At 52.8% G+C, this 57,671-nt stretch carries 52 protein-coding genes (1 of these 52 running past the window's edge); 41 read left to right on the plus strand and 11 right to left on the minus strand.

Going from position 1 to position 57,671, the window contains the following annotated elements; genetic code table 11:
• The first annotated feature begins 16 nt into the window (after positions 1-16).
• The 11 genes from rpsO (at position 17) to tadA (ending at position 12,972) form a co-directional block, all read left to right on the plus strand.
• On the plus strand, positions 17-286 hold the full coding sequence (gene rpsO, locus ACGHM3_RS08470; protein ID WP_345418203.1) for a 30S ribosomal protein S15: 270 nt from the start codon (positions 17-19) through the stop codon (positions 284-286).
• A 256-nt stretch (positions 287-542) separates the two neighbouring features.
• Positions 543-2,675 carry a polyribonucleotide nucleotidyltransferase gene (pnp, locus tag ACGHM3_RS08475; RefSeq protein WP_345418207.1) on the plus strand — a complete coding sequence of 711 codons (2,133 nt, stop codon included), beginning with the start codon at positions 543-545 and terminating at the stop codon, positions 2,673-2,675.
• A 188-nt stretch (positions 2,676-2,863) separates the two neighbouring features.
• The gene (locus ACGHM3_RS08480) at positions 2,864-3,694 is read left to right on the plus strand and encodes a S1/P1 nuclease (protein WP_345418210.1); all 831 of its coding nucleotides are present in this window, start codon (positions 2,864-2,866) and stop codon (positions 3,692-3,694) included.
• Positions 3,695-3,768: 74 nt separating this feature from the next.
• Positions 3,769-5,376 (plus strand): GMC family oxidoreductase N-terminal domain-containing protein, encoded by a 1,608-nt coding sequence (locus tag ACGHM3_RS08485; RefSeq protein WP_345418213.1) that lies wholly within the window; start codon positions 3,769-3,771, stop codon positions 5,374-5,376.
• 400 nt (positions 5,377-5,776) lie between these two features.
• On the plus strand, positions 5,777-6,229 hold the full coding sequence (locus ACGHM3_RS08490) for a hypothetical protein (protein ID WP_345418216.1): 453 nt from the start codon (positions 5,777-5,779) through the stop codon (positions 6,227-6,229).
• Entirely contained in the window at positions 6,222-7,472 is a 1,251-nt protein-coding gene (locus tag ACGHM3_RS08495; RefSeq protein WP_345418219.1) for a TonB-dependent receptor, read from the plus strand. Before ACGHM3_RS08490 ends, ACGHM3_RS08495 begins: the two co-directional genes overlap by 8 nt.
• 18 nt (positions 7,473-7,490) lie before the next feature.
• Entirely contained in the window at positions 7,491-10,328 is a 2,838-nt protein-coding gene (locus ACGHM3_RS08500) for a bifunctional diguanylate cyclase/phosphodiesterase (RefSeq protein ID WP_345418222.1), read from the plus strand.
• Positions 10,329-10,371: 43 nt separating this feature from the next.
• Positions 10,372-11,274: a cobalamin-binding protein gene (locus tag ACGHM3_RS08505; protein WP_345418225.1), complete on the plus strand. Its 903-nt coding sequence runs from the start codon at positions 10,372-10,374 to the stop codon at positions 11,272-11,274.
• Between the two features lie 98 nt (positions 11,275-11,372).
• Positions 11,373-11,648, plus strand: a complete 276-nt coding sequence (locus ACGHM3_RS08510) for a DUF1653 domain-containing protein (RefSeq protein WP_345418228.1) — start codon at positions 11,373-11,375, stop codon at positions 11,646-11,648.
• Positions 11,645-12,475: a putative RNA methyltransferase gene (locus ACGHM3_RS08515; RefSeq protein ID WP_345418231.1), complete on the plus strand. Its 831-nt coding sequence runs from the start codon at positions 11,645-11,647 to the stop codon at positions 12,473-12,475. Before ACGHM3_RS08510 ends, ACGHM3_RS08515 begins: the two co-directional genes overlap by 4 nt.
• Positions 12,472-12,972: a tRNA adenosine(34) deaminase TadA gene (gene tadA / locus ACGHM3_RS08520; protein ID WP_345418234.1), complete on the plus strand. Its 501-nt coding sequence runs from the start codon at positions 12,472-12,474 to the stop codon at positions 12,970-12,972. The genes ACGHM3_RS08515 and tadA overlap by 4 nt, the downstream gene beginning before the upstream one ends.
• On the opposite strand, the gene mltF is transcribed toward tadA, so the two are convergent.
• On the minus strand, positions 12,969-14,456 hold the full coding sequence (mltF, locus tag ACGHM3_RS08525; protein WP_345418237.1) for a membrane-bound lytic murein transglycosylase MltF: 1,488 nt from the start codon (positions 14,454-14,456) through the stop codon (positions 12,969-12,971). The genes tadA and mltF overlap by 4 nt on opposite strands.
• Before the next feature lie 583 nt (positions 14,457-15,039).
• Here mltF and purL point away from each other — a divergent pair.
• The 3 genes from purL (at position 15,040) to ACGHM3_RS08540 (ending at position 20,113) form a co-directional block, all read left to right on the plus strand.
• Entirely contained in the window at positions 15,040-18,906 is a 3,867-nt protein-coding gene (gene purL / locus ACGHM3_RS08530) for a phosphoribosylformylglycinamidine synthase (RefSeq protein WP_345418240.1), read from the plus strand.
• Positions 18,907-19,010: 104 nt separating this feature from the next.
• Positions 19,011-19,631 (plus strand): FKBP-type peptidyl-prolyl cis-trans isomerase, encoded by a 621-nt coding sequence (locus tag ACGHM3_RS08535; RefSeq protein ID WP_345418243.1) that lies wholly within the window; start codon positions 19,011-19,013, stop codon positions 19,629-19,631.
• A gap of 173 nt (positions 19,632-19,804) precedes the next feature.
• Entirely contained in the window at positions 19,805-20,113 is a 309-nt protein-coding gene (locus tag ACGHM3_RS08540) for a DUF3144 domain-containing protein (protein ID WP_345418246.1), read from the plus strand.
• Positions 20,114-20,151: 38 nt separating this feature from the next.
• On the opposite strand, the gene ACGHM3_RS08545 is transcribed toward ACGHM3_RS08540, so the two are convergent.
• Both ACGHM3_RS08545 and ACGHM3_RS08550 read right to left on the minus strand, forming a co-directional pair.
• The gene (locus tag ACGHM3_RS08545) at positions 20,152-20,649 is read right to left on the minus strand and encodes an Rrf2 family transcriptional regulator (RefSeq protein WP_345418249.1); all 498 of its coding nucleotides are present in this window, start codon (positions 20,647-20,649) and stop codon (positions 20,152-20,154) included.
• Positions 20,650-20,672: 23 nt separating this feature from the next.
• Complete coding sequence (locus ACGHM3_RS08550) at positions 20,673-22,052, minus strand: DEAD/DEAH box helicase (RefSeq protein ID WP_345418252.1); 1,380 nt, start codon at positions 22,050-22,052, stop codon at positions 20,673-20,675.
• Between the two features lie 292 nt (positions 22,053-22,344).
• Here ACGHM3_RS08550 and ACGHM3_RS08555 point away from each other — a divergent pair, with 292 nt between their 5' ends.
• Positions 22,345-23,241: an MBL fold metallo-hydrolase gene (locus tag ACGHM3_RS08555; RefSeq protein ID WP_345418255.1), complete on the plus strand. Its 897-nt coding sequence runs from the start codon at positions 22,345-22,347 to the stop codon at positions 23,239-23,241.
• Between the two features lie 14 nt (positions 23,242-23,255).
• On the opposite strand, the gene rapA is transcribed toward ACGHM3_RS08555, so the two are convergent.
• Together rapA and ACGHM3_RS08565 are read right to left on the minus strand one after the other, a co-directional pair.
• Positions 23,256-26,093, minus strand: coding sequence for an RNA polymerase-associated protein RapA (gene rapA / locus ACGHM3_RS08560; protein ID WP_345418258.1), 2,838 nt, complete (start codon positions 26,091-26,093; stop codon positions 23,256-23,258).
• 73 nt (positions 26,094-26,166) lie between these two features.
• Complete coding sequence (locus ACGHM3_RS08565) at positions 26,167-26,340, minus strand: hypothetical protein (RefSeq protein ID WP_345418260.1); 174 nt, start codon at positions 26,338-26,340, stop codon at positions 26,167-26,169.
• Between the two features lie 374 nt (positions 26,341-26,714).
• Here ACGHM3_RS08565 and ACGHM3_RS08570 point away from each other — a divergent pair, with 374 nt between their 5' ends.
• The 6 genes from ACGHM3_RS08570 to ACGHM3_RS08595 all read left to right on the plus strand — a co-directional run bounded on the left by ACGHM3_RS08570 (position 26,715) and on the right by ACGHM3_RS08595 (position 32,051).
• On the plus strand, positions 26,715-27,473 hold the full coding sequence (locus ACGHM3_RS08570) for an alpha/beta hydrolase (protein ID WP_345418263.1): 759 nt from the start codon (positions 26,715-26,717) through the stop codon (positions 27,471-27,473).
• 287 nt (positions 27,474-27,760) lie between these two features.
• Positions 27,761-28,540 carry a 3-hydroxybutyrate dehydrogenase gene (locus tag ACGHM3_RS08575; RefSeq protein ID WP_345418266.1) on the plus strand — a complete coding sequence of 260 codons (780 nt, stop codon included), beginning with the start codon at positions 27,761-27,763 and terminating at the stop codon, positions 28,538-28,540.
• Positions 28,541-28,678: 138 nt separating this feature from the next.
• Positions 28,679-28,936, plus strand: a complete 258-nt coding sequence (locus ACGHM3_RS08580; RefSeq protein ID WP_345418269.1) for a hypothetical protein — start codon at positions 28,679-28,681, stop codon at positions 28,934-28,936.
• A 185-nt stretch (positions 28,937-29,121) separates the two neighbouring features.
• A complete protein-coding gene (phaC, locus tag ACGHM3_RS08585) occupies positions 29,122-30,951 on the plus strand; it encodes a class I poly(R)-hydroxyalkanoic acid synthase (protein WP_345418272.1) in 1,830 nt (609 codons plus the stop codon).
• Between the two features lie 84 nt (positions 30,952-31,035).
• Positions 31,036-31,479 (plus strand): polyhydroxyalkanoate synthesis repressor PhaR, encoded by a 444-nt coding sequence (gene phaR, locus ACGHM3_RS08590; protein ID WP_345418275.1) that lies wholly within the window; start codon positions 31,036-31,038, stop codon positions 31,477-31,479.
• Between the two features lie 158 nt (positions 31,480-31,637).
• Positions 31,638-32,051: a phasin family protein gene (locus tag ACGHM3_RS08595; RefSeq protein ID WP_345418278.1), complete on the plus strand. Its 414-nt coding sequence runs from the start codon at positions 31,638-31,640 to the stop codon at positions 32,049-32,051.
• Between the two features lie 650 nt (positions 32,052-32,701).
• Here the strand turns inward: ACGHM3_RS08595 and ACGHM3_RS08600 are convergent.
• Entirely contained in the window at positions 32,702-33,388 is a 687-nt protein-coding gene (locus ACGHM3_RS08600) for a fumarylacetoacetate hydrolase family protein (protein WP_345418281.1), read from the minus strand.
• The gene (locus ACGHM3_RS08605; RefSeq protein WP_345418284.1) at positions 33,363-34,433 is read right to left on the minus strand and encodes a tRNA-dihydrouridine synthase; all 1,071 of its coding nucleotides are present in this window, start codon (positions 34,431-34,433) and stop codon (positions 33,363-33,365) included. Before ACGHM3_RS08605 ends, ACGHM3_RS08600 begins: the two co-directional genes overlap by 26 nt.
• 413 nt (positions 34,434-34,846) lie before the next feature.
• Between ACGHM3_RS08605 and ACGHM3_RS08610 the strand changes: the two genes are divergently transcribed.
• The 5 genes from ACGHM3_RS08610 to ACGHM3_RS08630 all read left to right on the plus strand — a co-directional run bounded on the left by ACGHM3_RS08610 (position 34,847) and on the right by ACGHM3_RS08630 (position 39,612).
• On the plus strand, positions 34,847-35,086 hold the full coding sequence (locus ACGHM3_RS08610) for an OadG family transporter subunit (RefSeq protein ID WP_345418287.1): 240 nt from the start codon (positions 34,847-34,849) through the stop codon (positions 35,084-35,086).
• A gap of 57 nt (positions 35,087-35,143) precedes the next feature.
• Entirely contained in the window at positions 35,144-36,925 is a 1,782-nt protein-coding gene (gene oadA, locus ACGHM3_RS08615; protein WP_345418290.1) for a sodium-extruding oxaloacetate decarboxylase subunit alpha, read from the plus strand.
• 8 nt (positions 36,926-36,933) lie between these two features.
• The gene (locus ACGHM3_RS08620; RefSeq protein WP_345418293.1) at positions 36,934-38,244 is read left to right on the plus strand and encodes a sodium ion-translocating decarboxylase subunit beta; all 1,311 of its coding nucleotides are present in this window, start codon (positions 36,934-36,936) and stop codon (positions 38,242-38,244) included.
• Positions 38,245-38,449: 205 nt separating this feature from the next.
• Positions 38,450-39,289 carry a hypothetical protein gene (locus ACGHM3_RS08625; RefSeq protein ID WP_345418298.1) on the plus strand — a complete coding sequence of 280 codons (840 nt, stop codon included), beginning with the start codon at positions 38,450-38,452 and terminating at the stop codon, positions 39,287-39,289.
• On the plus strand, positions 39,286-39,612 hold the full coding sequence (locus ACGHM3_RS08630; RefSeq protein ID WP_345418300.1) for a YqfO family protein: 327 nt from the start codon (positions 39,286-39,288) through the stop codon (positions 39,610-39,612). Before ACGHM3_RS08625 ends, ACGHM3_RS08630 begins: the two co-directional genes overlap by 4 nt.
• On the opposite strand, the gene ACGHM3_RS08635 is transcribed toward ACGHM3_RS08630, so the two are convergent.
• Positions 39,609-40,154 (minus strand): NUDIX hydrolase, encoded by a 546-nt coding sequence (locus ACGHM3_RS08635; RefSeq protein WP_345418302.1) that lies wholly within the window; start codon positions 40,152-40,154, stop codon positions 39,609-39,611. The genes ACGHM3_RS08630 and ACGHM3_RS08635 overlap by 4 nt on opposite strands.
• 39 nt (positions 40,155-40,193) lie before the next feature.
• Positions 40,194-40,541 (minus strand): DUF3135 domain-containing protein, encoded by a 348-nt coding sequence (locus tag ACGHM3_RS08640; RefSeq protein WP_345418306.1) that lies wholly within the window; start codon positions 40,539-40,541, stop codon positions 40,194-40,196.
• A gap of 281 nt (positions 40,542-40,822) precedes the next feature.
• On the opposite strand from ACGHM3_RS08640, the gene ACGHM3_RS08645 reads away from it, so the two are divergent.
• Together ACGHM3_RS08645 and ACGHM3_RS08650 are read left to right on the plus strand one after the other, a co-directional pair.
• A complete protein-coding gene (locus ACGHM3_RS08645; RefSeq protein WP_345418309.1) occupies positions 40,823-41,422 on the plus strand; it encodes a CoA pyrophosphatase in 600 nt (199 codons plus the stop codon).
• Between the two features lie 35 nt (positions 41,423-41,457).
• Positions 41,458-41,688 carry a DUF1289 domain-containing protein gene (locus ACGHM3_RS08650; protein WP_345418312.1) on the plus strand — a complete coding sequence of 77 codons (231 nt, stop codon included), beginning with the start codon at positions 41,458-41,460 and terminating at the stop codon, positions 41,686-41,688.
• A 40-nt stretch (positions 41,689-41,728) separates the two neighbouring features.
• On the opposite strand, the gene ACGHM3_RS08655 is transcribed toward ACGHM3_RS08650, so the two are convergent.
• Positions 41,729-43,012: an HlyC/CorC family transporter gene (locus ACGHM3_RS08655; protein ID WP_345418315.1), complete on the minus strand. Its 1,284-nt coding sequence runs from the start codon at positions 43,010-43,012 to the stop codon at positions 41,729-41,731.
• Positions 43,013-43,082: 70 nt separating this feature from the next.
• Complete coding sequence (locus ACGHM3_RS08660) at positions 43,083-43,892, minus strand: cytochrome c biogenesis protein CcsA (protein WP_345418318.1); 810 nt, start codon at positions 43,890-43,892, stop codon at positions 43,083-43,085.
• 290 nt (positions 43,893-44,182) lie between these two features.
• Here ACGHM3_RS08660 and ffh point away from each other — a divergent pair, with 290 nt between their 5' ends.
• The 13 genes from ffh to rnd all read left to right on the plus strand — a co-directional run.
• On the plus strand, positions 44,183-45,580 hold the full coding sequence (gene ffh / locus ACGHM3_RS08665; protein WP_345418321.1) for a signal recognition particle protein: 1,398 nt from the start codon (positions 44,183-44,185) through the stop codon (positions 45,578-45,580).
• A gap of 268 nt (positions 45,581-45,848) precedes the next feature.
• Complete coding sequence (gene rpsP, locus ACGHM3_RS08670) at positions 45,849-46,103, plus strand: 30S ribosomal protein S16 (protein ID WP_345418324.1); 255 nt, start codon at positions 45,849-45,851, stop codon at positions 46,101-46,103.
• A 28-nt stretch (positions 46,104-46,131) separates the two neighbouring features.
• On the plus strand, positions 46,132-46,671 hold the full coding sequence (gene rimM, locus ACGHM3_RS08675) for a ribosome maturation factor RimM (protein WP_345418327.1): 540 nt from the start codon (positions 46,132-46,134) through the stop codon (positions 46,669-46,671).
• Between the two features lie 31 nt (positions 46,672-46,702).
• On the plus strand, positions 46,703-47,464 hold the full coding sequence (gene trmD / locus ACGHM3_RS08680; RefSeq protein WP_345418330.1) for a tRNA (guanosine(37)-N1)-methyltransferase TrmD: 762 nt from the start codon (positions 46,703-46,705) through the stop codon (positions 47,462-47,464).
• A 68-nt stretch (positions 47,465-47,532) separates the two neighbouring features.
• Positions 47,533-47,883, plus strand: coding sequence for a 50S ribosomal protein L19 (gene rplS, locus ACGHM3_RS08685; protein ID WP_345418333.1), 351 nt, complete (start codon positions 47,533-47,535; stop codon positions 47,881-47,883).
• A 276-nt stretch (positions 47,884-48,159) separates the two neighbouring features.
• On the plus strand, positions 48,160-48,960 hold the full coding sequence (locus ACGHM3_RS08690; RefSeq protein ID WP_345418336.1) for a DsbC family protein: 801 nt from the start codon (positions 48,160-48,162) through the stop codon (positions 48,958-48,960).
• A gap of 20 nt (positions 48,961-48,980) precedes the next feature.
• On the plus strand, positions 48,981-50,240 hold the full coding sequence (locus ACGHM3_RS08695) for a glycosyltransferase (protein WP_345418339.1): 1,260 nt from the start codon (positions 48,981-48,983) through the stop codon (positions 50,238-50,240).
• 160 nt (positions 50,241-50,400) lie between these two features.
• Positions 50,401-51,705: a homoserine dehydrogenase gene (locus ACGHM3_RS08700; RefSeq protein WP_345418342.1), complete on the plus strand. Its 1,305-nt coding sequence runs from the start codon at positions 50,401-50,403 to the stop codon at positions 51,703-51,705.
• 21 nt (positions 51,706-51,726) lie between these two features.
• On the plus strand, positions 51,727-53,121 hold the full coding sequence (gene thrC / locus ACGHM3_RS08705; RefSeq protein WP_345418345.1) for a threonine synthase: 1,395 nt from the start codon (positions 51,727-51,729) through the stop codon (positions 53,119-53,121).
• A 119-nt stretch (positions 53,122-53,240) separates the two neighbouring features.
• Complete coding sequence (dnaX, locus tag ACGHM3_RS08710; protein ID WP_345418350.1) at positions 53,241-55,661, plus strand: DNA polymerase III subunit gamma/tau; 2,421 nt, start codon at positions 53,241-53,243, stop codon at positions 55,659-55,661.
• 68 nt (positions 55,662-55,729) lie between these two features.
• On the plus strand, positions 55,730-56,050 hold the full coding sequence (locus ACGHM3_RS08715; RefSeq protein ID WP_345418353.1) for a YbaB/EbfC family nucleoid-associated protein: 321 nt from the start codon (positions 55,730-55,732) through the stop codon (positions 56,048-56,050).
• A gap of 19 nt (positions 56,051-56,069) precedes the next feature.
• The gene (gene recR / locus ACGHM3_RS08720; RefSeq protein WP_345418356.1) at positions 56,070-56,663 is read left to right on the plus strand and encodes a recombination mediator RecR; all 594 of its coding nucleotides are present in this window, start codon (positions 56,070-56,072) and stop codon (positions 56,661-56,663) included.
• A 2-nt stretch (positions 56,664-56,665) separates the two neighbouring features.
• Positions 56,666-57,671 carry the 5' portion of a ribonuclease D gene (rnd, locus tag ACGHM3_RS08725; RefSeq protein WP_345418359.1) on the plus strand. Its footprint extends 164 nt past the window's final position, so 1,006 of the gene's 1,170 nt are visible here — the first part of the coding sequence; the start codon lies at positions 56,666-56,668; the stop codon falls past the right edge of the window.

Here is a 57,671-nt window from a genome sequence, read left to right on the forward strand (position 1 = left end):
TCATGAGGATAGCAACATGGCACTAAGTGCTGTAGAAAAAGCGGAAATCGTTAAAGAACACGCCCGTGGCGAGAGTGATACCGGGTCCCCAGAAGTGCAAGTGGCGCTATTGACTGCCAACATTAATAAGTTGCAAGGTCATTTTTCCAGCCACAAGCAAGACCACCATTCTCGTCGTGGTTTGATCCGCATGGTAAACCAACGCCGAAAGCTTCTAGACTACCTAAAGTCTAAAGATGTCAGCCGCTACAGTGGGCTGATCCAAAAGCTGGGCCTGCGTCGTTAGTACCCCGTCAAAGTGCCCGCATAATGCGGGCACTTTGTTTTATTAAAGACCGTGGCTGTGGTCTAAGGCGACAACAGGCAAGGGTTTTCGACGTTCAATTGTGCGAGCAAGGTTAAACAATAAGAGTGGTAAATAGTATTCAAGTCTCTTTCTCATTGCCCGTATCGATTGTTCAATCGAACAATCTTCAAACCAGTGCCCCGCCTCATTGTCTCCAACTGCATCCACCCATAAACGCAATTGAAAGGATATTGTCGTGAATCCTGTAATAAAAACATTCCAATACGGCAATGACACCGTAACCATAGAAACCGGGCGAGTGGCTCGTCAGGCAACCGGTGCCGTAATCGTAACTATTGGTGATACTTCTGTACTGTGTACCGTTGTTGGCGCTAAAGAAGCAAAAGAAAACCAAGGCTTTTTCCCTCTGTCAGTACACTATCAAGAGAAATCCTACGCCGCTGGTAAAATCCCCGGTGGTTTCTTTAAGCGTGAAGGCCGCCCGAGTGAAAAAGAAACTCTGACCTCGCGCCTGATCGACCGTCCAATTCGCCCACTTTTCCCTAATGGCTTCTTAAACGAAGTACAAGTGGTGTGTACTGTGCTGTCTGCCAACAAAAACGTTGATCCGGATATGGCCGCCATGATCGGTACTTCGGCAGCTTTGGCCATTTCAGGCATCCCGTTCAGTGGTCCTATCGGTGCCGCTCGAGTGGGTTACACCGAAGCCGACGGCTACCTGTTAAACCCAACCTACGAAACCATTGCCAACTCTGAGTTGGACATGGTTGTGGCTGGTACCAAAGACGCCGTATTGATGGTTGAGTCTGAAGCTAACGAGCTGCCAGAAGACATCATGTTAGGTGCAGTACTTTACGCTCACCAAGAGATGCAAGTGGTCATTGCCGCGGTTGAAGAGCTGGTACGTGATGCTGGTAAGCCTCAGTGGGAGTGGACTGCGGCTCCTGTCAACGAAGCACTGAAATCCGCTGTGGCTGATGCCATGGGCGCAGGCGTTGCCGAAGCCTACCGCATCACTGATAAGCAAGCACGCTACACCCGTTTGGGTGAGTTGCGTTCTGAGGCCGTAGAAAAACTGGCCGCCGAAGGCAGCGAGTTTAGTGCTGACGATGTAAAAGGCGAGTTTGCCAAGCTTGAGAAAAACACCGTGCGTTCTTCCGTGGTTGCTGGCCAGCCGCGTATCGATGGCCGTGACAACAAAACCGTACGTCCTATCGCGGTTGAAGTTGGCGTACTGCCTAACGCTCACGGTTCTGCACTGTTTACCCGTGGCGAGACCCAGGCTCTGGTTGTAGCTACCTTGGGCTCTACCCGTGATGCGCAAATTATCGATGCTCTAGAAGGCGAGCGCCGTGACAACTTTATGCTGCACTACAACTTCCCTCCTTACTCGGTAGGTGAAGCTGGTCGTATGGGAGCTACTGGTCGTCGTGAAATTGGTCACGGTCGTTTGGCTCGTCGCGGTGTCGCTGCGGTGCTGCCAAGCGAAGAGGCTTTCCCATATACCATGCGTGTCGTGAGCGAGATTACCGAATCCAACGGTTCTAGCTCCATGGCTTCTGTGTGTGGTTCCAGTCTAGCGTTGATGGACGCCGGCGTGCCGTTGAAATCGCCAGTGGCCGGCATTGCCATGGGCTTGGTTAAAGAGCCTAACGGTTTTGCTGTACTGACTGACATATTGGGTGACGAAGATCATCTTGGTGACATGGACTTTAAAGTTGCTGGTACCTCACAAGGTGTTACCGCACTGCAAATGGACATCAAAATCGAAGGCATTACCGAAGAGATCATGGAGATCGCTTTGCAACAAGCCTTGGACGCCCGTTTGCACATCCTGGCTGAGATGAACAAAGTTATCGAAGTTTCTCGTGACTCTGTGTCGCAAAACGCTCCGCGTTTGGAGACCATCAAGGTTCACCCAGATAAGATCCGCGACATCATCGGTAAAGGCGGCGCTACCATTCGTTCCATCACCGAAGAGACTGGCGCGTCCATCGATATCGACGACGACGGTACCGTTAAAGTATATGGCCAAGGCGAATCTCTGCAGTTAGCCCTCGACCGCATTGCCGGCATTACCGCCGAAGCCGAAATTGGTGAAGTCTACGAAGGTAAAGTTGTTCGCATTGTTGATTTCGGTGCGTTCGTAAACTTCTTGCCAGGTAAAGACGGTTTGGTGCACATTTCTCAAATCGCACACGAGCGTGTGAACAATGTGTCTGACTACCTGAAAGAAGGCGAAATGATCAAAGTGAAGTGCATGGACATCGACAATCGTGGTCGTATTAAGCTGTCCATCAAAGAGCTGACTGAAAAGCCTTCAGAGCCAGAGGCCAAAGCGCCAGCTAACGGTGACGAAGACGAGTAATCTTCCTCGCTGCCAATAATCTACTTTCTATAACCGTAGATTACCAAAACCGCCTTGGGGTAACCCTGGGCGGTTTTTTTGTTTTTATTGTTTTCTTGGGGGGCAGATAAGCCGTCACATAATTGAGTGTAGGTTTTTGTCATACTTACGGCGGTATCGAATTGGGTCTGAGCTGATAGGAGGATACATTGAAAGGATTTCAGAATAGCCAAGGTGCGGGATGCAAAGCGTTAACGACATTAGCAGTACTGTTTACGTTTGCCAGCCCGCCATGTTTTGCCTGGGGTGGCACCGGCCACGCCGCCGTTTGCCAAATTGCTTGGTTGCAGTTGTCTGAGGCGACCCAGCAATGGCTACGGCCATTGTACCGAGCCAAGGGCTACGACAGTTTTGCCGAGTCCTGTAACTGGGCCGATCATATACAAAGCCAAGCCCGTTACGATTACCTAAAACCACTGCACTACGTCAATATGCCGCGCGGGGCGCGAAGCTACAATAAAAGCCTCGCCATTTGCGGGCAAAAATCGTGTATTACCCAAGCCATTGAGCATTATCAACAAAAGCTGGCTAAGGGCGAGGTGGGTAATCGCGCTGAGGCTGTGTTGCTGTTAGCGCACTTAATCGGCGATATTCACCAGCCGATGCATGTTAGCTATGCGCATGATTGGGGTGGTAATAAAAAAAGTGTGCGAGTACCCGGTGAGGACAAAGCGCAAAACTTACATTGGTTGTGGGATGTTTGGTTGGTGCGGCAGATGGGAATCCAATCCACCCCTAAGGCTGCCAGTAAGTTGTTGCAAAACGTCAGCCAGCGGCAGCGCCGGCAATGGTTAAGTGATGACGACGTGCATCAATGGGCCAGTGAATCCTATCGCTACACCTTAAAAGTCTACCAAGAATATTCTCCCAAACGCAGCTATGGCCGAGCCTATGTGCTGCGCCATGGGCCTTTTGTAACCCGGCGTATTCAGCAGGCGGGAGTGCGTTTGGCCCAGCGTTTGGAGCAAATGCGCGATTAAACCGGGCTTGCTATTGACCCCAGGAGCGGCATCCCTTTGAATAACTAAAACATCACAATAATTACAACAGCACTATGACCACAGATCAATTGCTTCAGCATCAGTACGACACCATCATAGTTGGCGCCGGTAGCGCCGGCTGCGTTTTGGCTAACCGATTATCCGCCGATGGCAGCCGCAAGGTGTTATTGCTGGAGGCCGGTGGCAACGACCGTTGGCTGTGGTTTCATATCCCGGTGGGGTACTTGTTTGCTATGGGTAATCCACGCGCCGATTGGTGTTATCAGTTAAAACCGCAACCGGGTTTGAATGGCCGCGTTTTGCCCTATCCAAGAGGCAAGGTGCTAGGCGGGTGCAGCGCTATTAACGGTATGATCTACATGCGAGGCCAGCAGTGGGATTACGACAATTGGCGACTGCCAGGTTGGGATTGGCAAAGTGTGCTGCCTCGTTTTAAGCAATCTGAAAACTATTTCAATGGTAGCGATAATTTTCACAGCGATAAAGGCGAGTTGCGGGTAGAGCAGCAGCGTTTGCGTTGGGATATCTTGGATGCTTGGCAGAAAGCGTGTAACGAATACGGCATTCAATCCAATGACGATTTTAATACCGGTGATAATGCCGGCGTGGGGTTATTTCACGTTAACCAAAAAAAGGGCATACGTTATTCTGCCAAGCGAGCATTTTTAAACCCAGCTTTGGCTCGGCCAAACCTCACCGTAGCCACTGGAGTGCTGGTGGACAAATTAACGCTGCAAGGCGACCAAGTTACCGGCTTGGAGGTCATTCACCAGGGGCGTCGCCATGTATTAAAGGCCGGTTTGGAAGTGGTGTTGTCCGCCGGTGCGGTAGCCTCGCCATGCATTCTGCAGCGCTCTGGCATCGGCGACCCCCAAACCCTGGCCAAGGCCGGGGTCGATTGTGTTCATCGGCTTGATGGCGTTGGGGCTAACTTGCAAGATCACCTGCAGATCCGTGTGCAATTTAAGGTGCAGAACACTAAGACACTTAACTGCCTTAACAAGAGCTGGTTGGGCAAGGCCAAAATGGGGCTGCAATACGCAATTAATCAATCTGGGCCGCTGTCCATGGCACCGAGCCAGTTGGGCGCCTTCTTCAAAAGTGACAGCAGCCAGCCTTCGGCGGATTTGGAGTACCACGTGCAACCCATGAGTGCCGAAAAATTGGGTTTAAACCTGCACCCATTTCCCGGTTTAACCGCCAGTGTGTGCAATCTGCGCCCCAGCAGCCGTGGCCGGGTTGATATTCAATCCAGTGATCCCGCGGCGGCACCCATCATTGACCCCAACTATCTGAGTACCGAAAGCGACCGCCAGATTGCCGCTCGGTCCATTGAGATCACCCGGGAAATATCGGCCCAGCCTTGTGTCAGTCGGTTTAACCCGCAGGAAATCAAACCCGGCCCACAGATAAGCTCTGCCAGTGAGTTGGCCAAGGCGGCAGGGGATATTGCAACCACCATTTTCCACCCCACGTCGACGTGCAAAATGGGGCTAGATTCGGACGCGCAAGCGGTGACTTCGCCACAACTGGCTGTGCGCGGGTTGCGCAATCTTCACATTGCCGATGCCTCGGTGATGCCTTCTATTGTTAGCGGTAATACCCACGCGCCAACGGTGATGATCGCCGAAACTCTGGCCGCCACACTTCTCTCCCAATAGGCTCGTGCACTGGGGCCTTCTCGCCGCTGCGCTCAGACAATGGGCGCAGGAATCAGCATTCGATCTCCGTTATAACCGAAATCACGTCTTTAAGTTAGGAAATTGCGTAAAAGTTATATCTGGTATCAAAAAGCGGTCTAAGCTTTTACCCCCTCGTCTCAGATTCTCCGACTATGCTTATTAAAGGCCTCAGTCGAACATAAGAAATGGCCGATAACGACATGTATGGCGCCCATAACTTCTATTTGTCGTCAATTCACTCTGCCGCCAGATTCACCTGCAAATACTCGGCAGGATCCAAATTCATATATTAGACTTATTGGATTGCACTGCGTTTTATAGAAACGAAATGAATAAAGCTAGGGTTTGTTATGGTTTCTTCAAAAAGCAGAGCGTGCTGATGCCGAATATAAAGTCTTACAGCGTGCGCTCTATTTTTGTCTTTTTATGCTTGTGGGCGGCCTCGGCCAGTCCCTCATCGGCAGAAACGATTTTAATCATGAATGCCGGGTTGGAGGGGGAGCAGCTTTCCAACAACGATCTGTTGCGTGTGTACGCCATGAAAAAGCGCACCTGGTCCAATGGCGAACCGGTGGTTGTGTATACCTTGCCCAACAAAAGCCGCCAGCATCGAGATTTTGTATACAACTACCTTAGGATGCAGTCGCATCATTTGAGTCGGTTGTGGCACAAATTGGTGTTCAGTGGCACCGGCAGTAAACCAGAGGTTGTGAATAGCGCCGCCGAAATGTTGGAGAAGGTTGCCAACACCCCAGGAGCCATTGGCTATTTGGATGGCACAGAAGTGAACATGGCCAGTCAATCCGTCATCGCGGTGGATGCTCATGACTAGATCGCTTGTAACTCGGTGTGGATTCACGGCCGTCTCTGCGCTGCTGGCGAGTATTGCCGTGGGTGAAGGCCGAGTAAATGGTTATGTGAGTCAAGCTGCTGTACACACCCACGATAACGCCTTTTTTGAGGCTGATACGGGTACCAGTTTTAATTTTCGTGAGCTGGGCATCAACGGCAGTTGGCAATTTAGCCCGCAGGTGCGAATTGCCGCCCAAGCGGTGTCACGTCGCTTGGGCGATCTTGACGACGGCGACCCAAAATTAGATTTCGCTCTGCTGGATTATCACTTCTACAGCGCAGAGAGCAGCAATGTCGGGGTGCGGGTTGGCCGCACCAAAAACGCTTACGGCATTTACAATCAGACGCGCGACGTTCCTCACGCACGCCCCGGTGTGCTGGTGCCCCAGGCAATTTACTTTGAATCCATCCGCGATGCCTTGCTATCGGTGGATGGCGTCAACTTCTACGCTGACGCCTACCGTGGGGCAGGGGAGTTTGCCTTTGAGGTCTACGGCGGCAAGCGCAAAGTCGAAGGCTCGGTGGTAGAGAATTTAATGTTCCAGGCCGATACCAGCGGTGATTTTGGCACCGCTGATGTGCTCGGAGGACGAATCGGGTTTGTTCCCGCGGCGGTACCAGAATTGGAATTGGCGGTCAGTGCTATCGATGTGAAAATGGAGCTGGAGGACGTCGCGTCCTTTTCGCCCTTAGAGGTTGGTCAAGCATTCTTAGATATAGTGGCCAACCCGAGTACCGCCGGTAAATACGCCACCAGTGCTACCATTGAGCCCTTTGTGCAATTGCTGTCTGCGCAGTACAGCCCTCAGGGCTGGGTATTAACCGCGGAATATCTGCGGGTGGATATTGATCTTACCAACGTAGAAATTCTCGGCCAGCCGCAGCCCGATAACACAACCAAACTGGAGAGTTATTACCTGCAAGCCGAATGGCAACTGAACGATCATCTCAGCCTGTTGAGTCGATACGAATATCTGACCTTTGATAAAACCGACCGCAAGGGTGAGGTTTACCAAGCCACCACTGGCAGAAACGCGTTCACCCAATACACATCGGGTATAACGCTAGGTGGCCGTTGGTATTTCACGCCCGATATGTCACTCACCGCCGAATACGGCGTGTTTGAGGGAGCAGCTTCTTTGGTTGGGGCAAATTCTGTAAACTACGACCAGCTTGATGAGGATTGGGAGGTGTTTATCCTACAGTTTTCCTTCCACTTTTAGGCACAGAGATAACGGATTGTGTACATTAGTCTAAAGTGGCGCGTTGTTATTTTCATCAGTGTGGTGTCAGTATTGATCACCACGCTATGGGCATGGCAAACCGTCGACCGGCAATTGGCGATATTCGATGAGGAAATCGAGTATAACGCGCGCACGCAAACCGCGTTACTCGATGAGCTGTTCGACGATAGCTATTTAAAACTATCACAAATCGCTCAGCTGATTTCTTCTAGCCAAGCGTCGTTTGATGAGGACGGTGTTTCATCGTCCTTTGAGCAAAAATGGTTTTCTATTAACCTGCTGCTCGAGCTGGACTACATGGCTTTCTTTGATAACGACAGCAACCTCACCGTGCAGGCGTCGCCTTCGGGCCTAACCCAGGATGAGGGATTTGTGGGTGAGCTTGTTGCCGAGCTGAAACGCAGCTCGGCACACGATGAGCCCCGATTTTTTGTCTACTGCAACAGTGCCTGTTTGATGGTGGTGTTGGAGCCCTTTATTGGCCCCAACGGCGACTACAATACCATCGCCATCGCCCAGAATATGTCTGACTTGGTACGAATATTCTTTAATTTGTCCAAGTCGTCCGTCACCATGATGGTTGAAACTGAGGCGCTGGAGTTATTGGATTCCCCTCGCTACGTGGCAGAATGGTCGATGTTTGGTTGGGCCGGTAGTGACTTTACCAACGTCTTTCCGGTGTTAAAGAACTATGCCAACGAATATTCACCGGATGCGGTGTTTGACGATGAGCTGTTTAAAACCAATAAAAACGTCTACCTCGTTAAAGAACTGGATAAACCCAACTCCAAGTTTGCCGGCAACACTCTGCACTTTTACTCGGTAACCGATAAAACCGAGTCCTACCAAGAAATGCTCAACAGCATCAAGCGCGGCGTTATTCTGGCGGTGATTGCGTTGGCCATTGCGCTGACTTTTATGATTACCATAGTCAGTCGGTTGATGAATAAACTGATCCGCATCACGCGAGCGTTATTGTTGTTACCCAAACAAGAGTTCGATAACGCCGTGGCCATGGTTCACAGTGACGAAACCTTATTTGAAGATGAGCTCAGTGTGCTGGAAAAAAGCACAGCCCACGTGGCCGGCGAGTTGAAAAAGCTGCACCATGAAATCAACTTTAAAAATGAATCCCTGGCAGATCAGGTGGCGGCATTAACCCGGTCTCGGGCTTTCTTAACGCGGTTGTTCGATAACTCCCATGTATTCATCGTTACTCAGGACGAGTCGTTCAAAATCCAATCCACCAACCGTAAGTTTGATGAATTGTACGACGCCTCACCCCGCAGCTTTTGCGATTTGATTCAAAAAGACGACGACCTAGCTCAGTTCTACGGTAAAACCAACGAGCTGTTCGGCAATACTATTTCAGCATTCCAACAGGAGCTCACGCTGTTGGACAAAGGCCGCAAGTCGGTGATTGTTTCTTGGACCCACACGCTGGTGGAAGACGAACAGGGCTCGGAAATTATTTTGTCCATCGGTATGGATCAAACGCAACAGAAGAGTGCGGAAACCAACCTGCGATGGATGGCAAACCACGATGGTTTAACCGGTATTGGTAATCGTCGCTCCTTTAATGCTGCGTTTAATGAAATGTTGAGCTGTGCGGTCACCGGTGCCCTGGTGTTTATCGATGTTAACCGCTTTAAACACATTAACGACATCTATGGCCATAATGTGGGTGATCAGGTGCTGGTGGATATCGCCGAAAAGCTGCGCGTTTTGGTGCGCAGCAGCGATAAAATAAGCCGCTTTGCCGGCGACGAATTTACCATTCTACTGCACAGCGTTGACCGACAAAGTTTGCCCGAGGTATTGCAAAAGCTGAATACTTCACTAAACCACTCCATCACCTCGGACAACGGCCAAATTATTCACTACTCCGTCAGTATCGGTGCTGCGTTATTTCCTGAGCACGGAACCGATTCTGAATCTCTGCTTATCAATGCCGACATGGCCATGTACCACGCCAAGAAAAAGGGCCTAGGTTACTGGCATGTATTTGATACCAACGATGCTCGCGTAGAACAAATTAAAAACGATCACAGTGTTATTGAGAGTATTCGGTACGCGCTGGAAAACTACCAATTTAAACTGGTATACCAGCCCATCATCAGTTTTGAGAATGACAAGGTCTCTCACTACGAAGCATTGGTGCGCATGTTTGATGAACGCGGCAATATGATTTCGCCGGGGCTGTTTATTCCCTTGGCAGAGCGCTCGGGTCTGATCCGGAAAATCGATGAGTGGGTGCTGGATAACGCTGTGCAGGAGCTCAGCAGATTGGCTTGCGGTGGGGTGGATTACTGTGTTGCTATTAATGTCTCGGCGCCGACTTTGCAATCCAACGACTTACCAGACCTTATTGTTGAAGTGCTAGAAAAACATGACGTTAAGCCAGCATCGTTGATTGTCGAATTAACGGAAACCGCATATATCGAGAACTTCCAGCAAGTGCTGAAAAACCTGCGCAAAATCACCCACTATGGAGTACGCATTGCACTGGATGATTTTGGCGTTGGTTTCTCGTCGTTTAACTATCTAAAAATGTTGCCACTAACCTACGTTAAGTTAGACGGATCCTACATTAAAAATATTACCCAAAATCCTGACGACCAAGTGTTCGTAAAAAGCTTGTCAGCCATGATTAATGCCTTTGGTATGAAGACCGTGGCCGAATTTGTGGAAGACGAAAACACCTTGGCAATGATTCAGTCTCTGGGGGTTACCCACGGCCAGGGCTATCACTTGGGTATGCCTAAGCCAATTCAAGAGGCCATTGAAGAGCAATCCAGTATTCGCTTTTTAGAGCGGGCGCAGAGCCCAGTGTAAAATCCCTATCGGCCTTTATCCTGGCCGGTGGTAAGATGCAACCATGAATGCATTGAAATACCGTGTCCTTTTGATCTGTCTGTGTTTAGCCTGTGCCTGGTGCGTCCAGCCAGCAAACGCCGCCAGCAAATCCTCCAGTCGCTTTAGCGTTACCGACGACCTGGGCCGCATAGTAACCCTCGGCCAGCCCGCCAAGCGAGTGGTGAGCTTAGCGCCGCACCTCACTGAGAACGTGTTTGCCATTGGCGCAGGGGGCACGCTTGTTGGCGTCTCACAGTACAGCGATTATCCCGCTGCTGCACAGAAAATCACTCAGGTGGGCGATTACCAATCCATTAACGTTGAACAGGTTATTGCTCTGCAGCCGGATGTTATTTTGGCCTGGGTAGACGGCGGTAACCAGCAAGCGTTAAATCACCTGGCAGGTATGGGGATTCCTATTTATTGGTCGCGGCCAGCGACTATCCCGGCTATTGCTAAAGAGCTTTCCCGCCTAGGGGTGTTAACCGGCCATCAAAAGCAGGCCGCCCAGGTGGTGGACGATTTCAATCATCGGCTACAAACCCTGCAAAACAGCGCGCACAATAGCCCGGTATCGGTGTTTTATCAGGTGTGGGCCAAGCCGCTGCAAACGCTAAACAATAATTCGCTAATTGGCGCGGTAATTACACTGTGTGGTGGTCGCAACGTGTTTGGTGATGCCCCGGCGGTGGTTGCCCAGGTGGATAGAGAAGCCGTATTGTTGGCTAACCCGGAGGTTATTTTAGGCACCCATGCGCAGGGTGAAGCGCCCACCTGGAAAGCGGATTGGCTGCCTTGGCGCACGATAACGGCGGTGGCAAAACAGCACATTTATTCCATTGAGGCCGATGTTCTATCGCGCCATACCCCGCGTGTACTGCAAGGCGCACAGCAGGTGTGCAATTATTTAAGCGAAGCTGATTAAACTTACTGGGCAGCGTTTGGCGCTGGTTTTTTGGGGCTCACCTCATTACCATGGCAGCGTTTTAATTTGGGCTGTTTAATCTGCAGCGGGGTTATTTTATGGCCAGTATCACCACCGGTATCTACCGTCATTACAAGGGCAATCTTTATTTTGTTTACAGTGTTGCCCGGCACAGTGAGTCGGAACAGTCCTTAGTTGTGTACCGGTGTTTGTATGGGCGTTACGATTTGTGGGTGCGGCCACTGGATATGTTCACCGGCACGGTGGATGTCAACGGCGAGCCGGTGCCGCGCTTTTCCTTTGTGCGTTCGGTCAATTTGGAGGAGCAGACAGACCTATTAACGCTCACTAGCACACCCTCAATTACCCAGTGAGTAATCCGTCTCCTTCGTTGCCCTGGTGCTGCCCCCTGTGTGCTCAGCCTTTGCAATTGGTTGAGCGACGCCTAGTGTGCAGCCAAAACCACAGTTTTGATTTGGCTCGTCAGGGTTACGTCAATCTTTTGCCTGCAAACTTTAAACATTCCAAAGCGCCAGGTGACGATAAGTCTATGCTGCAAGCGCGGCGGGATTTTTTAAATGCCGGCTTTTATAAGCCTTTGCAAGATGCCTTGGTGCAGATACAGTCGGAAGTCCGTGCTGCCCTTGGCCGCGGGATTACGGCGTTGGATATGGGCGGCGGCGATGGTTATTTCAGCGCAGCGTTAACCGATGACCAGCACCGTTGGTTCGTTTCCGATATCTCCAAAGATGCCGTGCGTTTGGCCGCTGGCCGATTTGGAGTGGCGCAATGCAGTGTGGCCAGCAGTTTTAAATTACCCCTAGCAGATAACAGTGTCGATTTAGTATTGCGAAACTTTGCCCCGAGCTCCGAACCCGAAGTTGCCCGAGTTCTGCGCCGGGATGGATTTTACTGTGTCGTTACTCCCAACGATGACCACCTAATAGAGCTGCGGCGGTGTTTGTATCAGCAGCCCAAGAGCCACACCGCCGGCGCCATCGAGGGGCTGTTTCAGCCACTGTGGACTCGGCAGGTATCTTACTCGTTTGACTTAACATCCAAGGATCATCGCCAAGCCTTATTGGCCATGACGCCCATGGCCTGGCGGGCCAACCTAGAGCAAAAACAACGCTGGTTGGATGCCGAGGCGGTTAGTGTAACCGCCAACTTCACCTTAGCCTTGTACCAGGTGGCGGCATGAGTGCCCGCGATGCCGAATTTATGCGAGCAGCCCTGCAGTGTGCCGAGCAAGCCGCGGCGCACAGCGAGGTGCCGGTGGGAGCCGTGGTTGTGCGCGGTGATGAAATTATTGCCAGGGCGGCCAATCAGCCCATCACCGGTTGTGATCCAACCGCCCACGCTGAGGTGGTTGCGCTAAGAGCGGCGGCAAAAGCTCTGGGCAATTATCGGCTGGTTGAGTGCGAATTGTTCGTCACACTAGAGCCGTGTTTGATGTGTGCCGGGGCCATTGTTCACAGCAGAGTTCAGCGTTTGGTGTTCGGCGCCCACGAGCCCAAGGCGGGCGTCATCAGCAGCCAGTTGCAGGTGCTTGAGTCTACTTTTCTTAATCATCGGGTGGCGGTAGAAAGCGGTGTTTTGGCGTTGGAGTGCGGTGACTTAATTAGCCAATTCTTTCACCAGCGGCGGCAAAAAAAGCGCGCCTTAAAGCAAAACCATAACCCCCCGGCAGATCCCTAAAACGCGGGTAGATCGTAGGGTAGGGCGGTGTTGTTTAGGAAGGTGACCGGGCGTACATCGGAGTGCGGGTCGGCGCCGCCACTGGCGATATTGTGGCGTTTAAAGGTGTTATGCCAAGCAATGATGGTGCGGTAGCGCTGAATATTCTCAACGTATTCCACTGGTTCCCAGCCCCGAGCATAGCCGTGTTTTAAATTGCGGTAATACTTGCGCTTGGCCAGCAAGGGTAAGCGTTCTTTAACGTCCAGCCAACGGTTGGCATCGCCGCCCATTTGCGTGGTTAGCGTGCGGGCGTCTTCTAAGTGGCCAAGGCCTGCGTTGTAGGCGGCTAGGGCCATCCACAGGCGATCCTCACCAGTGACGGTGGCGGAAATACGATCGTAAATGCTCTTCAAATATTTAGTGCCGCCGTTGATGCTTTGGATCGGATCCAGTCGGTTGGTAACGCCCATGTCTTTAGCGGCGGCCTGGGTTAGCATCATTAAGCCGCGCACACCGGTGTAGGATTTCGCTTTGGCGTTCCAGTGTGACTCTTGGTAGCTCACCGCGGCCAGCAACTCCCACTCTAGATTGTGCTCCTGGCCCGCGTTGCGCAATTGTTCTTCCCACCTAGGTAGCCGCGACTCTATTCGTTGAGCAATGGTCAGTGCGCCGCCGCGGTCGAGGTCGAGGGGTACTTCGTAGCTAGCAATCAGTTCGTCTAGCTCGCCATTCAACTGTAGGCCGCGCAAATAAGCCTGTGCTTTATTAAAGAGGCTGTTATCAAGAGACTGCGGCAGAGCCCAGGCCAGTTGACGATTGTGGCTCAACTCCATGGCGACACCGGCGCGGGGGTACATTGGCTCGCTCATGTTAAACGCATTGGAGTTGGCGATGGTGTAGTCAATTTCACCGCGGTGAACCATTTCGATAAGATCGTTCATATCGGCTTCGCTGTGCTCTGCCCACTGTAATTGGGGGTAGTCCAGTTGCAGTTGGCGCAGGGTTTCGGCGTGGGCACTGCCGGCCATAACCACCAGGGTTTTGCCGGTGAGGTCATCAAAGGATTCTGGCGCAGGATTATTGCGGTTGTAGATTAATAGCTCGCTGACCTCATGGTAGGGCAGCGCGAAACGCAGTAAATCCTGTTGATCTTGGGTAATGGTTAAGCCGGCCGCGGCCATATCGTATTTTTGCTCGGCTACCTCGTCTACCAAGCGAGTGAGGTTTTCTTGCTCGTGTACCACCAGGGTAACGCCAAGATGTTCAGCAAAACCCTTAATTAAATCGTATTCCAGGCCGGTGATGCCGTTGGCGCCTTCATAGTAGGTGGTGGGGCCGTTGCGCGATACCACGTGCAGTTCGCCTTGTAGAAAAATGCGCTCCAGCTCGGTAGGTTGGTGGCTACCGGATAACCGCAGGCACAGCACAACCACCACACCGATAAACAGTACGGTAAGCAGTAGCTCAAAGGCTACGTCGGAGGCGCGTCTAGATTGGTGCATGTAAATAACGTGTTGATTCTTAACTCATTTCATAAATGGTTGTTAGATTGCGCGAATTTTATACAACGCCGGGCGCAAGCACTAGCTTGTTTGGCATGTTCAATTATGGTAGCGAATGACGGTTCATGTTGTTGTTTTTTGTGCCAAACGACCGCCGAGCCCACCACAGCTAACCTGTACCCTAGTAAAAGCCCATGTTGTTAGGGCGGCGGTCAAACCGGGCGCCGACCATAGTAGGCCCAGGGGCGCGATTTGTCCGACGAATGGGGCACGCTTTGGCCAGACTTTACACAGCTTTTACCTCGGTTTTGACTAGCCAAGAGCGTTTTCGACACGGCTCGGAAATCCTTAAATGCCAATCTTGGTTTGCGTGATTTAGTCGGCCCTGCCAGTTAGTGATAACCCGGCCAGATTCAAGTACAATTGCGCCCGCTGCAAGGGAGGGGCGAATGTCGAAAGTTTGGCGTCGTCAATACTCTCATTGTCAACCGCTGGGCGGCTTAACCGGCCATGGTGCTGGATACTTTTTGCCCTGTCTTGTGTTTCTGCGGCCCGAATAATCATCTGGCGAGAGTTCTAAATTATGTTGATCCTGCGCGGTGCTCGTGCGCTGTCCCAATTTCGTTGCGAAAAGCTCCTAAATTCCATTCAAACCAGCAATCCAGATATACAGGCCATTAACAGCCAGTACATCCATTTTGTGGAATTGACCGTGGGCAGCGAGCTTACCGATGCCGAATCTCAGGTGCTAGAGCAGCTACTCACCTACGGCCCAGCCAGCAGCACAGTGGTGCCGCAAGGGGCTTTATTCTTGGTGACGCCACGGCTGGGGACTATCTCACCTTGGTCGTCCAAGGCGACAGACATTTGCCACCGAGTAAACCTGGATAAAATACACCGGGTTGAACGCGGCGTTGCATATTACGTCACTGGCACGATAACCGATGACCAAGCACTGGCCAAATTGTTGTTTGACCCCATGGTGGAAACGGTATTTGCCGAGCTGGATCAGGCTGCAGCCCTATTTCAGCACAACGAACCTGCACCTCAAGCCAGTGTAGACGTACTCTCGCAAGGCCGAGTGGCGCTAGAACAGGCCAACCAAAACCTGGGTTTGGCCCTGGCCGATGATGAAATTGACTACCTAGTAACGTCGTTTCAGGAGCTGGATCGCAATCCGGTGGACGTCGAGCTGATGATGTTTGCCCAAGCAAACTCCGAACACTGCCGCCATAAAATTTTCAATGCCACCTGGACCATCAACGACGAAGACCAACCACACTCGTTGTTCCAAATGATCAAAAACACCTACCAGTGTGGCGGCGACAATGTGTTGTCAGCCTATGCCGACAACGCGGCGGTAATTGTGGGCAATAAGGCTGGCCGCTTTTACCCCGATCCAATGAACCACATTTACTCGGTGCAGTTGGAAGACATTCACATATTGATGAAAGTCGAAACCCACAACCATCCCACGGCCATTGCACCTTTCCCTGGTGCCGGTACCGGCGCTGGCGGTGAAATTCGCGACGAAGGCGCCGTTGGCCGTGGCTCCAAACCCAAAGTGGGCCTAACGGGGTTTTCCGTATCGCAACTGCACATTCCTGGATTCGAGCAGCCCTGGGAAACCGATTACGGCAAGCCAGGCCGTATCGTTTCCGCCCTGGACATCATGCTCGAAGGGCCCATTGGCGGTGCCGCCTTTAATAACGAATTTGGCCGCCCCAACATTTGCGGTTACTTCCGCAGCTTCGAAATGGATTTTGACGGTGAGCGTCGCGGTTACCACAAGCCCATTATGCTGGCCGGTGGCTACGGCAACATTAAGGGCGAGCACGTCGACAAAAATGAATACGAGCCGGGTTGCAAACTGATCGTACTAGGTGGTCCAGCCATGTTGATTGGCCTGGGCGGTGGGGCGGCCTCGTCCATGAGCTCCGGTGATTCCAGCGAAGATTTAGACTTCGCATCGGTGCAGCGCCAAAACCCTGAGATTCAACGTCGGGCGCAGGAGGTCATCGACCGCTGTTGGCAAATGGGTGAGAGCAACCCCATCGCTTTTATCCACGACGTGGGCGCCGGTGGCTTGTCCAACGCTTTCCCTGAGCTGGCCAAAGATGGCGGCTGTGGTGCCGTGTTTGAATTACGCGAAGTACCCAACGACGAACCCGGCATGAGCCCTCTGGAGATTTGGTGTAACGAATCCCAGGAGCGCTACGTGATGGCGGTAAAACCCGAGGATTTACAGACGTTTGAATCCATCTGCGAGCGCGAACGCGCGCCTTACGCGGTGGTGGGTGAGGCCATCAGCGAGCATACCCTGGTGGTAAACGACCGCCATTTCGATGCCAAGCCGGTGGATTTACCCATGCAGGTGTTGTTTGGCAAGCCGCCCAAGATGCACCGCACCGCGCACAAACACACCGGGGTTACCCAGGTATTTGATACCCAAGATATCGATCTCAACGATGCCGCCGAACGCGTCTTAAAACACCCCAGTGTGGCCAGTAAAAACTTCTTAATCACCATCGGTGACCGCTCGGTTACCGGCCAAGTGGTGCGTGATCAAACCGTTGGCCCTTGGCAGGTTCCGGTGGCCGATTGCGCGGTGACCACGGCTGCCTTTGATACTTATTTCGGTGAGGCCATGTCCATGGGTGAGCGCACTCCGCTGGCCCTGATTGACGGCCCGGCCTCCGGCCGTATGGCCATTGGTGAGGCCATTACCAACATCGCCGCAGCCCGTATTGGGGCGCTACGAGACGTTAAATTGTCCGCCAACTGGATGTGTGCAGCCGGCCATAAGGGCGAGGACGAAAAACTCTACCGCACGGTGGAAGCCGTGGGCATGGAGCTGTGCCCAGCCTTGGGCATTACCATCCCGGTGGGCAAGGACTCCATGTCCATGCGCACCGCCTGGAGTGACAACGGCGAAGACAAAGCCGTGACTGCTCCTATGTCGTTGGTGATTTCGGCCTTTGCCCCGGTGGTGGATGTGCGCAAAACCCTGACGCCGCAACTGCGTTTTGACCGCGGTGAAAGCGAGCTCTTATTCGTTGATATTGCCAGCGGCAAGCAACGCTTGGGTGGCAGTATCTTGTCCCAGGTGTACCAAGAAATGGGCGATGAAGTGCCCGATTTGGACAACCCAGCTACGGTGCAGGGCTTTTTCGACGCCATGCAAGGCAGCATGGAAGCTGACCATATTATCGCCTACCACGACCGTTCCGACGGCGGCTTGTTCGCAAGCCTTGTGGAAATGGCCTTTGCTGGCCACATTGGTATCGACGTCGACTTGTCTGTGCTACCCGGCGATGCCCTGGCAAATCTGTTCAATGAGGAGCTGGGCGCGGTATTACAAGTGGCCAGCGAAAATGTCGATGCTGTGCGCGAATGTTTCAGCCAGGCCGGCGTAGACATTTATTGCATTGGCCGCCTAAACCAAGATGACTTGGTGCGCATCAGCAAGGGTGGCGAAATACTGTTTGAGCAGAGCGAATCTTATTTGCAGCAGCTGTGGAGCGAAACCAGCTACCGTATTCAGTCGCTGCGTGATAACCCTGTGTGCGCTCAGCAAGAATTTAACCGGATTTTGGGCCGCAATGATGGCCTCAGCGCCAGCCTAAGCTTCGACCCCAGCGAAGACATCAGCGCACCGTTTATCCACTCCGGCGTTAAGCCCCGGGTGGCCATTTTGCGCGAGCAGGGCGTTAACAGCCACGTTGAAATGGCCGCGGCCTTCCACCGTGCGGGCTTCGACGCGGTGGATGTGCATATGAGTGACATCCTGGCTGGCCGTGTGCAGTTGCAAAACTTTAAAGGGATGGCGGCCTGCGGCGGCTTCTCCTACGGTGATGTGCTTGGTGCTGGTGAAGGTTGGGCCAAAACGATTCTGTTTAACAGCCAGGCGAGGGACCAGTTTGCCGAATTCTTTGCCCGCGGCGACAGCTTCAGTTTGGGCGTGTGTAACGGTTGCCAAATGATGAGCAACTTAAAAACGCTGATTCCGGGCAGCGGCCACTGGCCACGCTTTGTGCGTAATTTGTCTGAACAATTTGAAGCCCGCACCAGTTTGATTCATATCGACCAAACGCCATCGGTCTTGCTAACCGGCATGGCCGGCTCCCACATGCCGGTGGCGGTTGCTCACGGTGAAGGGCGCGCCGAATTCCGTGATCAGCAGCACCTGAAAGCCTGTGAGGCCTCGGGCACAGTGGCCATGCGTTACGTTGATAATGGTATAGAGGTAACCGAGAATTATCCCGCCAACCCCAATGGTTCGCCGGCCGGTATTACCTGTGTCACCAGCACCGATGGCCGGGCCACCATTTTAATGCCGCATCCAGAGCGGGTGTTCCGCACCGTGGCCAACTCTTGGTACCCAGATCACTGGGGCGAGGATAGCCCGTGGATGCGAATTTTCCGCAACGCGCGGGTATTTGTGGGTTAGAGGCCAAGGATCTACAGCCCAAACCCATGGGCTTGCGGCCAAAAGGATTTGGCCATTTCATCACTGGCTGGGCCAGTGCCATGCATTTAACTAAGTAATTGTTTATGTCTAATACATTTGAAAGTAACGATGCCAAAGCCAGTTATGGAATTGGTCGCCAAATGGGTGATCAGCTGGTAGAAAAACCGTTTTCCAGTTTTGATATTGAGGCTGCTATTGCAGGCTTTATCGACGGCGCCAAGGGCAATGCCTTGCAAGTGTCCGCCGACGACATTAATGCCGCGTTTAAAATTATTCAAGGCCAGATTCAGCAAGAGCAATCCGACAAGGCCAAAGAGTTGGGCGGTGAGGGTGCAGCGTTTTTAGAAGGAAACGCCAAAGACCCAGAAGTGACTGTGTTGGAATCTGGCCTGCAGTACAAAGTGCTGACCGAAGGCACCGGCGAAAAACCGACCAACAGCTCGACCGTGCGCACCCACTACCACGGCACGTTGATTGATGGCACTGTGTTTGACAGCTCCGTTAACCGTGGCCAACCAGCGGAATTCCCAGTATCGGGTGTTATCGCCGGCTGGACCGAGGCCCTGCAATTGATGCCAGTAGGCTCAAAATGGCGTTTATTTGTGCCGTATAACCTGGCCTACGGAGAGCGCGGTGCTGGCGGTGCCATCGGCCCATACGCGACCTTGATCTTCGAAGTAGAATTGCTGGCTATCGTTAGCTAGTTGAATTAGCTCGCTGCCGGTGTGCGGTAGAAATAAAACCCTTCGATTTTTTTGATGCTGGTTTTATTTTTCATTTTATTTGCACACCGGCGGCGAGCGTTTGCGCGGCCCAGGGACAGGGATAGCGATAGGCTGCGCGAAATTGATTATTTTTTGTTTAGCACGCAAACACTATGAGTAAATCAGACGCCATCGAACAAGAAAAACAAAGCCAATTATACGACCTAGTCGACGCTTTAGTTGAGCTGGCCAACCAAGCCACCGATAAAGCCCTGGACCCAGGCGAAGCGCATCAAGCCATGATGTATGCCACCGCCCGCTATGGCGCGTTTATTGTTGCTGCCAGCAGTGAAAGTAAAGAAGACTATGAGCAGGATAAGCTCGATGCGCGCAATTTTTACATGGATCAATTTCGCCAGTTGTTGAACGAAAACTTCGACGATTACCTGGCCAACTTTGACCAGTATCTAGATTCAGACTAGCTCCTGGGTTTCAGCGCCGCTTGGTCGACTTGGCGTGGTTAATTTCCTTCGACCATATCCGCTTTTTGGGCTTTCTCACTAGCCTGGGTTTTATCATCTTCTTGGCTTTCATTAAGAGGCTCAATCTGCAATATTTGCACCGTGGGGTCAGTGATGACATCCGCCAGCGTGTATTGCCTGAGGTGCTGCATAAACTCACGCTGTGCTTGCCACAAAACCGATTTTAAAACGCACTGCGGGCTAATGACGCAGGGCGGATCTTCGCAGTTAACCGGCGCCAGTGTTTGCTCCATTTGGCTCACTACGTCGGCTACATTGATGTCCTGGGGTTGCTGTGCCAATCGTATGCCGCCATTCTTTCCGCGTAATGATTCAACCCATCCGGCGTGCACCATCTGATTGACGATTTTCATTAGGTGGCTTTTGGACAGAGTAAACGCCTTGGCCACTTCTTGGATGTTGCACAGTCGATCCGGGTTTGCCGCTAAAAAAATAAGCGTGCGAAACGCGTAATCGGTGTGTTTGGTCAGTTGCATTTAGGGCTGTTCTCTTATTTTTATTATTTCTTTTTAAAAGGGCTAAAACCGTCGCCTAAGCGCGCTTCGCCCTCGCTCACGGATTCCTTTTTAGGTGCCGGGCCAAAGCGCTTGGGTCGGCCTTTGTTGGCTTGGTCGCGGGCGCGTTTTTTGGGTTTTACCTTGGCTGTGGTTTTGCTGTCGCTGCTTTTTTTGTCATCCCGTTTTTTGCCACTGGCGCGGCCAGATGATTTAACTTTATCTGGGCCCTTATATTTGGCGGTTAAGCCGGGTAAGGTACGCTTTTCAAAGCCGTCGCCCACGACGTTTTCGGCCCGCGCTTTATTATTCCACTCGTGGGGCGCAATCAGTGCGATGCTGGTGCCGGGCTTGCCAGCGCGTCCGGTGCGGCCCGCGCGGTGCACATAATCCTTGGGGGTGCGCGCCATATCAAAATGAATGACGGCGTCCAGCTTTTCGATGTCTAAGCCCCGCGCTGCCACATCGGTGGCGATGAGTACGGTAAATTTATGACGACGAAACGCCAGTAGAATTTCCCGCCGTTGATCTTGGGTCATGTCGCCATGCAAACAGCCGGCTTGGTGGCCGTAGTATTCCAACACGCCACGTAAACGGTTGGCCTCCGATTTGGTGTTGGTAAACACAATGACCTTTTTGAATTCACCGCTGCCGATGATTTTATCCAGTGCCTTTTGTTTAAATTTTACGTCATCACTTAATACAAATTGGTGATGCACTTCCGCCGCCACTTGGTTGTGGTGTTCCAGCTCCAGGCGCTCTGGGTCGCGCAGCAAATGCTGGGCGACTCTCGCCACCTGTTGATGGCGCAATGTGGCGGAAAACATGAGAGTTTGGTGTTTATCTGTTAACGCCTGAGCCACTCGATCAATGTCTTCGGTAAAGCCCATATCCAACATGCGGTCAGCTTCGTCCAACACCCAAAACTCTAGGTCGGTTAAGTCTGTGGTGTTGTTGCGTAGGTGGTCGGATAGCCGGCCCGGCGTGGCGATGATAATTTCGGGGTTTTTACGCAGTAGGGAGGCCTGAAACTTAAAGTCTGCGCCGCCGGTTAATAGGGTAAACGTGGTGCGGGTATATTTCGCCAGGGCTTTTAGGTTATTACTGATCTGCTCGGCCAGCTCCCGGGTGGGCACCATTATAAGCGCTCTACAGCCGGTATTGGGCGAGGGCTGGGCAATTAACTGCTGCACTATGGGCAGCAAAAAGGCCAGTGTCTTACCGCTGCCCGTGGCCGCACTGGCGATGATATCGCGTTTGTTGAGCACGGCCGGTACTGCCAAGGCTTGAATTTCCGTGGCGTGGGTTAGCTCCTGGGCGGCCAGCGCTTGTAACAATGTGGCGCTAAGGTTGAGTGCGCTGAATTCAGGGGTAGGGCCGGACAAAGTGTTCTCCTTGGGCAGGAACCATTGTGGGTTTGAGCGGAATAAACGTTGTTCAAAGAGTTAAAAAGTTTGCACTGTTATTCAGTTGGCATATGAGTTGGCTGGTATATAACCGTGCAGGTATCGGCGTAGGTGCGCTCGGTTTGGCTAAAGGGCGCTATGATATCACGGCTCAAGTGCCAGGGTTGAACAGTAATGCGGCCGGTACAGCAAAGTCGTTGCTGTAATTGGCTAGCAGCGATAACAGCGACAGTTAAAGTGTTCGAAAATACCAGTGGGTAGAGAGGATAGAATGAGCGTATTAAAACAAGTAAAGATGTGGTCTTTGGCTATCGCTATGACCGCCAGTGGTGCGGTGTTCTCAGACGATGAGGCCGGCGTGGCTCTGGCCAAAGTAAAAGACAACATCTATATGATTACCGGCCCCGGTGGCAACGTTGGCTTATTTGTGGGTGACCAAGCCAACGTATTGATTGACGACAAATTTGAAGCCCAGGGTTCGCCCATTTTAAAGCTGGTGGCGGAGGTTTCGAATCGTCCGCTGGAATACGTGTTTAACACCCATTGGCACAATGATCACACCGGTAGCAACGTGGTAATGGGCAACACCGGCGCCACCATTGTGGCCCATGAAAACGTACGTGAATTGTTGGCCAAGGGCACTACTTTAAAAGCGTTTAATCGGGTTATTGAGCCTTATCCCAAAGAGGCCCTGCCGGAAATTACCTTCGACCAATCAATTACGTTGCACATCAACGACGAGACCCTGGCTGTGCAGCACATACCCAACGCCCACAGCAATGGTGACAGCGTGTTGTACTTTAAAAAGGCCAATGTGGTGCACACCGGAGATTTGTTCTTTAACGGAATTTACCCCTTTATCGATGCCGAACATGGCGGGCGTATTAAGGGCATGATTGCCGGCATTCAAATGGTGCTGGGGCAAATAAACGCGGATACCGTGATCATCCCAGGCCATGGGCCGTTGGCGACGGTGGACGATCTGCACGCATTTAAAGCTATGCTAGAGGCCACCGTAGCCGCGCTGGAGCCGCTCATGGCCCAGGGGCTTAGCACGGAAGAAATTGTTGCCAAGCAGCCCACTAAAGCATTGGATGAACAATGGGGTAAGGGATTTTTAAGCCCCGATCAATGGGTGGCCATAGCCGTGAGCTCACTGCAACAGTGAGCCGAGGCTCCAGCCTAGGTGACCACCACCACGCGCAGCGCGTCTAGGCGTAGCTGCGATTGTTTCAAGTAATTTTCCGCCATGGCGTTTTGCTCTTCCAAGGCGGAAATTTCTTCGGCTCGTATGTTAGGGTTGACCTTAGCCAGGGCCACCATGCGGGCCAGCTCTGCGTCCTGCTCTTTGGTGAGTGCCTCACGGGCGCTCTTGAGCAAGGCTTTGGCCTGGGTTTCGGCGTTGGTTTTGGCTTTGCCCAGTCGGCCTTCCACTTCGGGCTTTAGGTGTTTCACAATATCCGCGGCGGTTTTTCTGGGCAGGGTTTTGGCAAGCCCGGTTAATTGATGACCGGCCACTACCCCGGCCAGGTCTTTACCACCTTGATCCAGCAATACACGAATAGGCGTTAACGGCAGGAAGCGATTCAATTGATGCGCTTTGGGTGCCGGGCAGTGGACCACGTAAACCGCTTCCAGCAACCAGGTGCCGGCTTTGAGTGGCGGCAGTTTTAAGGTGCACAAAGAGCAATTGCCGTGGTCGCCACTGGCGACCATGTCCATGGTGGCGGTAACCATGGGGTGCTCCCAGGAAAGAAACGACAGCTCTTCTCGGCTCAGAGCCTTATTGCGGTTGAAACACACGCTGATGCCGTCTTCCGGTAACTCAGGAAACGGGCTGTGCATGGTTTCCGAGGGGTGCAGCACCCAGGTTTGCTCGCTGTGGTCTTGATGGTCGACACCGAACTGGTCGAAGGCCATTAGCATATAATCTTGCAGCGCGTTTTCTTGGGCGGCCTCGCCAACTTGGTCGATAATGTTTTGCGCCACGGAAGGGTTGCAGGAGTTAAGCTCCAATAAGCGGTCTCGGCCGGATTGCAGAACGGCAATCAGTTCTTTGGCCAGGCTTTCGGTTTTGCTTATCAAGCCCTGGCAGGCGGCAGCATTGCTGGGGTCGGCCAGGGCGTTTTCCAGTTCGGTTTGCACCTGTTGTTTCACCGCGCCGCCAATGGGGCAGGTTTGGGTGAAGGCCTGGAGGCCTTGGTCGTACCACTGCAGCAACACCGCTTGGCTGGAATCCTCAAAATACGGTACGTGAATTTGAATGTCATGCTGCTGGCCAATGCGATCTAGGCGGCCAATGCGCTGTTCCAGTAAATCGGGGTTGGCGGGCAAATCGAACAACACCAGATGATGGGCGAACTGGAAGTTACGGCCTTCGCTGCCAATTTCAGAGCACACCAATACCTGAGCGCCGGCTTCATCATCGGCAAAGTAGGCCGCGCTGCGATCTCGCTCTAAAAGGCTCATGCCCTCGTGGAATACACTGGCGCGAATGCCCTGGCGCAGGGTGAGATAGGATTCCAGCGCTAGGGCCGTTTTGGCACTGGCAGTAATCAACAGAACTTTTTGTTTGCGATTCAGTTTTAGAAATTGCTCCAGCCACTCTACACGCGGGTCCAGCTCCACCCAGTCTTCCGGTTGGTCTTGTTCCGGGTAGAGGGAGGCGCTGTCGTAGTGGGCTGGCATATCCAGGGGCACGGCATCCAGGCAGCGTTGCGGGAAGCCGCTGACGCTGCCACGGGTGTTGCGAAATAGCACCCGGCCGGTGCCGTGGCGGTCGAGTAACTCGCGCACAGTGTCAACAATCATCTCACTCGGCGCCTCGGCGCTGGCCAATTTGGCCATCAGCGATGTAACGCGGTCCTCGCCGATGAATTCGGCCAGCTGTTGCTGCCGGCCAGCGTCGCTTTGCAGCGCGGCTGCGCCATCGTCTGCTAGCAAAGTTTGAATCAGCTCGTTAATCGGTTGGTACTTGTCTTCTTCTGCGCGGAATTCTTCCAGGCTGTGGTAGCGGTCTGGGTCCAATAAACGCAGGCGGGCGAAGTGGCTTTTCAGCCCAAGTTGCTCCGGGGTGGCGGTTAGCAGTAGCAGGCCGCGGGCGAGTTTTGCCAGGGATTCCACTGCCTGGTATTCAATGCTCGGCTGCTGCTCAGACCAAACCAAATGGTGAGCCTCATCCACACACAGTAAATCCCATTCGCACTGGCAGGCCAGTTGAAGGTTTTCGTCTCTGGCGGTAAACAAGCTGATCGGACAGAGCACCAGCTGCGCTGAATCGAAGGGGTTGACATCGCCGCTCTCTATGGCGTCGTCGATACGGGCTTGGTTCATCACCGAAAAGTGCAGGTTAAAGCGGCGTAGCATTTCCACTAACCATTGGTGCACTAGGGAATCTGGCAACGCGATTAAAATTCGCTGGGCCCGATGGTTGTGGCGCTGGTGATGGATGATCAGACCGGCTTCAATGGTTTTGCCCAAGCCCACTTCGTCGGCCAGCAGAACCCGCGGCGCAAAACGGTTGGCAACCTCGTTGGCGATGTAGATTTGGTGTTTTAGCAAGTCCACCCTTGGGCCGAGTAAACCGCCGACACCAGAGGCCTGTAATCGCCGCAAATGCTCCAGCGTGTGCAGTCGCAATTGAAACTGGCGGGGTTTGTCTAGGTTGCCGGCCAGCAGTCTTTCTAATGGCCCGGAGAAGTGCACAAATGGGTCTAGCTCAACTTCGCTCAACGCTTTTTGCGTGCCATCGATGCCGGTGACCAGGTAGGTAATGTGGCCTTCGTCCTGCAATTCATCCACCAGCCAGGCCTGGTCGTCTAGGTCGTACACGGTGTCGCCGACGTCATATTTAACGCGGGTCAGGGGGGCGTTGCGGTCCGCGTAGGTGCGGTGCTCGCCGCACGCGGGAAAGGATAGGGATACTCGCCGATCACGGGCGTCGGTGACTACGCCTAACCCCAATTCTTTTTCAGCACTGCTAATCCAGCGCTGGCCGATAACAAATTGTTCCGCAGCCAATGTTCACTCCAAGACGGGATTTAGTTCTCGCGGTTGCTAATACTCCGCTGCTTTGCGCAGCTCGCAGCGAAACTCAAACGCCCTTAATAAATGGCTGGCGATGATAGGAAGTAACGTTTGCTTTGTCACCCACCAATCGAGCTTTAAAGCGTGCTGAGTAAAAATCAGTAATAGCAATAGCCAATATGTCATTAGGCATTGCTAAAGTTTGCGTGGATACTCCCGTGCCATTTGTGGGTTTGGTCAAAAAAACACCTAATTGGCTAAGTTTTGATGTGCGCCAATTGTAAAACCTGGGGGGTTTAGGATTGACCTTGTTCTGGTGGTTTATTGAGCTTTTTGGTGGCTGTTTGTCCAGTTTGGTTGGCGGCTGTCGCTAGGCAACCGGCGCTAAGTGTTTGATTTAGCTCAAGCTAATGAGGGTGGCTGAGTTGTCCTCGTGGCAAAAAATATGTCGCTGATCGAAGGCGCGGCTTTTTTTTGCACTGCTACACTTTTAAGACACACCAATAACAAGCGTAAAAAGGCGCAAATCGGTCTAGCTGTTGCGGTTAGTGCTAGGCAGAATGCGCGCCTTTATTCAATACCAAGAAGACCAAAAAACGTTTGAGAGAATAAGCTATGACGTGGATATGGTTGCGAGGCCTCGGCCGTGAATCAGCGCATTGGGGCGGCTTGCCCCGCAAGGTGGAACAAGCCACTGGTGATAAGGTAATCGCCCTCGATATGCCCGGAGTTGGACGCAAGCGCGACCAACGCTGCCCGTTGCGTATGGACGCCGTTGTTCGTCAATTACGCCAGGAGACCGCGGGCCTGGATAATATTAAAATATTGGCTATGTCACTGGGTGGCTCCGTAGCACTGAATTGGGCCGCCTCCGATGCCCGGGTTAAGCAAGTTGTGTTGGTTAACAGCAGCAGCAAGCTCAGTTTCTTCACCAAGCGTTTGCGATTTATCCCCGCGGTTCGGATGTTGTCATCGTATCTGTCCAAAAACAGTCATGAAGAGCGCGAACGCAAGGTACTGGCTACCTTAAGTAATAACTCCCGGGCTTCTGCTCAGGTTAACTCGCTTTGGGCAGAGGTGGCTCGTCGCCGTCCGGTGGCATTGACCCAGGTGTTTCGTCAAATCGCGCTGGCAGGTTTTTCTCGATTACCTACACCCAGCCAGATGGTGCACTGTTCGGTGCAGGTGTTTGCCAGCCGTAACGATCGGTTAGTCTCCGCTGACTGCAGTCGCAAATTGGCCGACTACTACCAGTGCAGTTTGGTCACTCACCCTGAGGCCGGCCACGAGTTAGCTTTGGACGATCCGGATTGGTTACTCAATCAGATAAAATCCTTCTCCGTTAGCGGCGCCATCACTCCGGCGGGTTGTTAACTTTCCTCTAGGCAGCGGGTTGCTGGTCAACCCGCTTCTTCATTATTGTTAATTCACTTGCTCTCTTTCGCATAAATTTGCCAACCTTGTGGTCTTAACCGATATCGGCAAGCTTCGTGCTTGTTATTCGTTTAAATTCGTGTGCTTTTTCTGTGGCAACGCCAGTTAACTGCTGCTCGACAGTTGGGGTAGGTGGTAGCTTTGTGTCGGTGGTGCAGCTTTAGTACGCCTAAATGTTCTTGCGCCAGCGGTTTTGCTGGCATCGAATAGACCCAAAGGGGGGCAATATGAGTTCTTCAACCGAAGGTGGTTTACCCGTCGCACTCGTCACCGGTGCTGCCAGTGGCATCGGCTTTGGTATCGCCGAAAGCCTAGCCGGCAAAGGCTACAAAGTCTTGGTGAGCGATATCAATATCGAGGCAGCCCAAGAGGCGGTGGCAAAAATTGAAGCCGCTGGCGGCACTGCGGAGCCCTGCAAGCTGGATGTTACCAGCCAGGAGGACATCGAAGCTGCGGTAGAGCAAGCCGGCAAAATTGATGTGTTGGTGAACAACGCAGGTATGCAGTACGTGGCCAAGCTGGAGGAGTTTCCGGTGGATCGCTGGAAACTGTTGGTAGACATTTTGCTCACCGGCCCTGCCATGCTCACCCGCGCCGTATTGCCCGCCATGAAATCCAGCAACTATGGCCGCATTGTTAATGTTGGCTCCATCCATGGTTTGATTGCTTCACCTTACAAAACGGCCTATGTTGCGGCTAAGCATGGTTTAATCGGTTTTTCTAAGGTAGTGGCCTTGGAGGTGGCGGATTTTGATATCACCATCAACACCTTGTGCCCGGCCTATGTGAAAACGCCGTTGGTGGAAAAACAGATAGCAGCCCAGGCGAAAGAAAACGGTATTACGGAAGAAGAAGTCGTCAACGATATCATGTTGCAGCCAATGCCGAAAAAATCGTTTATTAGTATTGAAGAAATGTGTGGCGCGGTGGATTATCTACTGTCGCCGGTAGCGAAGAACATGACGGCGCAGTCCATCGTGCTCGACGGAGCCTGGACGGCACGTTAACGCGGTGGCAACGGCCTTGGCAGAATCAGCTCTGCCACACTCCTCGGCAGTCCTGTAAGGGCGGGGCAAACTAGGTCACATCCACGAGGCGCCCAGGCTTTGGCTGGGGCGCCAACAAGACACAGTGCAGGAGGATGTATGAAAGTACATATAGAGTTGGATCTTACGCCACAGGAGGCCCGCGAATTGATGGGGCTTGACGGCATGGATCAGATGCAGCAGTTATTCATCAAATCCATGAGCGGCGAAATGACCAAAGAAGGCTATCCGTTTTTTGATATGTTTCAAAATTTCGTCAAACAGGGCCAAGAAACTCTGGAGCGATATCGTAAAGTGGTAGAAACCACCACCACAACCACCGGCTCGACCAAATCCGGTAACGGTTCCGAACACTAAAATTCATTACACACTAGCGCTTCTAGCAAGGGTAGGTATTCGTTCAACTCCTAACAGCAGTCGTTAATCTGGCCGTCACTTTTGCGTCTTGCCATGGCGCGGGCCGCAGGTTAACAGTTACCACTAGGCTAATTGGACAGACCCATACATATGGGAAGCAAGGCACGTAGGTAGGAGAAAGAACAATGGATGCAAAGGAACAAAAACAGGTATTGAACTACCTCGATAAGTACCGTGAAATGTTCAATGATATGTCGCACGAAATCATGCTGCGTGTGCTAGCCAGTAGCAAAGCCGAGATCAATCCTTTCAACAACGCCGACAAAATCATGGGGGTGTTGTCCCAAGGCGTAAAGGTTGACCCCAAAAAGCTGATGCGAGAGCAAATGGGCTTTTTAGAAGCGCAGGCTTCGTTGTGGCAGAACACCGCAAAAGCGCTGTTCGAATCCCAGCAATCGGCGCCCGTGGTTGAGGCAGACCGCACCGACAAACGTTTTAAAGACGAGCAGTGGGACACCAATCCCATGTTCAATTACTTTAAGCAGGCCTACCTACTTAACTCTAAAATGATGCAGGGTTTTGTGGATGCACTAGAGTTCGAAGACCACAAAATTGCAGAGCAAGTAAAGTTCTTTACCCGCCAATACGTAAACTCCATGTCGCCCACCAATTACATACTCACCAACCCTGAGGTTTGCCGAGATATTTTGGATACCGAGGGTGAGTGCTTGGCAAAGGGCATGGATAATTTCATGCGCGATATCGAAAACAGCCCGCTGGAGGCGTTTAAGGTGTCCCAGGTGAATATCGATGCCTTTGAGGTAGGTAAAGATCTAGCCATTACGCCAGGCCAAGTGGTGTATGAGAACGAGTTATTTCAGCTGATTCAATACAAGCCCACCCAGGAACAGGTATACAAAAAACCGTTGCTGGTGGTGCCGCCGTTTATCAACAAGTTTTATATCCTGGATCTGACGCAGAAGAAATCCATGATCAGCTGGCTGCTAGACCAAGGCTACAATGTATTCTTGGTCTCTTGGGTTAATCCGGGTGCCTCATTGAAAGATACTGCGTTTGAAACCTACGTCACCAATGGTGTCATCAAAGCGGCGGAAGTGACCGCCGAAATTACCAAATCGCGCTCGGTAAACGCCGTGGGCTATTGTATTGGTGGCACCGTTTTGGGTATTGCCGCTGCGGTTTTGAAAGAGAAAAACAGCAAGCTGCTGAGCTCCATCAGCTTTTTTACAACCTTGTTCGATTTTAGCGAGGCGGGGGAGGCCGGTAACTACATCTCCGAGCAAACCTATTCCATGATCGAACAAAGCGTATCGGCCAAAGGTTATTTAGACGGCAGGATACTGGCGTACTGTTTTAGTATGCTGCGCGAAAACAGTCTGTTTTGGTCTTATTTTGTGGATAACTACCTCAAAGGTAAAGATCCAATGCCTTTCGATATTTTGTATTGGAACAGTGACTCCACCAATATTCCGGCGCCTGCGTTTTTGTATTATCTGCGCAAAACCTACATGGACAACGAGTTGCGTAACCCGGGCGGTATGCGGGTAGACGGCATTGATGTTGATCTCTCCAAGGTGGATATCCCGGCTTACAGCCTAGCCACGGTGGGCGATCACATCGTCATTTGGCAGGCTGCCTACGAAAGTTTAAAAGTGCTCTCGGGCGCTAAGTCTCGGTTTGTTTTGGCCGGCTCCGGCCACGTGGCAGGTGTGATTAACCCGCCTGCCAGCGCCAAGTACGATCACTGGGTGAATGAGCAGTTGCCGGGTAATGCCGAGGAGTGGCTCGCCACCAGTACGGAAAACAAGGGCTCTTGGTGGTTGGATTGGGATGCCTGGCTGGCGCCTTTATCCGGTGCTAAGCAGGCCGCGCCCAAAACCTTGGGCAATGCGCAATACAAACCCATAGAGGCGGCTCCTGGCCGGTATGTAAAGGTGCGGTTGGAGAAGTTGGCTGAGCCGAAAAAGGCGCCAGAGCAAGCCACTGCTGAGTAGGTGGAGGCTTAATGGGTAGCGATTTTTGTCATTGAGGCAAAAATCGCTATACTGCGGTGCACATAAGCGTCAGTGAGGCAGCCAGTGATTATCATCAAAAAGTACCCCAACCGTCGCTTGTACGACACCTCCCAAAGCCAGTACGTGAACCTGGAGTTCATAAAGTCTTTGGTGATGTCCCATCAAGAATTCAAAATCATCGATTCCAAAACAGAAGATGACCTTACCAAGTCAATCATGCTGCAAATCATCACAGAGCAAGAAACCAATGATCAACAGTCTGTGCTTACCAACCAGGTCTTAAAGCAGCTAATACGCTTTTACGATAGCGACATGCAGGTGTTTCTGCGTATGTACCTAGAGCAGAGTATGGCTAACTTCCTAGACCAGCAAGACGCCATGCAGTCGGTTATGCGTGGCATTATTGACAAGTCCCCCATTAGTATCTTCGGCCAAATGTTCGAGAAAAACGTGGATTTTTGGCGCTCTATTGGCATTAGCGACCCGTCTAAAACGCCCAAAGAATAAACCCTTCGTTACTTAGTAAAAATTGATATAGCCTTTTTGCTGCAAAGCAGCAAAAAGGCGTTGACGGCTCCTCGTGGTGTCCATATTATAGCTCCTGAACCTATTGTGCGTTGCAGCATTTTTAAAGGCTGCAAGTTTTAAAGTCTAGGAGACCAACTATGTTTGATAAGTTCGTAGAGCAAGCGCAAAGTGCTTCTAAACCCTTCGGCGAGTTCATGAGCATTAATGCTGACACCATGGAAAAGCTGGCGGAGAAGCAAACCTCATTGTTCACCAGTATGATGAACGACAGCATCGAGTACGCCAAAGATTTGGCCTCTCAGAAAGACCTTGCTGGGGTCTATGAGACGCAAAAGACTTACGCAGAAGGCATCCAAGAGAAAATGGTAAGCACTGCGAAAGAGACCTATGCCCTAATGACTGATACATCAGAGAAGATGAGCGAAGTTTTTAATGGAGCATTCTCTGAAATAAAAAAGTTTGAAGCGGTGGCAACACCGCCAGCCCCAAAACCCAAAGCGAAAGCCAAAGCAAAAGCTCCTGCTAAAGCAGCACCAAAAGCAGACGCATAACCTGACAACAGGTTTGGCTTCGCAGCGACTAGGCTGAAACGCAGCAAGGACGGCACGGTTGCCGCCTAAGTTAACGCCAGTAGAGTTTTTATCAGCTTGTTGTAGCGCTTGTAGTCTATAGCCCAGTTCGCTGGGCTCTTTTTTCTTTGCGATATGTGCAGTTCGTGAAACAGAGCGTTAAGCTGAGCTAACGGCTCAGTCTAGATAGGGATCTGGTAAGCCGCCGTGTAGTAGGCTGCGCCGATTTGGCCATGGTATGGCATTGGCCGCCGAGGTCTAGTTCACAGGTTTTGGGCTAGTCAGGTTTTGAGCTAGTCACAGACTCGCATCAAACCCAGCCTTCCGAAACGTGCCTACAGCAGTGCAGGCTCAACGGCGATGGCGTGCTCAAACGCTAACCACCGCAAGCGGCCGCCTCCCAACTGTTTAACCTTAGCCTCATACAACCTCAGACTCGTAGTAATCTCAGCCGATGTCTCCGGCTACATTTGTATATTTCTCGTCTTATCCGCCCGATTGTGTGCCGGCTCACATCCGGTTCAACTAAACACCGGGCTGCTAAAACCCAAGCAACTAAAACCCAAGCAACTAAAACCCAAGCACCTAGAACTTAAGCACCTAGAACTTAAGCACCTAGAACGTAAGTCACCTTAAATTATGGTGTTACGCAGCGGTGTTAGCCCTTCTATGGTCGCGTCCAGAGTATCCCCCCGTTGTAGGGCGCTCACTCCCGCTGGCGTTCCTGTAAAGATTAAGTCCCCCGGTTGCAATTCAAACAGCTCTGACAAACAGCTGATGACCTCGGCGCAGGACCATATCATTTGGTTGACGTTACCTTGTTGGCGCTGATCGCCGTTGACGCTCAGCGCAATGTTGGCGGTTTCAATGCCAGTGCATGTGGCTGCTGGGGTAATGTTGCCCACCACCGCGGAGTCATCAAAGCCTTTGCTGGTGCACCAGGCGCGGCCCATTTTTTTCGCCTCGGTCTGCAGGTCTCGTCGGGTTAAATCAATGCCTACGGCAAAGCCGTATACGCAGTCCATGGCTTTCTCTTGTGCAATGTTACTGCCGCCGGACTGCAGGGCCATGACCAGCTCTACTTCGTGGTGTAGGTCGGTGGTCTGCGGCGGATAGCGCACGTCTTGGCCACTCTCAACGATGGCATCACTCGGCTTGGCAAAGAAAAACGGCGGCTCCCGATCTGGGTTAGCACCCATCTCACGGGCGTGGTCAGCGTAGTTGCGCCCAACGCAGTAAATGCGTCGCACGGGAAAACGCAGGTCGCTATCGGCAATGGTAAGGGTGGGGCGCTTACTGGGAGGGAAGGGAGTTTGCACGCAGGTTCTCCTGGTATGGTTGGTTCAGCTGTTGCTCAAACTGATGGCAAATAAAGTCATCGTCGCGGGAGCGTTTTATGCACTGCAAAAAATCGCCCGCTTCGCAAAATTGCAATTGAAGATAGGACAACCATTGCTTCACTCTGTTGCCTAGGAACTTGCGTGGATAGGCATCGCGAGTAATCAGATGGTAATCCAGTAACAGCTGGCAGGCCTGGCGCCATGTCATATCTTGGTGCGCCGTTTGGGCTGCATGCCGCTTTATGGCCAGGGCTAGGTCGGGTTTAGCTAGCATACCGCGCCCAAGCATTACCTGATTTACACTACTTTGCTCACGGCAGCGCTGCCAATCTGCCACCGACCAAACTTCGCCATTAGCCACCACGGGAATGCTTAGCGCCGCTTGGATTTCGTCGATGTAACGCCAGTATGCCGGTGGCCGATAGCCGTCGGCTTTGCTGCGTGCGTGTACCACCAGTTCGTCGGCACCGCCAGCGGCAGCGGCCTCGGCGGCTTCTAGGTAGCGGCTGCGGTCCTCGTAGCCCAGTCGAATCTTTGCGCTTAGCGGCACGTGCTGGGGCAAGCGCTGACGCACCGCCAGAACGATTTGATACATCAACTCCGGCTGGCTTAGCAGCTTAGCCCCGCCCGCGCTGTTGTTAACAGTTTTGGCTGGGCAGCCAAAATTTAAATCGATGGCGCTGGCGCCCAGGGCCGCGGCTTTTTGCGCGTTGACCGCGAGGGCCCAGGGATTGCTTCCCAATAATTGTACTTTTACCGGCACACCGGAGGCGGTGCGCGCGCCATCGGCCAATTCAGGGCAATAGCGATGAAACACTCGAGTAGGCAGGCGTTGATCAGTTACTCGAATAAACTCAGTGACGCAGCCGTCAACCCCACCCAGGCGAGTTACTAGGGCGCGTAAATGATGATCCATCACGCCTTGCATGGGGGCAAGGTAGACTTTGGGTGGCGCTAAACCAGTGGTGGGGGTGTTAGTCATGGTAAGAGCGTGGTGGTTCCAGCTGGTGTTGGAGCTCGGCATGATGCTTGGCTTTACCGGTAAATTCCAGTGCTGGTTACCTTTTAACGGCGTTGCGAAAGCGCGATGACTGCGGCTTTAAGTTTGTAGATCCCGGTCCGGTGACGGCGCGCAATTCAACCGCGCATCATACCCTGCCAGTAACCGTAGGATTTCATTGGTTTGTGTAATTCTTGCTATAAGTGGCTCATATTTTTCATTATTTTCGGTTAAACTGGCAAGCCGCTGTATACGCTAAGCCAACAAGCGCGGCAATAAAATATTACTAAAAGTTACAGTGGATAAGCTAAAAGTTAACGTAACTCGTTGATTTTTAGAATCTTTGAGTGGCTCACAAGGCCGCTTTTTAGTTGGGGTGCGAAATTGGGGTCCAATTCGCTTCCGCTAATATGTATGAAGCAAACTAAGGACTTCACATGAACGATACACTACTAGAACAGGGCGTCGAATTGATGCTGTTTGGTATGGGCACGGTGTTTGTGTTCCTAACCATTTTGGTGATTGCCACCTTTGCCATGTCGACTTTAATAGGTCGATACCTCCCCGAAGAAGCTGCCCCCACGCCTGCTACACCCACCGCCCGTGGTGGTGCTGTAGATCCCAAGGTCGTGAAAATAATCCAAGCTGCACTAGAGCAACACCGCAGCCGCGACTAAACCTTCAGTTCAAAATTAGAACAGCACCTTCGTGCACACTTTGCCAGAGAGTTTGACATGACAAACAATACCAAACCATTAGGGATAACCGATGTGGTGTTGCGTGACGCGCACCAATCACTGTTCGCCACTCGCCTTCGCTTAGAAGACATGCTGCCCATCGCTGCCAAGCTAGATCAAGTAGGCTTTTGGTCGCTTGAGACCTGGGGCGGCGCCACTTTCGACGCCTGCATTCGATACCTGGGTGAAGACCCATGGGAGCGCATCCGCGAGCTGAAAAAAGCCATGCCCAATACCCCAATGCAGATGCTGTTTCGGGGCCAAAACATTTTGGGCTATCGCCATTACGCCGATGACGTGGTTGAGAAATTCGTTGAGCGCTGCGCCGTTAATGGCGTAGACGTATTCCGTGTGTTCGATGCCATGAACGACATGCGCAACCTAGAAACCGCATTGAAAGCCGTAAAGAACGCTGGCAAACATGCCCAAGGCACCATCTCCTACACCATAAGTCCCGTGCACAATTTGGAAATGTGGGTGGATATGGGGAAGAAAATCGAAGACATGGGGGCTGACTCCATTGCCATTAAAGACATGGCCGGCCTGTTAAAGCCTTACTATGGCTATGAATTGGTCAAGCGTCTCAAGGCCAGTTGTTCTATTCCCATCCATATGCAGTGCCACGCCACTACGGGAATGTCCACCGCCACAGCCCTAAAGTGCATTGAAGCGGGTATCGATAATATCGACACCGCAATCTCGTCAATGTCCATGACCTACGGTCACAGTCCAACCGAATCGGTGGTGGCTATTCTAGAAGGCACCAACCGCGACACCGGTTTGGATCTCATCCTGCTGGAAGAGATCGCTGCTTACTTCCGTGAAGTGCGAAAAAAATACGCCAAATTTGAAGGCTCTCTGCGCGGCGTAGATTCCCGTATTTTAACGGCTCAGGTCCCCGGCGGCATGTTGACCAATATGGAAAACCAGCTGCGAGATCAGGGCGCCACGGACAAATTCGATGACGTGCTGGAGGAAATTCCGCGCGTACGCGAAGACCTGGGCTTTATCCCACTGGTTACACCCACCTCGCAAATCGTCGGCACCCAGGCGGTGTTAAACGTACTCACCGGCGAGCGTTATAAGTCCATCTCTAAAGAAACCAAGGGCGTTTTAAAAGGTGAATACGGTGCTACGCCGGCCCAGGTTAACCCAGACTTGCAAGAGCGTGTATTAGAAGGTGGCAAAGCCATTACTTGCCGCCCAGCCGATTTGATCGAACCGGAGCTGGACAAACTCAGTCAAGAGCTGACGGATTTAGCCAAGGAAAAGGGAATATCCCTCACCGCTGGTGAAGGCAAAATCGATGACGTTTTGACCTATGCGCTATTTCCTCAGGTGGGCCTCAAGTTTCTACAAAACCGCAACAATCCCGACGCCTTCGAGCCCAAGCCTGGCAAGCCAGAGCCGGTGAAGAACGATGCTGGCGAAGAGGTCTACACGGTTACTGTTGAAGGCCAAAGCTACACGGTTACGGTGAACAATGGTGGCGATATTACCGGTTTAGCACCGGTGGGTGGCGCCGTGGCCGCACCTATGGCGGGCGCGGCAGCGCCGGCTGGCAGTGGTGAGCCTGTGCCCGCTCCTTTGGCGGGTAACATCGTCAAGGTGTTGGTTAAGCCCGGTGACAGCGTAGCCGCTGGCGACACCATTTTGGTGCTCGAAGCCATGAAAATGGAAACCAATGTGGCGGCACCCAAGGCGGGTTCGGTAACCGGCATTGCGGTTAAAGAGGGTGATGCTGTGGCCGTGGGCGATAGCCTCATGACCATAGCCTAGGGGGTCGTATGAATAGTTTGATCACACTATGGCAGGATTCGGGCCTCTACAATATGGCGCCTGGCCAAATCGTAATGATTGTGGTGGGCATGTTGTTGCTGTACCTGGCGATTGCCAAAAATTTTGAGCCCTTGTTGCTGGTTCCCATTGGTTTTGGCGGTATTTTAGCCAACATCCCTGGTGCTGACTTGGCCATTTCTGCGGCGGAGGCCGCCATCGCCAGTGGCGACCCGGCGGTATTAAAAGCCATGGCTACCAGCCTTGGGGTAGAGCAATGGGATAACATTAAAGCGCTAAAAGAAGCCTACGCAGGTTCATCCGGTGATATCCATTTGGCGGCGGTGCACACCGCCGAGGACCTCAACTTCACCAACGGCATGTTGTACAACTTTTATTCCGTAGCCATTGCCTCTGGCGTCGCTCCCTTGGTGATTTTTATGGGCGTAGGCGCCATGACCGACTTTGGTCCTTTGCTCGCCAACCCTAAAACGTTGTTTTTAGGTGCCGCTGCGCAGTTCGGGATTTTTGCTACGGTAATCGGTGCAGTGGCCCTAAGCCACTTCGGCATAATGGATTTCAGTATTGCTGACGCTGCCGCCATTGGCATTATTGGTGGCGCAGACGGCCCCACAGCCATTTACGTGGCCTCCATGTTAGCGCCGGAGTTGTTGGGTGCCATCGCTGTGGCAGCCTATTCCTACATGGCACTGGTGCCGATGATTCAGCCCCCCATTATGCGGGCGCTGACCACGGAAGAAGAACGCAAAATTGTTATGAGCCAATTGCGCGTGGTTTCCAAGAAAGAAAAAATCGCCTTCCCGGTGATCGTATTAATCTTGGTGGCTATGTTTCTACCGTCGGCGGCGCCGCTGTTGGGCATGTTCTGTTTTGGCAACCTAATGAAAGAGTGTGGTGTGGTTAATCGCTTGAGCGATACCGCGCAAAACGCGCTGATCAACATTACCACCATCTTTTTGGGCTTGTCTGTGGGCTCTAAGCTTGCGGCGGATAAATTCCTGGATCCAAAAACCCTGGGTATTTTGGCGCTGGGGATCGTTGCCTTTGGTATTGGTACGGCCATGGGGGTGCTTATGGCTAAGCTGATGAACAAATTCAGCGATACCAAAATCAACCCGCTCATCGGTTCGGCGGGTGTTTCCGCTGTGCCCATGGCCGCTCGGGTATCCAACAAAATGGGCCTGGAGTACAACCCACACAACTTCCTGTTGATGCACGCCATGGGGCCAAACGTCGCCGGTGTGATCGGCTCGGCAGTGGCCGCCGGTGTCATGATCTCGATGGTGCAGAGCTTTATGTAAGCGACCCATTGAATCGCTTTGGTTACCCCGCTTGGGGTAACCTTTGCAAGGAAGATGTTAAAAGAGGCTCTAGGGCCTCTTTTTTTTGGCCTAGGTTTAGTCGAAAACGGTAAAAGTTTGTTACTTGTCTCGGTCATTAGCTTGACGGCCAATCAGGCTACAGACTATTTTTTAGTAATACTCGATTTACAAGGAAGGCTCATAGGTGATCCGATACGTTGGTTATTTATTTATCTTTTGGGTGGTGTTCTGCGCGCAATACGCCGCGGCATCGGCGCCCTTGGCGCGGGTACTGCAATCCGGCCACTACGACGCCGATGTGCGCGATTTTTCCGCCTTTGCCGAAGAGGCGGTTCACCAAGCCATGGCGCGAGGTTTCTACATTCCCATTAGCCAGCGTCAGGCTTTGATGGGGCAGGTACGAGCCAAACTCGGCCCAGAAGTACTCAGCCAGAAACTGGTTACTCAAATGCAATCCGTGGCCGGTAATACATCGGTGCGTTCCGTTCGCGACTGGTATAGCAGCGAGGTTGGTCGCAAAACCCTGGTTGGCATTCAAGTGGCCTATCAACCTGGGGCAGAGCGCCGGCAAAAGGCGATTGCGCCGTCCTTACTGGCGGATGAAGATTTGTATGGTTGGTGGCAGTCCTACAGCAAGCAGTATCCCTTCGCCGAAAAATGGCTAGAGCGGCGCGAGCGGGTGTTGGTGGAATCAGTGAGCTACATTGCTGCTACCATGAAACCCTACACACCTTTTGACAAGGCTCAGGTGGAAGAGCAGCTGGCTCGGGAAACTTTTGATCTACGCCCTAAGGTGGAAGAGCGGGTGATGTGGCGACAGCTACACGCCTTGAGTGATTTGGCCGTTACCGAATACGTGCGCTACAAGAAATTCACCACCAGTACGTCCCATGTGGCGTTTCTGAAATTGGTGGGCAGTGCCAGCGATCGCGTAGTTGCTCAAGCGACCGCGGATTTTAAAGCCATGTTGGCAGAGCATATCGTGCCAGAATCCGCGCCGATCGATGCCCAGGATCCACAGTGACGCTGTATAAAATTGTGGTATATGTGCCTTCGGATCACACGGAGCCAGTTAAGCAGGCTTTATTTGACGCCGGGGCAGGAAAAATTGGCGATTACGACCATTGTTGTTGGTCTGTGGAGGGCGTGGGGCAGTTCCGCCCCGGGGACAAAGCAGATCCGTTTTTAGGCCGCAAAGGGCGGGTTGAAGCCGTCGCGGAAACCCGGTTGGAGCTGGTTTGTAGCGCAGACTGCATCAAGTCTGCTATTGGCGCGCTGATGGCGGTGCACCCCTACGAGGAGCCCGCCTACCAAGTGTTCCAGTGCGTGGATGTAGGCCAGCTTTAGCCTGGCCGGCGCATGGCCTCTAATGTCTGGCTGCGCACCGGAAAATGCCCGGTCTTGCGATCTTCAATAAAGTAGCGCAGTGTGGATTCCACAACGGTAAAGGCTAGCTCATCCCAGGGAATGTCATCCAGGTGGCAAAGCTTAACCTCAAGGGATTCCGGCCCTGGGCCAAAGTCGGGTTGGGTAATTTCCGCTAGGTAAAAGAAGTACACCTGGCTGATGTGGGGCAAGCTGAACACCTGGTATAGCTGCAAATCATTGAGCTTAATGCGCGCTTCTTCCCAGGATTCTCGGGCTGCCCCTTGCTCAACGGTTTCGCCGTTTTCCATAAAACCGGCTGGTAGTGTCCAAAGGCCGTAGCGGGGCTCGATGGCGCGTTTGCACAGCAGTACTTGGTCACCCATAAACGGCAAACAGCCGGTGATGATCTTGGGGTTTAGGTAGTGAATGGTGTCGCAACTGGAGCAGACGTGACGCTCTCTGTCGTCACCGTCTGGAATGGCGAGTACGGTCTTGGCACCGCAATGACTGCAAAAATTCATGTGAGCTATCCAAATGAGATCTTTGCAGTATATCGGAAATTAACGAGCGATCGCAGGGGCCTCGAATGATAGAATCCGTGCGTCGTTTTTGGGCTCGGTAGACAGTGCCGGCGCGTCTTCGTCGAACGCGCTGTTCAGTGTCAAGCGCAGTTCCTCGAAGCTCTCGTGCATCATGCGAGAAATCGTGATGCAGGCCTGCATGGGTGTCTTGGCCAGTTTGCGTTTAGCATCGATTTGGAATTGTAAGCCTTCTAAGCGATGGCGCATTTTGGTCGGTGCGTTGTCCAAGAGCTCATTGATGCTGTCCTGGCGCAGTTGTTCTAGCGCCTCTGGGTCATCCTTGGCCATTTGCATCAATGTGTCAAAATCAGGTAGCTGTCCGTTCATTTCCTGCTCCGTAAGACGGCTTAGTACAATACTTAGCGTGTTATTTAAAGTGACAATATTTCAGCTAGGATTGTTCAAAGTTTGTTCAAGTTGTGCGAAAGATACTACCAACCTGACTATTTGGTTTTAAATACTTATTTATTATAACGATTAGGAATGTTGAATCGCGTGCCTTCCGGTTTTCTAAGGCACCGCAATATCTGTCATTGCCGCAGCGGCAATGACTTGCCAGTTTATTCGCTGAGTGATGTTTATTAGGGCGGAGTCTTCCGGTTTTTCTTATGACAAAATTGTTGGAAAAAAAGCTCAAACCTTTAAAAATGGATTATGAAAGTTACTACCCAACGCCAGATGCCGCCGTTTTGCTGGCGCTTTATGGCCAGGTGCAACAGCCCCAACTGATACTTACCCAGCGGGCGACCCACTTAAACAGCCATGCCGGTGAGGTGTCTTTCCCTGGGGGTAAGTGGGAGCCGGCGGATACTGGGCCGGGAGATACCGCGCTGCGTGAAACCGAAGAGGAAATTGCGTTGCCGCGCCGACAGGTGGCTCTGTTGGGCGAATTACCCGATCATTTTTCGAAGAAAGGCCTACGGGTGAAACCCATCGTGGGTTGGGTGGATGAGCTGCCTGATCTAATCCCCAGTCCCGATGAGTTAGACGCGGTATTCTCGGTGCCGCTGGAGTTTTTTCTGGCCGATCAACGCATCAGAACAGACATTTACTCCTCTCAAGGCGTGACCTACTGGTCGCCGGCTTGGCAGTTCGAGCAATACGAAATATGGGGGCTTACCGCGCGTATTCTGGTGGACTTGCTCAACGACGTGTTTGATGCCAACCTTGGCCGCCTTAACCCCGCGCCAGAGCGGCTGCGGGTATAACCCCAGGAAGACCCCAAAGAGGCGCAGTACCCCCTATGGCGAAGTTTCGCTCCCAAATCAGCGCGGCTGATAAATCCAGCCAGCCCAAGGCCGTTAATTCACCGTGCATTGCTATCTGTGCGCTTAATCAAGACGACGTATGTACCGGGTGTTACCGAACGGGCCAGGAAATCGCCCACTGGGGTCGATTGGATAACGACCAGCGCCGCGATGTGCTGGCGCTGTGTAAGAATCGGGCAAGGGCGATTAACCCCTTTTTAAGTTAGTGCTCAGAGCGGCGCCGCGGATGCTTGAGGTGCAACGCCCCTAGTGTTTCTCGGCTTTGCCAAGCTTGGTGACTTTGGCTTTTTCAATCATTCTGCCAGTCAGTGAGGTCACCTCAAACCGGTAGTCGTCCATGTGAAAGCTGACGCAGCCATCCGGTATGGCCTGTAAAAATTGTGTTGCTAGGCCATTGAGGGTTTTTGGCCCATCCTGAGGGAGTGACCAATCCAAATGCTTATTGATATCGCGGATGGCAGTGCCGCCGTCGATTAAATAGCAGTCGTCAGCCAGAGTCGTGATGTCCTCGTGTTCGTCCTCGGCGGTGTTGGTGGTAAAATCGCCAACAATCTCTTCCAAGATATCGTCCAGGGTGACAATACCCTGCACCTCACCATATTCATCCACCACAATGCCCATGCGGCTTTTGGCTTTCTGAAAGTTCAGCAGCTGGTTGGATAGAGGAGTGCTTTCGTGGACAAAATCTGGCTTGCGTACAAAGCGGCGAATGGACGCGTGGGTAACGCGGGCGTCGTCGCCAATTAAAAAGCGCGATACGTGGCGCAAATGCAGGGTGCCGATGACGTTATTGATGTCGCCCTCGTAGACCGGTAGCCGCGTGTAATCGGTGGATCGGATAACCTTCATAAGGTTTTCGATGGTGTCCGATAAGTCCAGCCCATTGACCTCCACCCGGGGCACCATAATGTCCTCCACGGTGGTTTTTTCAAGATCCAATACATTAAGCAGCATTCCCTGGTGTTGATCGGGAATCAAATCGCCGGCTTCATCCACCACGGTGCGCAATTCATCGGGGGCGAGATGCTCGTGTTGTGGCGCCTCATTGGGGTTAACGCCAAACAGGCGGGCCAGCGTGTTTGAGAGATAATTAACCACCGAAACGATGGGTTGCATAACCTTTAATACAGGCTGTAACAACCAGCTGAACGGATAGGCCACGCGCTCTGGATAGAGTGCGGCAATGGTTTTTGGGGTGACTTCGGCAAAAATAAGCATCACCAGCGTTAGTACAATAGCGCCAAGGGTGGTGGAGCCGTCGCCGTATAAACGCAAACAGATGATGGTTGTGATCACCGCCGCCAGGTTGTTGACGAGGTTGTTGCCAAACAAAATCCCACCCAGTAATCGGTCGGGGCGTTGCAACAGATGTATAACGCGTTTGGCGGCTTTATCGCCTTGGTTGGCGGAGTGTTTTAGCCGATAGCGGTTGATGGACATCATGCCGGTTTCTGAACTGGAGAAAAAACCAGACAAAACGATCAATGCGGCCAACATGCCAAACAGCAGCGGTACAGGGAGGTCGCTCAACGGGGGTAAAACCTATTTTTCTAGTGGATTTGCGAGTCTACGGTTAAGGGCTGGTGCGCGCCAGCATTTTTTAGATAGTTTGCCCGCCAAGCACCAGTTCTATCACCAATTTACTACCAAAGTAGGCCAGCATCAGGGTGCAGAAGCCGGCCAGAGTCCAGCGAATAGCATAACTGCCGCGCCAACCCTGGCGGTGACGGCCAAACAGCAAAATGGAGTAAAGCAGCCAAGCAACGATCGAGAGCACCGTTTTGTGGACCAGCGATTGGGCAAACATATCTTGGATAAACCAAAAGCCAGACACTATAGAAACCGTTAGAGTAATTTGGCCGGCCCAAATCACATCAAACAGCAATGTTTCCATAGTTTGCAGTGGCGGTAGTAGCCGAACCTTGCCCGTGGTGTGCTTGTGCCTCAACTGATGATCCTGCCAGGCTAAAAACAGCGCCTGCAGTGCCGAAATGGTTAACAAGGCGTAGGCCAAAACCGATAGCGTGATGTGGCAAAGTAGGCCGGCTGAAATAGTATGCAATGGCGTTAATGGGCTGTGGCCAAACAAGGCTGCGGCCACACTCAACGCCGAAAAAGGGAATAAAAATAAGAATAAGTTAAGAATCGGTAGGCGCAGACCGCTCAGCGCCACAATGATGTTTATCACACAGGTGATCAGCGAAAGAGCGATGAAAAAACCCAGTTGATAGCCACCGGGTTGAAACACCAGCAGCACCAAGCCAAAAAAGTGCGCCACAATCGCCAACCCGGCAAAGCTTAGGAGCCAGTTTCTGTTGGCTTGCTGCAGCCGAGCTACATTGGTGTACAGGTAAACACTGGCGACGATGTACAAAACAATCGCTGTTATATTACAAACGTAATTCAACATGAACGGGGTGCCTTAGCCCTTCTTCCTTAACTGAGTTCAATGCCTAGAGTAGGTGTCTGGCGGTGAGTTCCTTGCGAATTCTGTGGCGGGTGCGCATAAGACTGATAAGTGTGGCACAAGCCGCGCGCTAATAGAAGCCGGTGTGCAGCCGTGCATTTCACTGGGCTTAGGGTATACTGGCGAGCTTTTGTTGGCGCCCCCGCAAAAGGGAACCGTGCCTGGGCTGAAATGCAACAATCGCCCTCCAATGCTGTGCGCCGCTGAACTCTCAATAATGGTTTCGAGTTGCTATGTTTGACAACCTACAAGATCGCCTAACGTCCTCGCTGCGTTCCATCACTGGTAAGTCGCGCATCACCGACGACAACATCCAAAAAACCCTGCGCGAGGTGCGCAAGGCGTTGCTGGAGGCCGATGTCGCCTTGCCGGTGGTAAAAGAGTTTATTGCTCAAGTCCGCTCCACTGCGCTAGGCAGCCAAATAGCCAAGGCGTTGAACCCAGGCCAGCAGTTCCTCAAAATTGTTGAGAGCGAGCTGGTTAAAATCATGGGCGATGCCAACGAGTCGCTTAACTTAAACGCGCAGCCACCGGCCGTGATTTTGATGGCGGGCCTGCAAGGTGCGGGTAAAACCACCTCTGTGGCCAAGTTGGCGCGCTTCTTAAAAGAGCGCGAAAAGAAAAAAGTCTTGGTGGTGAGTGCCGATATCTATCGCCCTGCGGCGATTGCCCAGCTGGAAACCTTGGCCGGCGAAGTGGATGTGGGCTTTTTCCCCTCCACGGCGGATCAAAAACCGGTCGCCATTGCCAAGGGCGCCATTGAGCACGCCAAAAAACAGTTCTTTGATGTGGTGATTGTCGATACCGCTGGCCGTTTGCACGTCGACCAAGAATTGATGACAGAAATTCAGGATGTACACGCCGCTATTAAACCGGTGGAAACACTGTTTGTTATCGATGCCATGATCGGCCAGGATGCGGTTAACACCGCCAAGGCCTTTAATGATGCGCTACCGCTCACCGGTGTGATCCTAACCAAAGCCGACGGTGACGCCCGTGGCGGTGCGGCACTATCCGTGCGCCAGGTCACTGGCAAACCCATTAAGTTTTTGGGCATGGGCGAAAAAGTAGACGCCCTAGAGCCATTCCACCCTGAGCGTATTGCCTCGCGTATTCTGGGCATGGGTGACGTCATGTCACTGATCGAAGAAGCCGAGCAAAAAGTCGATAAAGCCAAAGCTGAAAAGCTGGTTAAAAAAGTCCAGAAGGGTCAAAAGTTCGATTTGGAAGATCTACGCGATCAGTTACAGCAAATGGCCAACATGGGCGGTATGTCCTCTATGCTGGAGAAACTACCCGGCATGGGTAATATGGCGCAGATGGCCGAACAGGCCAACGTCGGCAAACAGTTCAAGCAAATGGAAGCCCTCATTAATTCCATGACGCCGTCCGAACGACGCAACCCCGATCTACTCAATGGCTCGCGCAAGCGTCGTATCACCATGGGCTCCGGTACCGATATCCAAGATCTCAACCGCCTACTTAAGCAGCACAAGCAGATGGCTAAGATGATGAAAAAGATGAAAGGTGGCGGCATGTCTAAGATGATGCGTGGCTTGGGCGGCATGATGGGCGGCGGCGGGATGCCTGGCGGCCCAGGTGGTGGCTTGCCGCCGGGTATGGGGCGCTAACGTCCCCTGTTGTCCTTCTTTAAAAAAGCAGCCGTTGGGCTGCTTTGCGGTTTAAGTGGGGTAGTGGTAAAAGCGCTATACACTGGCTGCGGTTTACACTATAATCCCGCGCCTTTCGGGTATGCCTGCACGCGCTAGCGAGGGTTATGCGCCCGAGGAGACACGATTTCTTCGTTAATTTAACAGTTATCAGCCAGCACTGTGCTGGTTCTGAGTAGGACATTGCCGTGAGGCAAGGTCACACACGGTAGCAAACAGGAAAATAAACATGGTAAGTATTCGATTATCTCGCGGCGGTTCTAAAAAGCGTCCTTTCTATCACGTCACCGTGACCGACAGCCGCAACGCACGCGATGGTCGTTTCATTGAGCGTGTGGGTTTCTTTAACCCAATCGCCCGTGGCCAAGAAGAGCGTTTACGTATCGACAACGATCGCATTGAGTACTGGGTTGGCCAAGGCGCTCAAGTATCCGATCGCGTTAAAAAATTGGTTAAAGACAGCAAAGCTACGGCTGCTGCTTAATTAGCCTCCTCTAGATACGGTATCGACGGTGGCAAAAAAGCCCTCTAATTTGGTAACCGTCGGCCGAATTAGCACCGTGTTCGGTGTTAAGGGTTGGGTTAAGGTGCATTCCGAAACCGAACCGAGAGAGAACATATTTAAATACTCCCCTTGGTGGCTAAAAACCAAGCACGGTGTCAAAACCTACGAGGTTGAAGATTACCGGCCCCACGGTAATGGGTTAATCGCGCATCTCAAAGGTATTGATGAACGCGACCAAGCCGAAGCCCTGGGCCGAGTGGAGATCGCCATAGACCGCAGCCAGCTAGTGGACTTGGCAGAGGGTGATTACTACTGGAGCCAGCTGATCGGCTTGCGAGTGGTTTCTGAATTTGGCGAACAGCCCCAGGATATCGGGGTAGTGAGCAATATGATGGAAACCGGTGCCAATGACGTATTAGTGGTGGTTGGCGATGATCTCAGCATTGATCGTAACCAGCGGCTGGTGCCCTATGTTCCGGAGCAGTTTGTGCTGTCTGTGGAGCTTGAGCAGGGCATCATCCGGGTTGATTGGGACCCAGAGTTTTAAGCGATAGTGATCTCTAGGAGAAGAGCCTGCCATGCGCATTGCGGTTGTGAGTCTTTTCCCAGAAATGTTCAGCGCCATCACCGAGTACGGTGTTAGCGGTCGCGCGGTGAAAAAGGGTTTGGCCGAGGTGCAATTCTGGAACCCCAGAGATTTCACACAGGACAAGCACCAAACCGTCGACGATCGTCCCTACGGGGGAGGGCCCGGCATGCTGATGATGGTGCAGCCTTTAGAGGATGCCATCCTTGCGGCAAAAGCTTGGGCCGGAACCGAAGGCGATTGCCAAGTTGTTTACCTGTCGCCCCAGGGCAAGCCATTGCAACAGGGCTTGGCTCAGGGTTTGGCTAACAGCGGCAATTTGGTGCTGATTTGCGGTCGCTACGAGGGTGTTGATGAGCGTTTGATTGAACGCTACGTGGACATCGAAATTTCCATTGGTGACTACGTCATCAGTGGCGGTGAGCTGGCCGCCATGGTGGTAATCGATAGCCTGCTGAGGCTTTTGCCTGGCGCCTTAGGCCACGTTGATTCCGCCCAGCAAGACTCCTTTAGTGAGGGGCTGCTTGATTGCCCGCACTATACCCGTCCTGAGGAATATCAGGGCCAGCGAGTGCCAGAGGTGCTGTTGAGTGGTAACCACCAGCGAATTCGCCAGTGGCGCCTACAACAAGCACTGATTAGAACCTGGCAGCGCCGACCAGATTTACTGGACAAGCTATCGCTGAGTGAAGAGCAACAAACATTACTGAGCCAATACCTGAACACACAGCAGGTCGAGGACAAACCGGGGTAGGCCCCGCATTAATTGAACAACGTATAGCTGTGAAGCTAGACACCTAATTGCTATTTTAGGAGCAAACAATGACTAACAAAATTATCCAGGAGCTAGAACAAGAGCAGTTGAAATCCGACGTGCCAGAATTCGGCCCAGGTGACACTGTTGTCGTTCAAGTGAAAGTAAAAGAAGGTAACCGCGAGCGTCTGCAGGCTTTCGAAGGTGTGGTAATTGGTAAGCGTAACCGTGGCCTAAACTCCGCGTTTACCGTACGTAAAATCTCCCACGGCGTTGGTGTAGAGCGTACCTTTCAAACTCACAGCCCGTTAGTAGACAGCGTTCAGGTTAAGCGTCGTGGTGACGTGCGTCAGGCCAAGTTGTACTACTTGCGCAACCTGACTGGTAAGGCTGCTCGTATTAAAGAGCGTCTTAATTAAGCTGCTGGTACCGTTATATCGTACCCAGTGGGATAAAAAGCCGGCTTGTACGCCGGCTTTTTTGCGCCTGTAACATCAGTAACGCCGTTTTAGCGGTAAAATTAGACGCTTATAATAGTAGCTTTAACCGTTTATCCTACTGTTGGCAGAGCCGGTCATTGCAACAGTCATCCGGCTGAACCAAACTAGCGTTAACTGTTCCAACTCGCAGCTTGGGTCATTTGCAATTGGCTCAAATTGATTCACCCGCATAAACGCGTAACAAGAGAAACTCTAATGTCTCGCATTTCTCCGTTAAAATCGTTGCTGGCGCTGGCCGGCGGAGCCGTAATGGCGGCGCTAATCACTTTGCCTGCCCAGGCCGATGAGCAATCCGATGTCGATCAGGCCGCCGTTAAGGCGATTACTCAAGGTCTGGCAAAAGCGCGCCCTCAGCTCACCATAGAATCCATCGATGCCAGTCCAATTCCGGGTTTGTATCGCGCCCAAATTGAAGGTGGCCCTGTGTTGTTTGTCAGCGCGGATGGCAACTACATGTTAGCCACCGATATGTACCAAATTGTGCCCGGTAATTTCGTTAATCTGCAGGAAGTAGAGCGCAAAGAAATGCGCGCTGAATTGGCCGCGCAGCTGGATAAAAACCACGAAGATCTCATCGTTTACTCGCCAAAAGGGGAAGTTAAGGGCGTGGTCAACGTGTTTACCGATGTCGACTGCGGTTACTGCCAAAAGCTGCATAAAGAAATTCCCGCGTTAAATGACATGGGCATTGAATTGCGTTACCTGGCTTATCCTCGGGCCGGTATTGGCTCCACCTCGTACAACAAAATCGCCTCGGCTTGGTGCGCCAAAGACCAAAACAAAGCCATGGATAAGCTCAAGGCGCGCCAGGATATTGATACCGATGTCTGCGAAGGCAATCCAGTGGCGGAGCATTTTCTAGCGGGTAACAAAATTGGCGTTAGCGGCACCCCTGCAATACTGCTGAGCGATGGCACCTTGCTGCCCGGTTATCTGCCCGCCAAAGATTTAGCCGCGCGTATTGGCATTGAAGACAAGCAAGCCGCCGTTAACTAAGGCGAATTTCTGCAGTAGTTATGATCCGCACTGTTCTGGTCATCGGCTGGGTATGGCCAGAGCCGCAATCCTCAGCAGCGGGGCACCATATGGTGTCGCTGCTGCGGTCCTTTCGAGCCCAGCAATGGCAGGTGGTGTTTGCCTGTTGCGCTGAACCCACCCCCTTAAGTTTCTCCTTGGCGTCCATTGGTGTAAGCCAACAGCGTATTGACGTCAATGATTCCGACTTTGATCAATGGGTGGCGCGGTTGCAGCCAGACCTGGTGCTGTTTGACCGTTACCTAATGGAAGAGCAATTCGGCTGGCGGGTGGCCAGTGCCGCACCCAACGCCCTGCGCATTTTGGATACCGAAGATCTGCAGTGCCTGCGTTTTGCCCGTCAACAGGCGCACAAGGCAGGTCTTTCGTTGGCTGAGGCCGAGCTTACCAACGATATTAGTCTGCGCGAGCTCGCCAGTATTTGGCGCTGCGATCTGTCCCTCATCATCTCCCGCGCGGAGCATGATCTGCTCACCGAGCACTTTGGTGTCAGCGATAAACTGCTGCACTACCTGCCGTTGCAGTTACAAGCGGGAACTGAGCTGGCGCCAATGCCTGCGGCGGAAACTCCCGGTTACCAGGATCGAACAGGCTTTGTCACCATTGGCAATTTTCGCCATGCACCCAACTGGGATAGCGTGCTGTACCTGCGGGAGTTATGGCCCCAGGTAAAGCAGCAGCTGCCACAGGCTGAAATCCAAATCTATGGCGCCTATATGCCGCCCAAAGCCCGCCAGCTGCACAATGTAAAGTTGGGCTTTCACGTTCATGGCTGGGTAGAGGATGCGCGCGCTGCGGTAGCGCAGGCGCGGGTTTGTGTAGCTCCGTTAAGGTTTGGAGCAGGACAGAAGGGCAAGTTGTTGCTGGCCATGTGCGCCGGCACGCCCAGTGTCACCACCTTGGTGGGTGCGGAATCCATGGTGGAGCAGGGCTGGCCAGGGCGGGTGGCAGACGGCGACAAACACTTGGTTCAAGCCATGGTGGAGATGCACCAGGATGAATCCGCATGGCAACAGGCACAGAGGCATGGCTATAACTGGTTGCAACAACTCCAGGCACACAATGGCGCAGCTGCGCTCATTCAGCGTTTGTCCGATCTGTTTAGCCGTTTGCCCAGCCATCGCCAAGCCAACTTTATCGGCGCCATGCTGCGCCACCATCATCACAAGAGTACCGAGTACTTTTCGCGCTGGATCGAAACCAAAAATCGCCTTGCCCAGGGCGATGACGATACCCCATAACTACCGTGGTGGCGGTTACTTGCGGTGCATTTGACACGGCGAGCGGGCACCAGTAATGTGGCCTACCTTTTTTATGGCAGTTAGCGATTTTGCCGGCTACACACCACAAAATTATCGCTTTTGCCTGTAATACTTTTGCCCATCTGCTTAGGAGCGCATTTTGAAACCGGTAAAAATAGGAATCTGTGGCCTAGGAACCGTTGGTAGCGGTACCTTCAATGTTATTTCGCGTAATCAACGCGATATTAATGCCCGAGCCGGTTGCGACATTATTATTAGCCAAATTGGCGCCCGCAGAGACAACCCCAATTGCAATACCGGTGACACCGCCGTTAGCCGCGATATTTTCGACGTTGTACGCAATCCAGATATCGACATCGTAGTTGAGTTGATTGGCGGCACCAGCGTGGCTAAAGACCTGGTATTGGAAGCCATCGCCAATGGCAAGCACGTGGTTACTGCCAACAAGGCGCTGATCGCCGAGCACGGCAACGAGATATTCCAAAAGGCCAAAGCGGCTGGGGTTACCGTTGCCTTTGAGGCAGCCGTGGCCGGGGGCATCCCTATCATTAAAGCCATTCGCGAAGGCCTGTCTGCCAACAGCATCGAATGGCTGGCAGGTATCATCAATGGCACTGGCAACTTTATTCTCACCGAAATGCGTGATAAAGGCCGCGCCTTTGACGACGTCCTTAAAGAAGCCCAGGCCCTAGGTTACGCCGAGGCCGACCCAACTTTTGATGTTGAAGGCATTGATGCCGCGCATAAATTGGTAATTTTGGCGTCCATCGCCTTTGGTATGCCACTGCAGTTTGACAAGGTATTCACCGAGGGCATTACCAAAATCACTGCCGAGGATGTGTCGTACGCCCAGGAACTGGGCTATCGCATCAAGCACCTGGGTATCGCCAAGCGCGGCGAAAACGGCGTGGAATTGCGAGTTCACCCTACATTGGTGTCTGACAAACAGCTTATCGCCAACGTAGATGGCGTGATGAACGCCGTGATGGTGAAGGGCGATGCCGTTGGGCCAACCCTTTATTACGGTGCCGGCGCTGGCGCCGAGCCTACCGCCTCTGCCGTAGTGGCGGACGTGGTGGATTTGGCTCGAACGCTGACCGCAGATCCAGAGCACCGAGTACCGCATTTGGGTTTCCAGCCCAATGAGCTGTCGGATCTAACCGTGCTGCCCATGAGCGAAGTGAGTACCGGTTACTATGTGCGTATGAACGCCGAAGACAAAACCGGTGTGCTGTCTACCATCACCCAAATTCTCAGTGATGCCGGCGTCAGCATAGAGGCGTTGATCCAAAAAGAGCAGGCCGAAAACGTCGACACAGTGCCCATTATTTTGCTGACCAACCGCGCCCTGGAGCAACATTTGCTCAACGCCATAGAGAAGATTCAGGCGCTGCCCACCGTGGTAGGAGACGTAACCCACATCCGTGTTGAATCCTTGAGTTAACGCATTACGAGAGCCAGCAACGTGAAATACATCAGTACCCGTGGCCAAGCGCCCAGCTTGAGTTTTGAAGACGTCGTATTAACTGGTTTGGCCAGTGACGGCGGTTTGTATGTACCCGAATCACTGCCTAAATTTAGCCAGAGCGAAATCGCCAGCTGGGCTGGCCTTAGCTACCAAGAGCTGGCGTTTAAAGTGATGCATCCTTTTGTATCCGAGGCGCTGTCCGACGACGAGCTTAAGCAGTTGATTGAAAAATCCTACGCCAGCTTCCGTCACCCGGCCATTGCCCCGCTGGTGCAAACCGACCACAACGAGTGGGTGTTAGAGCTATTCCAGGGCCCAACCTTGGCGTTTAAAGACTTTGCGCTGCAGTTTTTGGGCAACCTGTTGGATCACATCCTGAAAAAGCGCGATCAGAAAGTGGTTGTGATGGGGGCTACCTCCGGTGATACCGGCTCCGCCGCCATTGAGGGTTGTCGCCACTGTGATAACCTGGATATTTTCATCTTGCACCCACACCAGCGAGTGAGCGAGGTGCAGCGCCGGCAGATGACCACTGTGTTGGAAGACAACGTCTATAACATCGCCTTAGAAGGCAACTTCGACGACTGCCAAAACATGGTTAAAGCCAGCTTTGCTGATCAGTCTTTCCTACCCGAAGGCCGGCAATTAGTGGCGGTGAACTCCATTAACTTTGCCCGCATTATGGCGCAAATTGTGTACTACTTTTACGCCGCCCTGGCCCTGGGTGGCCCGGCCCGCGCTGTGTCTTTCTCGGTGCCTACGGGCAACTTTGGCGATATTTTTGCCGGCTACTTGGCCAAGCAAATGGGGCTGCCCATTGAGCAGCTAATCGTTGCCACCAACCAAAACGACATATTGCATCGCTGTATCAGCGCCAACGATCACAGTAAGCAGTCGCTGGTGCATTCACTGTCGCCTTCAATGGACATTATGGTATCCAGTAACTTTGAGCGGCTGCTGTTTGACCTATACGGACGTAACGGCCGTGCCATCGCCGAATTGATGGAGCAGTTCAAAAGCGGCAGCATGACACTGTCCGAGCAGGCCATGGCCAAGCTCACAGAAGGCTTCGCCAGTTATCGGTTAGACGACGACGAAACCGTGGCCGTCATTGCCGAGGTGTGGGACACGTGCGAATACCTGTTGGACCCGCACACCGCTATTGGGGTGCGAGCAGCACGTAAAAAGCGCGCTAATGCCAGCACACCTATGGTCTGCTTGGCCACGGCACACCCAGCTAAGTTCCCAGAGGCGGTAGCCAAAGCCTGCGAAGGCATTGACTCACCGGCCTTGCCGCATCATATGGCGGACTTATTTGAGCGTGAAGAGCGCTACCAAGTGCTCGCCCACGACACCCAAGCAGTACAGTCGTTTATTGCCAACAATCTCTAATCCAGGACCGGGCCGGTGCGAGTGCGTCGGCCCGGCGCTGTGGTACACTCTGGCGCATAGTCGCCGCTGGGCATTAAACGCCAAGTGGCAACCCCGTTTTACATCCGATTCGGTAATCAATGAGCTATCAGGTTCTGGCGCGTAAGTGGCGCCCTCGTAACTTCCACGAAATGGTGGGCCAAGAGCATGTTCTAACGGCTCTGGTTAACGCCCTGGATCACAATCGCCTGCACCACGCTTATTTATTCACCGGTACCCGGGGCGTGGGTAAAACCACCATCGCCCGTATCTTTGCCAAGTGTTTGAATTGCGAATCGGGCATCAGCTCCAACCCCTGTGGTACCTGCTCTTCCTGCGTTGAAATCGCCGAAGGCCGCTTTGTTGATCTAATCGAAGTGGATGCTGCTTCGCGCACTAAGGTGGAAGACACCCGGGAGCTATTAGACAACGTTCAGTACGCCCCTACACGTGGACGGTTTAAGGTATACCTAATCGATGAGGTGCACATGCTCTCGGGGCACAGTTTTAACGCCCTGTTAAAAACCCTGGAAGAGCCACCGCCCCACGTTAAATTCTTGCTGGCAACCACCGATCCTCAAAAGCTGCCCGTTACCATTCTTTCGCGCTGCTTACAGTTTCATCTCAAGAATATGAGCCAGGAGCGCATTGTTGGCTACCTGAGCCACGTGCTTGGCCAAGAGGATTTCAGCTTTGAAGAGCCGGCATTGTGGCAGTTGGCGCGTGCCGCCGACGGCAGTATGCGCGACGCTCTGAGCCTCACCGACCAGGCTATTGCTTTTGGAAATGGCCAGGTCAACGAGGCCCAGGTCAGCACTATGCTGGGCACCATCGATCAGGCGTTTATTCATGGCATTCTTACCGCCCTGGCGGAATTAAATGGTAAGCAGGTATTGGCGGCGGTGGCGGCCATGTCTGAGCAGTCGCCGGACTACGCCGGCGCTCTGGCCGATATCATCGGCGTACTGCACCGCGTGGCCCTGGCGCAAACCGTGCCCGATGCACTGGACAACAGCCTGGGCGATAAAGAACAAGTGGCTAGGTTGGCGCAAACCATTGCCAGTGAAGATGTGCAGCTGTTTTATCAAATAGCCCTGCACGGCCGCAAAGATTTGGCCATTAGCCCAGACCCGCGGGCGGGCTTCGAAATGACCCTGTTGCGCATGTTGGCGTTTAAACCCCAGGGCGTCACCGAGCTACCGACGCAGCCTTTGCCCGACAGCTCCAAAGAAAGCTCTGAGGCTGGTACTAAACAAAAAGCGGAGCAAAAAGCTGAACCACCCAGCCAACCGCCAGTGGCAACAACCCCAACCCAGGATACGCCACAGCCAACCCAGGCCTCGGCTCCAGCACCTCTTACAGCGCCCGTAGCTCCGGCTGAACCAGCAGTTTCGCCACAGAATCCTGTTCAGCAGCCAATGCCGGCGCAATCAGCGCCAACGCAGCCAGCATCGGCGCCGCCAGCGATGGAAGTGCCGCCAGCAATAGAGCCGCCGGCAGACCATCCGCAGTCCAATGCAGCGCCGGAGCCGGCCAGTGCGGGAATCCCAGCCGAGGCACCCAATAGCCCCCCGGCTAGCGCTGCCCAGGTGGCAGCGGCGCCCAGCGAGCCAAACGCCCCGACTGTTGCCGCCCAGCTTGATGAACCCCAACCCCTAGAACTCCGGCCCGCTGAGCCCCGGCCCGCTGAGCCCCGGCCCGCTGAACCCCGGCCCGCTGAACCTCAGCCGGTTGAAGCCGAGCCCGCACAAACCAGCAGTGTGTCTGCTGCCGTGACAGCCGCTGCTCAACCCTCGCCGCCCCAGATCCAGCCTGGCTACGAAGCGTCACCGCCGGTTGCCTCAGAAGACGAGTACTTCGCCGGTGCCGGTGGTATGGCGCATTTAAGCGACTTGGCTGAGCCCGAAGTGCCAGCCCGGCGCGACGAGCCTGTCTCGCAAGAGAGCGCTGCTCCGCCAGGAGTGCAACAACCGTCTGAGGTGCAAAAACCACAAGCGACAATGCCATCGCCTGCCAGCCAGTTGGCCCAAGTATTAGACGCGCCGGCCACTCGTCAGCCCGCGGTGGCCAAGCCCCGGCGGGCGGCGCCAGAGCCAGCCGATCCAAAGCAAGAGTACGAAATCATTCCCCTGGCACAATTCTGCCCCGATAATTGGCTGGCGCTGTACCCGCAGCTCAAAGTGACCGGCGTATTGCAAAGCACGGTTTCCAACAGTGTTTTTACAGGTCGAGAAGGCGATACACTGCACTTTGATTTGCAGCAGGCCAATGCCACGTTGTACAGCGAAGAGCACCAACAACGTTTTGCCGATATTCTCAGTGAATACTTTAGCCAGCCTTTAGCGGTCAGTATTCGTCTAACCCAGGTCAGCGCAGAAACCCCGGCGGCCCAGTCCATTAGGCTCAAGGTCGAGCGCCATGCGCACGCCGTTGCCCTAGTGCAGGGCGATCCTTTAGTGCAGCGCCTGGTGCAGGATTTTGCCGCCGAGGTTGATCCAGAAAAAATCGAACCCACACTGTAGAGTGTGGTTGCCGCCAAAGCGGCAATTATTGAGCAATTTAACAACCCCACCTTGCGAGGTAGCAAACCATGAATGGTTTAGGCGATTTGATGAAGCAGGCCCAAGAAATGCAGGCCAACATGCAAAAAATGCAAGAGGAATTAGCCAACGCCGAAGTGCGTGGCGAATCCGGTGCCGGTTTGGTGGCCGTAGTGATGACTGGCCGGCACGATGTGAAATCCGTGTCTATTGATCAGAGCCTGCTATCAGAAGATAAAGAAATTTTGGAAGACTTACTGGCCGCAGCGGTCAACGACGCTGTGCGCAAAGTAGAGAGCGCCAATAAAGAAAAACTGGGCAAACTCACCGGCGGCATGCAGATGCCCCCCGGTTTTAAGATGCCGTTTTAACCGAGTGCAGGAATAACCCGTGTTTAGCCCCTTAATCGACGATCTCATTCAAGCTTTGCGCTCGCTACCGGGCGTTGGCCCCAAGTCGGCCCAGCGAATGGCGTTGCAACTGCTGGAGCACAACACCCAGGGAGCGTTATCGTTGGCCGGGGCCTTGCAAAGGGCAGTAGAGGGCGTAAAACGCTGTAACAGTTGCCGCACCCTCACCGAGCACGACACTTGCCGAATATGCAGCAGTACCAAACGCCAAACCCGTTTAGTGTGCGTGGTGGAAAGCCCGCCGGATGTCATCGCCTTTGAGCAATCCGGTGTATTTAGCGGCCGCTACTTCGTACTGCACGGGCATTTATCGCCCATCGATGGCGTTGGGCCTGCGGACCTGGGCCTGGACATTCTGGGCCAGCAGCTACAAGCTGGCGAAATCGATGAATTGGTGTTGGCCACCAATTCCACCATAGAAGGCGAGGCCACCGCCCACTACATAGCCGAAATGGGCAAGGCCGCTCAGGTAAAAGTCAGCCGTTTGGCCCAGGGTGTGCCCATGGGTGGTGAGCTAGAATACCTGGATGGCGGCACTTTGGCCCATGCCTTAAACAGCCGAACTACGGTTTAATTTTGACAAACACTACTTCACTCTCACTTGATGTCGAATACCAGTGGGTAGACGACGCCCAGCAATTGGATGCGCTTTGTAACCAATGGCAAGCCTTGGGCGCCATCGCCATGGACACCGAATTCGTGCGTACCGACACCTTCTACCCAAAACCCGGCTTGTTGCAAATAGGCACCGGACGCGAGATCTACCTGGTAGACCCTATCAACCTGGTTGATCACGCCGGGTTTAAAGCGTTGTTGGCCAACAATAACGTTACTAAAGTGCTGCATGCTTGTTCGGAAGATTTAGAGGTGCTGCGCTGTTGTTTTGGCGTGTTGCCTACGCCGGTATTTGACACGCAATTGGCGGCGTCGTTTTGTGATTACGGTTTTAGCATCGGCTACGGCAATTTAATGAAAGCCATGTTCCAATTAGAGTTGCCTAAAGACGCCACCCGTTCAGATTGGTTACAGCGCCCATTGGGTGATGTGCAAAAAAATTACGCAGCCTTGGATGTGGCCCACTTATTAGTGGTTTATGGCACCTTGTTAAAGCAGTTAAAAGATAAAAACATGCTAGATCGAGTGCTGGCCGATTGCCAGGACTTGGTCAACCAAGCCAATGACACTACCCAAGTAGACCCGGATTACTACCTCAAAGTAAAACATGCGTGGCGATTAAAAAAACCCGCGTTGCAAATACTCAAACAGCTTTGTCTGTGGCGAGAACAAGAAGCTCGCAGACGAGATATCCCTCGCAACCGAATTTTTAAAGATGTGGTGTTGTTTGAGATTGCCCAAACCAAACCGCCACACCTTGCTAAGTTATCCACTATAGAGGGTGTGCAGGGCCGGGCCATTCGGGATTTTGGCCAGCAGGTATTACAAACCGTGCGCGATGCTCTGAGCCAGGATGAATCCACTTGGCCACCGTTATTGCCAAAGCCCTTGCCCAAGGAATCCGGTGATTTATCCAAAACGCTAAAGGCCACCGTGGCCCGCGTTGCCGAGCAGCAACAGTTGCCCA

The organism is Halioxenophilus aromaticivorans, assembly GCF_042850945.1.
Lineage (GTDB): Bacteria > Pseudomonadota > Gammaproteobacteria > Pseudomonadales > Cellvibrionaceae > Halioxenophilus > Halioxenophilus aromaticivorans.

Excerpts from the sequence above, each read along its gene's own strand:
- rpsO (WP_345418203.1), top strand. The coding sequence starts at position 17 with ATGGCACTAAGTGCTGTAGAAAAAGCGGAAATCGTTAAAGAACACGCC.
- ACGHM3_RS08485 (WP_345418213.1), top strand. The coding sequence starts at position 3,769 with ATGACCACAGATCAATTGCTTCAGCATCAGTACGACACCATCATAGTT.
- ACGHM3_RS08490 (WP_345418216.1), top strand. The coding sequence starts at position 5,777 with ATGCCGAATATAAAGTCTTACAGCGTGCGCTCTATTTTTGTCTTTTTA.
- ACGHM3_RS08495 (WP_345418219.1), top strand. The coding sequence starts at position 6,222 with ATGACTAGATCGCTTGTAACTCGGTGTGGATTCACGGCCGTCTCTGCG.
- ACGHM3_RS08505 (WP_345418225.1), top strand. The coding sequence starts at position 10,372 with ATGAATGCATTGAAATACCGTGTCCTTTTGATCTGTCTGTGTTTAGCC.
- ACGHM3_RS08510 (WP_345418228.1), top strand. The coding sequence starts at position 11,373 with ATGGCCAGTATCACCACCGGTATCTACCGTCATTACAAGGGCAATCTT.
- tadA (WP_345418234.1), top strand. The coding sequence starts at position 12,472 with ATGAGTGCCCGCGATGCCGAATTTATGCGAGCAGCCCTGCAGTGTGCC.
- mltF (WP_345418237.1), bottom strand. The coding sequence starts at position 14,456 with ATGCACCAATCTAGACGCGCCTCCGACGTAGCCTTTGAGCTACTGCTT.
- purL (WP_345418240.1), top strand. The coding sequence starts at position 15,040 with ATGTTGATCCTGCGCGGTGCTCGTGCGCTGTCCCAATTTCGTTGCGAA.
- ACGHM3_RS08535 (WP_345418243.1), top strand. The coding sequence starts at position 19,011 with ATGTCTAATACATTTGAAAGTAACGATGCCAAAGCCAGTTATGGAATT.
- ACGHM3_RS08540 (WP_345418246.1), top strand. The coding sequence starts at position 19,805 with ATGAGTAAATCAGACGCCATCGAACAAGAAAAACAAAGCCAATTATAC.
- ACGHM3_RS08545 (WP_345418249.1), bottom strand. The coding sequence starts at position 20,649 with ATGCAACTGACCAAACACACCGATTACGCGTTTCGCACGCTTATTTTT.
- ACGHM3_RS08555 (WP_345418255.1), top strand. The coding sequence starts at position 22,345 with ATGAGCGTATTAAAACAAGTAAAGATGTGGTCTTTGGCTATCGCTATG.
- ACGHM3_RS08570 (WP_345418263.1), top strand. The coding sequence starts at position 26,715 with ATGACGTGGATATGGTTGCGAGGCCTCGGCCGTGAATCAGCGCATTGG.
- ACGHM3_RS08575 (WP_345418266.1), top strand. The coding sequence starts at position 27,761 with ATGAGTTCTTCAACCGAAGGTGGTTTACCCGTCGCACTCGTCACCGGT.
- ACGHM3_RS08580 (WP_345418269.1), top strand. The coding sequence starts at position 28,679 with ATGAAAGTACATATAGAGTTGGATCTTACGCCACAGGAGGCCCGCGAA.
- phaC (WP_345418272.1), top strand. The coding sequence starts at position 29,122 with ATGGATGCAAAGGAACAAAAACAGGTATTGAACTACCTCGATAAGTAC.
- ACGHM3_RS08595 (WP_345418278.1), top strand. The coding sequence starts at position 31,638 with ATGTTTGATAAGTTCGTAGAGCAAGCGCAAAGTGCTTCTAAACCCTTC.
- ACGHM3_RS08605 (WP_345418284.1), bottom strand. The coding sequence starts at position 34,433 with ATGCCGAGCTCCAACACCAGCTGGAACCACCACGCTCTTACCATGACT.
- ACGHM3_RS08610 (WP_345418287.1), top strand. The coding sequence starts at position 34,847 with ATGAACGATACACTACTAGAACAGGGCGTCGAATTGATGCTGTTTGGT.
- oadA (WP_345418290.1), top strand. The coding sequence starts at position 35,144 with ATGACAAACAATACCAAACCATTAGGGATAACCGATGTGGTGTTGCGT.
- ACGHM3_RS08620 (WP_345418293.1), top strand. The coding sequence starts at position 36,934 with ATGAATAGTTTGATCACACTATGGCAGGATTCGGGCCTCTACAATATG.
- ACGHM3_RS08635 (WP_345418302.1), bottom strand. The coding sequence starts at position 40,154 with ATGAATTTTTGCAGTCATTGCGGTGCCAAGACCGTACTCGCCATTCCA.
- ACGHM3_RS08640 (WP_345418306.1), bottom strand. The coding sequence starts at position 40,541 with ATGAACGGACAGCTACCTGATTTTGACACATTGATGCAAATGGCCAAG.
- ACGHM3_RS08645 (WP_345418309.1), top strand. The coding sequence starts at position 40,823 with ATGACAAAATTGTTGGAAAAAAAGCTCAAACCTTTAAAAATGGATTAT.
- ACGHM3_RS08650 (WP_345418312.1), top strand. The coding sequence starts at position 41,458 with ATGGCGAAGTTTCGCTCCCAAATCAGCGCGGCTGATAAATCCAGCCAG.
- ACGHM3_RS08660 (WP_345418318.1), bottom strand. The coding sequence starts at position 43,892 with ATGTTGAATTACGTTTGTAATATAACAGCGATTGTTTTGTACATCGTC.
- ffh (WP_345418321.1), top strand. The coding sequence starts at position 44,183 with ATGTTTGACAACCTACAAGATCGCCTAACGTCCTCGCTGCGTTCCATC.
- rpsP (WP_345418324.1), top strand. The coding sequence starts at position 45,849 with ATGGTAAGTATTCGATTATCTCGCGGCGGTTCTAAAAAGCGTCCTTTC.
- trmD (WP_345418330.1), top strand. The coding sequence starts at position 46,703 with ATGCGCATTGCGGTTGTGAGTCTTTTCCCAGAAATGTTCAGCGCCATC.
- rplS (WP_345418333.1), top strand. The coding sequence starts at position 47,533 with ATGACTAACAAAATTATCCAGGAGCTAGAACAAGAGCAGTTGAAATCC.
- ACGHM3_RS08690 (WP_345418336.1), top strand. The coding sequence starts at position 48,160 with ATGTCTCGCATTTCTCCGTTAAAATCGTTGCTGGCGCTGGCCGGCGGA.
- ACGHM3_RS08695 (WP_345418339.1), top strand. The coding sequence starts at position 48,981 with ATGATCCGCACTGTTCTGGTCATCGGCTGGGTATGGCCAGAGCCGCAA.
- dnaX (WP_345418350.1), top strand. The coding sequence starts at position 53,241 with ATGAGCTATCAGGTTCTGGCGCGTAAGTGGCGCCCTCGTAACTTCCAC.
- ACGHM3_RS08715 (WP_345418353.1), top strand. The coding sequence starts at position 55,730 with ATGAATGGTTTAGGCGATTTGATGAAGCAGGCCCAAGAAATGCAGGCC.